The sequence below is a fragment of the Hyphomonas sp. CY54-11-8 genome, from assembly GCF_000682735.1.
Taxonomy (GTDB): domain Bacteria; phylum Pseudomonadota; class Alphaproteobacteria; order Caulobacterales; family Hyphomonadaceae; genus Hyphomonas.
Window position 1 is genome coordinate 111,921 of sequence record NZ_AWFD01000002.1, and the last position, 56,765, is coordinate 168,685.

Here is a 56,765-nt window from a genome sequence, read left to right on the forward strand (position 1 = left end):
CATGGCTGGACCGGTTCATCGCGGGGACATGCCCTTCAAACCAGCAAAGTCGGGTGAGCTCAGCAGAGCGATACCCACCACCCAATGCCGGGAAGCGTTACACAGCGCGCGGAAAACCGGCCACTCTATCCTCCCGGATAGCCTCCCATGCCAGTCTGCCTGCCATCACAGACCGCACCGATTTCTTCTCTCAGGCGTTCCACACGATTGCCCGCGCGATTGCCGAGGCGGGCGTGAATGTGGACCTGTTCAAGACGCCTGAGACGATTGCAAAATCCGTAAACCGGCGCGTGCGGGGCGGAGCTGAAGCGGCTGGCTGCGCTGCTCCGCCGTCTGATCTTTCTGGCGGCGCTGCAGATGGAACTGGCGCCGCTGACGCCGCGCATCGGCAGCAACTATCACGAACCCAAGAAGGAAGACGCGGAATACCGCTACGTCTTCACCATGGTGACCGCGCAATCAGGTCCATGCCCACATTTCCTGAAAGGGCCGGTGACCTTGCCCACGCGCGGGTCTGTCCCCGCCGCGCCGCTGATCGCGCTGTGGCAGGCCATGCTCGACACGCTGAAGCACCACAAGCGCCGGGCGCAGCGGCTCGCTCGCACGATCCGGCGCTGGCAGGCTACCGGCGAAGCAAGGCCGCACGTGCCGCCGATCCCGAACACGCACTGCATGCCCGCCGCCCTCGTCTAGGGCGGGCTGACCGTGCAGCTGATCGAAGCTGCTGAAACGGTGGCCGGATCCGAACAAGGGCTGAACTTCCCGACAATGAGGTGACGTTACCGGAGCGCGGGCGCGTTTCCGGACAAGGGGCTCGCGGGCGCTTCCCCCGCGATATGGCTTGCCAGTCATGCGCCCCCGCCCTACCCCTGAAAACATGGCTAAAGACCTTTCCACCGGCTACGAGCCGATGACTTCCGTTGACGCAATCACTGCGGGCCTCGAAGGCGTGGGGTACATCTCCACGAAACAGATTTCGACGGCTGTTTTCCTGGCCCATGGCCTGCGCAAGCCGATCCTGATCGAAGGCCCGGCCGGCGTCGGCAAGACAGATCTCGCCGCCTCGCTCTCACGCTGGCTCGACCTGCCGCTCCTGCGCCTGCAATGCTATGAAGGCCTCGACGAGGGCAAGGCGCTTTACGAGTGGAAATATGGTAAGCAGCTGCTCTACACGCAGATCCTGAAAGAGAAGCTGAACGAGGTGATCGGCGATGCCGGTTCGCTGGAAAGCTCGCTCGGCAAACTCTCTTCCTTCGAAGACCTGTTCTTCTCCGAACAATTCCTGGAATCCCGCCCTCTGCTGACGGCGATGAAACAGGAAGTCGGATCGATCCTGCTGATCGATGAGATCGACAAGTCGGACGAGGAGTTCGAGGCCTTCCTTCTCGAAGTCCTCTCGGACTATCAGGTCACCGTGCCGGAGATCGGAACGATTGCCGCCAATGTGCCGCCACTGGTTATTCTGACCTCGAACAATGTGCGCGAACTTGGCGACGCCCTGAAGCGCCGCTGCCTCCACCTGCATATCGGCTTCCCCGATCATGCCCGCGAACGCCGCATTGTCCGCGCCCGCGTCGAAGGCCTCGAGGAGTCGCTGCTCGACCAGATGGTCTCCTTCGTCCAGTCGGTGCGCGATGTCGACATCAAGAAACGCCCTTCCATTGCCGAAACGGTCGACTGGGCGAAAACTCTGCTCCTGCTGCACGCAACGGCGCTGGACGAAACCTTCGTCCGCGACACGCTGAATGTGTTGCTGAAGCATGAAAGCGACATCGCCGTGATCGGTCCGGAAGTGCCTAAAATGCTGCGCGAAGCTGCCGCACAGAAACCCGGCAACCGCACGGCATCCGGCTATCCGAACCTTGGATGACAAAGGGGCACTGACGGGTCCATGGAACGCCCGCTCACCAACTTCATCCGTGCCCTGCGCTCTTCAGACGTACGGGTCTCTACCGGCGAGGCGCTGGATGCCGCCCACACACTGAAGCTGATCGGCTATGCCGACCGCAGCATGCTGAAGGATTCCCTCGCCTGTGTTCTGGCGAAATCCCCGGAAGAGAAAGTGACGTTCGACGAACTGTTCGAACTCTACTTCTCAAGGCAGGAAACTGCCTCCAACGCGGAACAGGACCAGACAGACTCTTCAGACAATGACAGTTCGGAAACCGACGCGTCCAACCTTGTCGACCTGATGGAGTCCGGTGACGAAAGCGCGATCTCGCTCGCGCTTGAAAAGGCTGCCGAAGCGGCCGGTGTCGACAATATCCGCTTCTCGACCCAAGTGGCTTACTACGCCCAGCAGATGGTCAAGCAGATGGGCGGCGAAGCTCTGCAAGCGCGCCTCCTCGAAGCGCTGCAGCAAGGCGGCCCGGATGGCGATGCGGAAGCCCAGCGCCTGATCGATGTCCGCCGCGATGTCACGCTGAAAGCGCGGGACCGCGCGGAAAAAGCCTTCCAGGTTTTCGGTACCGGTGAAACACAGCAATTCCGCGATGACTATGCCGCCGAGAAAAAGCTCTCCGCGATTGACCGCAGCGACATGGAGCGGATGAAGCGGCTGATCGCAAAGATCGCCAAACGCCTCGCTGTCAAACACTCCCGCCGCAAACGCCGCCGCAACCGCGGCCAGCTGGATGTGCGCCGTACGATGCGCGCCAATGCAGGTTTCGATGGCGTGCCCTTCAATGTCGTCTGGCGCCAGAAGCGGAAGGACAAGCCGAAGATTGTCGTGATCTGCGACGTCTCCGGCTCAGTCGCGCAATATGTGCGCTTTCTGCTTCTTTTGCTCTGGTCGATGAAAGATGTCGTGCCGGACATGCACGCCTTCGCCTTCTCGTTCCGCCTCGGCTCAGTGGACGAGGTCCTGGAGCAGAACGATTTCGAAACCGCAATGGCAAAGATCCTTCGCGAATACGGCATGGGCTCGACCAGCTACGGTCAGGCCTGGTCGGACCTGAAGATCAACCACGAACAGATCATCGACCGGCGTACGACACTCCTGGTCCTGGGGGATGCGCGGTCGAATTACGGCGACCCACGAATGGATTTGTTCCGCGAATTTGCAGCCCGCGCCAAACGCGTGATCTGGCTGAATCCGGAAGGCCCCGGCCTGTGGGGCACCGGCGACAGCGTCATTCCCCGTTATGCGCCCTTCTGCGCCCAGGTCACGCATGTTTCGACCCTGAAAGACCTGGAACGCGCGGTCGACGAAATCCTCAGCGCCTACAATTGAAGCCCCTGAAAACTAAAAAGCCCCAGCCAATGGCCGGGGCTTTTCGATAGTTCAATTAACGACCTGGATCAGGTCTGCTGGCCTTTGCAGGACGGTGCTTCGTTGAAGGCCTTCTCGGCCGCATCAAGACGCTCGTTTACGGTCTTGCAGTTGTCCGTCATCTGATCTTCGCCAAGCACCGAAAGGCGCTTACAGATCTTGGCTTCGTTGGTGACGTTCAGCAGAGCCGACTGATACTGGAAGCAATCCAGCGCAGAGGCGGTCGCCTCTTCGGAATTCATGAACGCAATCCAGCTGCTGCCGGCCCGATTGTTGGCTTTGCGGAAGGCTTCGCGGGCGCCGGAACGGTCGTTACGTTCATAGCGGGACTGGCCGATCTGGACCCAAGCTGTGCCAGCGTCCTTCACACCGCCCAGGCTGAGCGCTTTCTGGAGGGCTTCTTCGGCTTTTTCCCACTCTTGCAGGTCAGCATAGGACCGGCCGAGACGCTCATACATTGCGCCGCCGCCACCTGCTTCAGCAGCAGCCTGAATCACCGGAATGGCTTTCTCGTGCTCACGGGCAACCTGGTAGAGGTTGGCCAGCAGCTCAAGATGGTCGAGGTTGCGGGAAACGCGGCCGGCATTCATTTCCTTCTCAAGGATCTTGGCGCCCTGATAGGGCACGTTGAACCGGTTGTAGAAGTTCACGATGCGCATGAGTTCGTCTTCAGTTTTCAGCATACCGGCGAGATACATCGCCTTCTGAACTTCAAACGCGCGGCGCTCCTCGTTGCTGGCGAAGTAGTTGCCTGCAATGGCGTCCCAATACTTACGCTCTGTCGGGTTATGCGCGACCACTTCCTCAAGGATGCTGGCCAGCTTCGCTTTGTCGTCAGCCTGGTTGTACAGGAAGATCAGCAGGTCATAGAGCTGCTGGTCGTACTTGGAGCCGTCTTCAGCCTTGACCAGTTCAGCCCACTTGATGGCTTCCTTGAAGTTGTCGACCCGCTGGTACAGAACCGCGAGCTGCCATTTCTGGGTGCGGTCCGGCTTGCCGCCGGCCTGCTGCCACTTGGTCATGTATTCGAGGGACTTGTTGATGTCCTCTTCCTGCAGATAGATCTGGGCGATGTTGTAGTAGGTCTGCGCCCGGTCCTTGTCTGCAATGTAGCCCTTGTTCAGGGCGGAGAGGAGGTCGTTCACAGCGGCCTTGCGATCACCCTTCTGGATGTTGATGTAAGCCGACAGCTTCAGGACAGCGCCTTCTTCATAACAATTCAGCCCCATCTGCTTGAGCTGGTTCATCTTGTTGGCGGCTGTCACGTAATCGTTGTTCGTCATCGCCGCTTGTTCGGCGTCCAGGTAAAGCTGGCCCGTTTTCGACGAAAACTCTGTTTCTTCGCACGCCTGTGCGAGCGCCGAACCGGCGCCAACTGACACCATGATGCCGGCAATGACGGCGCCTTTGAGAACAGATCTGATACCCATAATTCCTCTCCTGACCGCTGGCGTAGCGGAGTTGTACCCAATCAACCGGAATTGCCCGGCAGGATCAAGGACTTCAGCGCGGCTTCTGAGGCTTTTTATCTGCGCCAAATGACCCGTTTCCAGGTTGGTCGTGACTTGCCCTTGATATGGTTCGGTCGCAACCCTCTCGTCAATGCTGATACACATGCGAACGCGTTGATTCCACATCACTGCAACCTGAATTCCATGGGATAGACATAATTGTGCGACTCGACAGGCACTCCCTGCCTGATTTCTGGCAGAAACTCAGCCCTGCTGACTGCCCTGACGGCTTCTTTTTCGAATCCGGCATGGGAACAATTGGCTGTGACATCGTAAGGCAGGCCTCTGGTGCTGAGGCTGAAATGGACATCACAGGTCCCCTCCAGTCCTTTCGAAGCCATTGACCGCGGATATGACGCAACCGGAGGCCGGATGGCCTGGGCGAGCCGCTCGCCCATTGCTTGCGGTGCAGGCGGCGCGAACCTGATTGTCTCGCGCAAAAGTGTCCAGTTTCCGGGCTGGATGACTGGCACAGGAAAGCCGGAAACGCCCGGGTCAATTTTGGAAACTGGCGGCATTGGCGGCAGCTCAACATTCAACGGTGTAACCGGTTTCCGATCAATCCGCACTGGATCGCTGGGTTCACGCTGTGGGGTTATAGTGGACAAGGGTCTCTGCACGACTTTGGGCAATTCGACCTCATCGACCCGGATCAATTGCGTCATGGTGGCAAACAAGCCAAGGGTCACGATTGCCGCCGGCGCCAGCGAAGTCAGAAATCTCCTTTCCCGCCCCAGGAAGCTACCTGTCCCAGCCGATCCTCCAACTGAGCCAGACGCCTTCGCGCCAATGCCGTTTCCACTCAATGCGACCATGATTTTCCTCCGTGCCTTTTTGTAACTTTATCACATAACTAATAGTGTTACGCAAGGGAAAGCTGAGGGAAGGATCGAGATTTTTCTACTTATGTTTGCAATTCGTGATCTGATGGGGGGCTTCCGGCGGTGATCACAAGCCCCCCGAATATCTCGCCCAAACAAGAAAGGGCGCCCCGAGGAGCGCCCTTTTTAGAAATTTGACAATGAAGCCAGAGGCTTACTGGAGTTTGAATTCCAGCGGATAGACCACGTTCCGGCGTTCAGCCGCCTTACCGCGAACGATCTTCGGCGCGAATTCAACCCGGCCGACTGCCCGTTCAGCTTCACGCGTGAAGACGCTGTCCGTGCAGGTTGCCTGGATGTTGTACGGCTTACCGCGCGTATCCACGTCAAAGCGCACTTCACACGAACCTTCGATACCCCGCTCAGCAGCACGCTGCGGATAAGTCGGCACCGGCGGACGGATCGGCTGAGCGTCACGGTCAGAGATCGCCACCGGGTCGATCGCGAGCGACTGCATGCGGCCGAGGTTGAGCTCGGTCGGGGCAGCACCCTCAATCTGCGGTGTCGGCAGATTGATGTTGGATTTCGTGGCCGAAACCTTCGGCGGCGGCGGCGGCTTCTTGGCCGAGTCGATCCGCTTCGGCTTCGAACGCTGACGCGTACGAACCTCGGAGTCCTGTTGCTGCGGCGTGATAGCCGTAAGAACCCGCTGCTCACCCTTTTCCAGGTTCACTTCCTTCACCAAGATGAGCTGGCTCATGACGATGAAAAGGAGATAAACAATCGGGATGGCGATAGCGACACCAACCAACAGTCTCGTCAGGGGATTAGTGAACATCCTGTTCTCCTATTCAATCTTGGCCGAGATGTTGATGGCGGTGGCACCATCGAGGCGGTTGATGGTCTCCATCACATCGACGAGCGTTTCGGCAGACGAGTTCACGTCAGCCTGAACCACGATTTCACCGCGGGGGTTATCTTCACGCATCTGCTTGATGGTGAAGCCAACTTCCTCCGGAGAGATCAGCTTCTTGTCGATGTAGATTTCGCTTTCGTCTGTGATCGCGATCAGGATGGCGAGCGGCTTGGCATCCGCCTTGTTGTCCACGTCCGGACGGATGATACCAACACCCGGCTCCTTGATGAACTGTGCCGTCACGATGAAGAAGATGAGGAGGATGAACACCACGTCGAGCATCGGCGTGAGGTTCACATCATCCTCTGCACCCCCTGAGGCAAAAGCCTGGCGTTTTCTGCGTGCCATACTGGGTGCTCCTCTTACTGGTCCTGCGACAGAACGAGGTTAACCCCCGTCTGATAGCCGGCATTATAGGCGGCGTCCCGGATAAGGACGATGACACCACTTTTCGCACGCGGATGTGCCTGAATTATGACCTGGCTCTCCGGCGTCTCTGCCCGAACACGTTCGATGTTGGCCCGAACGGAGCCGATATCGGTGTTGCGGCCATTGACCGTGATCATGTTGGACTCATCCACATAGATCAGAATCGCTGGCACAGATTGCGTCTGTTCCTGATCTGGCGGTGCAGGCGGCGGCGGAGGCTCAAGGCCCATCGCTTTTTCCTGCGCGAAGGTCGAGGTCACGATGAAGAAGATGAGCAGGATGAAAACAACATCCAGCATCGGCGTGAGGTCGACATTGGCCTCTTCAGGCGCGTCATGTGTACGTCCTCGCATCAGCTAATCTCCATCGCGTCTTCAACCTGTTGGACCGAGCGGGCAACCCGGCGGTCCATGCCGGATGTGAATAGAATGCCGGACAGAGACGCCACCATGCCGGCCATGGTCGGGATCGTGGCACGCGACACACCGGCCGACATGGCCTTCGCATCTGCACCATTCGTGATCGCCATGACGTCAAACACGGCGACCATCCCGGTCACGGTACCCAGCAGACCCAGCAGCGGTGCCAGAGACACCATGGCCTTGGTCAGGCTGACATTCTGCTCCGCTTTCATGCGGACTTCTGAGACCAGCTTATCGCGGATCCAGTGAGCGAAGGTCGATTTCCTGTCGGAGCGCGAACGCCACTCCGCAATCGCCTCAGCGGCCACCTGCTTATGGGCAAATCTGAAATAGAACACACGTTCCAGGATCAGTGCCCACATAACGAATGTTGCAAACATAATAACCAGCAACACCGGACCGCCTCGGTCGAGGAAAGCTTGTAGATCTAGCAAACCCATACGGGCTCCTCCTCAATTGAGGCTACGGGGAGCGGCTTACGCCGCACCACGCAGGGATTCCGCCTTCTCAGCGATCAGGCCAGCAGCCTGCTCGTCGAGGATCTGCTGATTACCGCGCGCCATCGAGGCGATGATCGCGTGCACCAGCAGAAGCGGGATGGCGGAAACAAGACCGAACACGGTGGTCATAAGAGCGACCGAGATACCGCCAGCCATCAGCTTCGGATCGCCGGCACCGTAGATGGTGATCGACGTAAAGGTGATGATCATACCGATAACCGTACCGAGAAGGCCGAGCAGCGGAGAAACAGCCGACAGGACTTTCACGATATCGTTGAAGCGCTCGATGCGCGGCGATTCACGCAGGATCTGTTCGTCCAGCTTGAGTTCCAGCGTCTCGATGTCGGAACCACGGTTCTGTTCGTAGGTTTCAAACAGGCGTGCCAGCGGGTTGCCGTCGCCGGCCTGACGGGTTTTCGCCGTCTTGCGCATGGAACCGCCCATCGTGAACAGGGTGAACATCTTGTAGAAGCCGATCAGCAGGCCGATCGCCAGCAAGAACATGATGACAGCACCAACCGGGCCACCCTGCTTGATACGGTCGCTGAGGACCGGCAGGTCGCCGAGAATACCAAACAGGTTGCCTTTCGACGGATCGACCGGTGCGCGGACAAGCTGATCAGGACCAGCATTGATGAGCGACTTCATTGCACCCGCGTAAGAGCCAGCCGGCTGAGTCTTGAAGGCCTGCAGGAAGGTGTCGCCGTTGTCTTTCTTTTTGACTTCAACGAATTTGGCGCCGTCGGTCGTTGCCGCGGTGAACACACCGACACGCATCAGTTCGACATCAGCATTCGAAGCATCCGGACCGACACCATCAACCGTTGCGGTGAAGGTTTTGACTTCGGACTGAGCAATCATTTCCTGAAGGATTGCCTTCGGAAGACGCTCAAGCTGAGCGCGGTTCGGAAGCGTGCGGGCTTCGGCGATTTCGGCGATACCTTCAACGCGGCCCTGATAGTCGAAGTTTGCGAAGGAGTTCGCGATTTCCGGCATGGTTTCACCAGCTGCCGAACGGAACTGACCAAGCAGCTCCTGGAAATCGCCGGCCTGAGCCGTGACCTGTGCTTCCAGATCAGCAAGCGTGGCTTCGTTTGCATCAAACTCGGCACCGAGGGCACGGCCGCGAGCTTCAGCAGCGTTCAGAGCGCCGCGGGCTTCAGCCATCTTGGCTTCCTGAGCGTTCTTGTCTTGCTGGAACTCTCTGAGACGCTGCTGGTTTTCAGCGGTCATCTCATTGGAATCTGCCTGAACGCGCTTGAGCACGTCGGCAAGTGACTGAGCAGACGCCGGTGCGGCGAAGGTCATTGCGCTAAGGCCGAGCAGCGATGCTGCACCCAGAGCCTTCAGCGAGGATTTGAAATTCAACATTACGGTTTTCCTCTTAGTTCTCTGAGCCGGGCCTTACTGGACCTGGAACTTCTGGATCGGAGCGAACAGGACAGTCTGCTGCGCCTTGGCCTGAGCAACCCGGATGGCTTTCTGGATATCAGATACGTACTTGCCCGGAAGCGCTTCCCACGAACCGGTGGAACGGTTGTAGCTGGCGGCCTTGCCGTTCGGCGTCAGATAAACCAGCGCAACACGGCCATAGAGGAACATGTCGACGGTCGTCGGGTTACCGTCGATGTCAATTTCTTCCTGCCAGGTGCTGATCGTGCGGCCGTATTCCATCTCGGCCTGATAGGCCTCCATGATCAGGCGATACTGTTCTGCCGGCGTCACGTCCGGTTGGGACATGATGCCGTCGAGCGCTTCCATGCGGGCGGAACGCTCAACCTTCTTGAATGGCAGATCAGCGGCCACGAAGGTTTTCAGGTCTTCGACCATGCTGAGAAGCATCGGGACGGTTTGTGCAGTGATGTCGTCGATCGAGCCGAGCTGCTCGGTCAGCGATGCAATTTCTTCGCGCTGCGAGGCAACAACCAGTTCCTGCTGTTTTGCGTACAGGTCAGCAGCGTCGCGGCGCTGCAGAAGCGTACGATATTCGCGAACCATGTCGGTCCGCTCATCATCCAGCTGGTTGATCTGGTTCTGGACCTGCTCTGCACGGCGGGTCGCCTGTTCGCCGACATCGAGCGCCTGGCGCAACTGGGCCTGGGCCGGAATGGCCAGTCCTGCGATAAGCGCCGCGGCAATCACGCCGCGAGCTGGTGACAGAAGTTTCTTCATGAGGTTTGCCTCTCACTCTCCAAACGGTCGCGCTGGTGTCGCGCGGGAAATCCGACTTTCGGGCACTCCGCTAACGAGAGCGTCCCGGTCCTTACAAAACCTCACACACAAACGAGGCAAGTTCCCTTGGAAGCAGAGAGGCGGAGACCGCCCAACACCTCCCCTGAGTTTTTCGGGACGTTATCCGCCCTCTGTCATTGATCCCTGATTGGCCCGCCTTCTGGCAGGTCCGCGGCAAAGCCCTTAGCTGTGAAACCGGACGCTAACAACCCTCTGTGACACGATCAACAAGGCTTTACGATTCATTTAGAAAATATCTGGCGGCTGCACGAACGCAACACGTCGCATGCAGTGCGCACCCGCAATATCGGACTGTGATGAGAAGCTGACCGGGCTGCAAAACCGACAGGCAGGAGGCGCCGGGAAAAAATGGCTGGGGTGCCAGGATTCGAACCTGGGAATGCCGGTACCAAAAACCGGTGCCTTACCACTTGGCGACACCCCAACGGAGGCGCCGGGATAGCCACTCTTTCTTTCGCTGGCAACACCCGTTCGCACTGCATTCCAGCACTTCTTTCATGTTACCTGCGTTTTGCTGCAAATTTCGCCTCTTAGCAGAGCCGAACCTTTACATTTTATCGATTATCGACAATATCAGGTATCAAACCGCCCCTTGGTCAGAACCGGAGACCACACCCCAATGAGAACTTTTTTCCTGTCGATGGCAGGTGCCCTTGTCGCCATGTTTCTTTTCCTTTTCCTGATGGTGATCTTCTTCGTCGGAATCATTTTCAGCGCGACATCGTCGGCGCCCGACACGCCGGACAACATCGTGTTGTCGATGGACCTGAATGCAGAATACTCCGATCAGGCGCCTGTCAGCGGAATTGCAGCTTTTTCAGAAACGCCCGGATTTGTAGACCTTTTGACCAAACTTCAGGCAGCCGAAGCCGATGACTCGGTGAAAGGCCTGTATCTGAGAGGGGCAACCGTTGGCATCGGAAGCTCTCGCGCAGAGGAACTTCGTGAAGCTCTCCTCAGTTTCCGTGACTCAGGAAAATTCGTGATTGCCCATACACAAGGCACGTTTGGTGTTGGCGGCCCGTCCGCTTTGCGTTCGATCACCCCTGCCGATGAAGTCTGGATCCAGCCCGGCTCCGAAGTCTTCGCGGCAGGCGTCACGTTCGAGACGGAATTTCTCAAAGGCCTGTTCGACAAGATCGACGTGACGCCGGAGATTTACCCCTTCTACGAATACAAGAATGCGCCGAACTCCTATAATGAAAGCGGCTACACGGCGCCGCACCGCGAAGCCATGACACAACTGGCCGAGTCGCTGTGGACCCAATCCCTGAACGATATCGCCGCCGACCGGGGCCTGACGGTTCCGGAAGTAAAAACTGCTCTGGAAAGCGGCCCGATGACGGCAGAACAGGTCATCGCAAACAAGCTGATGGACAAGGAAGGCTACCCGGAAGAGGCAGAAGAGGCTGCGAAAGAGAAAGCCGGCAAAGACGCCGAGTTCATTGATCTCGCCAGCTACACCCCGCCTTCCCTTCCGCTTAAGGCGCCGGCCATCGCCATTGTCGGTGGTGAAGGCGCCGTCGTAACCGGCGGCACCAATTCCGGCTCGCCATTCGAGTCCGGACCTGCTTTCGCGTCTGACACCGTCGCCCGGGCCATTCTGGATGCTGGTGACAATGAAAAAGTGAAAGCGATTGTGTTCCGCGTCGACAGCCCCGGAGGCTCACCGACGGCTTCGGACCAGATCTGGAATGCCATTGAGCGCGTCCAGGCCAAGGGCAAACCGGTGGTTGTGTCCATGGGCTCCCTGGCAGCGTCTGGTGGGTACTATGTATCGGCCGGGGCCGACTACATTGTCGCCAACCGCTCCACGATCACCGGCTCGATCGGTATCTTCGGCGGCAAGTTCGCACTCGCTGGCGGTTTCAACAAACTGGGCGTCACGTTTGACACCGTCTCGGTAGGCGGGGAATTTGCTGACGCCTACGGCATGGACAAGTTCACGCCGGAGCAGGAAGCTGAAGTGAAGGCTTCACTGAAGCGCGGCTATGACCGGTTCGTCGGGATCGTCGCCGACGGCCGGGGCATGTCCTATGACGAAGTCCATGACGTTGCTCGCGGTCATGTGTGGAGCGGCGAAGATGCTCTGGATCGCGGCCTGGTTGATGAAATCGGGTCTTTCACGGATGCGATCGCCAAAGCGAAGGAACTAGCTGGAATCGACGCCGAAACCGCGCCGCGCCTGATCTACTATCCACATCGCAAATCGGGCTTTGAAGCATTGGAGAGCCTGTTCGGTGCATCCGCGCAAACGGCAGAGTCCATGGCCGCGATTTCGAGCCTGACGGAAGACAAGCGCATTCAGATCCTGCTGGATGAACTGGCCACCGCCCGTGCGCTCAGCACTGGCGAAGCCCAGGCAATCGTCCCGCGCATGAATGAGCGGTAGGCACGATCGCCTGCGGAAACCTGACCGAGAAGGCCTTCCGGGAAACCGGAAGGCCTTTTCTTTGAAGCGGCGTTCAATGCTTGTACGGACAGCAGCGATCATATAGCCCGGAACCCAAAACAGGGCATAAGCATGAAGATCCTCGTTACCGGCGCCGCCGGTTTTATTGGTAGTGAATTGTCCCTTCGCCTCGTGAAGGAAGGCCACGAGGTGACCGGCGTCGATTGTTTCTCGGCCTATTATGATGTCGCCCTGAAACGGAACCGCGTGAAGCGGCTGGACGCCTACAAGAACTTTCGCATGCACGAAATAAAGGTTGAAGATGAGGAGGCGATGACGATCGCCTTCCGTGAAAGCACTCCCGATATTGTCGTTCACCTCGCCGCGCAGGCGGGTGTCCGCTACAGCCTGGATCACCCGCGAGAATACATTTCATCCAATATTGTCGGCTCGTTCAATGTGATTGATCTGGCAAGACTTCACGGCACCAAGCACCTTGTCCTTGCGTCCACTTCATCCGCCTACGGTGCAAACCAGAAATTCCCGTTTGAAGAAACCGACCCCGCCCCTCACCCCCTGACGATTTACGCCGCGACCAAACTGTCGAGCGAATTGATCGCCCACAGCCACTCCCACCTTTACGGCACCCCCACGACGCTTCTCCGCTTTTTCAGCGTCTACGGCCCATGGGGCAGACCGGACATGGCATTCTTCCTGTTCACCGACCGAATTTTCAAGAACCAGCCCATCGACGTCTATAATCGCGGCGATCTTATGCGGGACTTCACATATATCGATGACCTTGTCGAAGCGATCCGCCGCCTGATGGACACCCCGCCCATCGCTGGAGAACCCGTTACGCGGAACGACTCTCTCAGCCCTGTTGCGCCGTATCGGCTGGTCAATATCGGTCATGCAGCCCCTGTGCGCCTGATGGACTATATCGAAGCCATTGAAGAGGCGATCGGCAAAACGGCCGTGAAGAACATGCTGGACATGCAGCCCGGCGATGTGAAGCAGACCTATGCCGATGTAAGCCTGTTGAAGGCACTTACCGGATATGTTCCCACCACGGATGTGAAAGCCGGCATTCAGGCCTTCGTCGATTGGTACCGCGACTACTATAAACCGGCCTGAAGGCCGAGTGCCGTAGCGGCCAACTTGAAGTCTTCAGGCAAAGGCGCCTCAAAGCACATTTCACCTCCATCCGGGTGCCGCACAACGAGCTTCGCAGCATGTAGCATCAGGCGCGACGCACCTTCTGCGCCGGTGCCGTAGAGCCAATCCCCCAGGATTGGCATCCCGGCAATGGATAAGTGCGCGCGGATCTGGTGCATCCGGCCTGTCTCAGGCCGCGCTTCGAGCAGCGCGGCATCACCGCTTCGTGCCAGAATGCGCCAATGCGTCACCGCCGCTAGCGCCCCTTTCCGACCGGGATTTGCTGCAATCATCCGCGGCCGCCCGGCTTCCTCGACTTTGACCAGAGGCGTGTTCAGAGCGCCCTCATCGGCAAACGGCAATGCGCCACGGACAAGTGCAAGATACGTTTTTTCAGTCCGCCGGGACGCGAACTCTTCCGACAGGAATGCCGCAGCAGGCTGCGTCCGTGCCGTTATGATGACGCCGGAAGTCCCAAGATCCAGACGATGGACGAGCCGGGGGCGCTTTCCGTTTGATTTGGCGAAGGCGACCAGCAGGTCGTCCAGAGATCTGGAAATGCCGCCGCCGCCTTGAACCGCAAGGCCGGACGGTTTGTTGAACACGATCACCTTGTCGTCCTCATGGATGACAAGGTTGCGCACGAAGTCGGCATCCTCCGTACTGAGTTCTGGCACGGGACGATTGCGCGTCACGCTCCACCCTTTCGGTCTCGGAGCTTCGCAATCCACGCAAGGCGTTCGGCGATCGACTTCTCCCGCCCCTCTCCTTTAGGTTGGTAGAAGGATTGCCTTTCCATACCATCCGGAAAATAGTTCTGACCGGACACCCCTTCTTCCGTATCGTGATCATAGGCATACCCCGCGCCGTACCCCTGATCCTTCATCATCTTCGTGGGTGCATTCAGAATGTGTTTCGGGGGCATCAGGCTGCCGGTGTCACGCGCGGACTGAAGAGCGGCCTTCCAAGCCACGTAGGCCGCATTCGATTTGGGCGCGGTCGCCAAATGGATCACTGCGTGTGCAAGCGCCAGCTCCCCTTCCGGAGACCCCATTCGCTCGTAGGCCCGGGCGGCTTCGCTTGTCACCATCAGCGCCGTCGGGTCGGCAAGGCCGATATCCTCGCTGGCCATACGGACAAGGCGGCGAGCCAGATAGAGCGGGTCTTCCCCGCCATCTATCATTCGCGCGAACCAGTAGAGCGCCGCATCGGGGTCCGATCCCCGGACAGCCTTGTGTAAGGCCGAGATCAGATTGTAGTGGCCGTCCCCGGCCTTGTCGTAGGCAGGTGCGCGCTTTTGCAAACCTGCGGTTACTTGCGCAAGGCTCAATACCGACGTCGGCCCGGCAAGCGCATAGAGCTGCTCCACGATATTGAGGAGGTAGCGCCCGTCACCATCGGCCATTGCGAGAACCGGAGCGACCGCTTCTTTCACAACAGGCAAGGGACGCCCTTCAAGCGCCTCTGCCCTGCTGATCAGCTCCGTCAGCGCCGTCTCTTCCAGCCGCTTGAGCACCAGCACCTGACAGCGTGACAGGAGCGCGCCGTTGATTTCGAAGCTTGGGTTCTCGGTCGTCGCGCCGACCAGCGTAACGACACCACTTTCGACAAACGGCAGGAAGCCGTCCTGCTGCGCCTTGTTGAAACGGTGAATCTCATCGACAAACAGAAGCGTGCCCTTGCCGACCTTCCAGCGCCCTTCCGCCCGGTCGAACGCCGCGCGCAGGTCTTTCACCCCTGAAAAAATCGCACTGATCGCCTCGAATTCGAGATCGGTTTCCTGCGCAAGCAAACGGGCGATGGTCGTCTTGCCGACACCGGGCGGCCCCCAGAAAATGATCGAGGACAGTCGCTTTGCCTGCAGCACACGCGTCAGCGTGCCATCCGGGCCGACCAGATGGTCCTGCCCGACGACTTCCGACAGTTTCTGCGGGCGCAACCGGTCCGCAAGGGGACGCGGGGCCCCTTCAGACATTCCGGCTGCTTCAAACAAATCGCTCATGGCCCATGTTCTAGGCGAGCTGGCGGCTCGTGATAAGATAGGCACCGGAGGAAACGCATATGAGCCTGGAGATCACACCATCCGGGCAGGCCTGCGGCGCAACCGTGCGCGGCGTGGACCTGACCCATCCGTTGGACAAAGAGACGATCGCTGAAATCCGGAAGGCCTGGCTGGACTACCAGGTCCTGTCTTTTCCGGACCAGAAGATGACCAATTCGGACTTAGAGCGATTTACGCAGTACTTTGGGCCATTCGGCGATGACCCATTCATTGCCCCCATCGAAGGGCATCCGCACATCATCGCCGTCAAACGCGCCGCAGACGAAACCGCCCCGATTTTCGCGGAAAGCTGGCACTCCGACTGGAGCTTCCAGAAACGCCCGCCTCAGGGAACCTGCCTGTTCGGCATTACCATTCCGCCCAGTGGCGGCGATACGCTCTTCGCAAACCAGTATATGGCGCTGGAGCAAATGCCGGACGAGCTGCGCGAACGCATTGAAGGGCGCCACGCCATTCATTCGGCCCGCAATGCCTATTCTCCGGTAGGAATGTATGGCGAAGATGACAAGGCCAAGGGACGGAGCATGGACATCCGCCCATCTTCCGACGCTGAGGCGACAGAGCGGCACGACCTCATTCGCACGCATCCAGAAACGGGCCGCAAGTCCCTGTTCGGCTGCGCCGGCTATATTGTCGGGATTGCCGGGATGGATCAGGAGGAAGGCTGGGAATTGGTGACGGATCTCTATCGCTGGCAGACCCGACCGGAGTTCCAGTACCGGCACAAATGGGAACCGGACATGCTGCTGATGTGGGACAATCGCTGCCTTCTGCACATGGCGACAGGCGGCTACGCCGGACACGATCGCTTGCTGCACCGCACAACAATTGGGGCGGCTTAAAAACTTTCCAGCGGCGCGCTTCGCACGTACTCTATTTCCCATAAGGGCGAAAAAGCCTGTTTGGGAGGAAAATATGGCCGACACAGCGCAGTCGATAGACGTGGAAGTTCCTGATCCGTGGAGCCTTCCCCTTGAAGGTTTCGACGTTTCGAAAGCGGAAATCTTCCAGCAAAACAAACAGGGTGAGTATTTCAGACGACTGCGCAAGGAAGCCCCGGTCCACTATTGCCCGGAAAGTGCCGTGGGCGCCTACTGGTCCGTCACGAAATACAACGACATCATTGCGGTCGATTCGAACCACAAAGTGTTCTCGTCCGTCCCCAGCATCGTGATTGGCGACCCGTCTGACGACTTCCAGCCGCCGATGTTCATCGCAATGGATCCGCCGATCCATGACATCCAGCGTAAAGCCGCCCAGCCAGCTGTCGCCCCGAGCCAGCTGTCGGAACTGGAAGACCTGATCCGACAGCGCGTCTGCAATATCCTGGACAGCTTGCCGGTTGGTGAGGAATTCAACTGGGTGGACCGTGTTTCAATCGAGCTGACCACCCAGATGCTCGCGACGTTATTCGACTACCCGTTTGAAGACCGGCACAAGCTGCCCTTCTGGTCCGATGTCGCAACCACATCCGACGCAGTCGGCGTCGCCGGCGCAGACATGGAATGGCGGATGAAGCATCTCAATGAATGCCTCGCCAGCTTCACTGAGCTTTGGCACCAACGCGCCGCAGAGCCGCGAAAGTTCGACTTCATTTCCTTGCTGGCCCATGATCCGAAGACGAAGGACATGGTCAACAATCCGATCGAACTGCTCGGCAACCTGATGCTGCTGATCGTGGGCGGAAACGACACGACCCGCAACTCGATCTCCGGCGGCGTCTACTTCCTCAACAAGTTTCCGGACCAGTACGCCAAACTGAAAGCGGACCCTTCGCTGATCCCCAACATGGTCTCAGAGATTATCCGCTACCAGACCCCTCTGGCCCATATGCGGCGCGTGGCGACGGAAGATACGGAACTTGGCGGGCAAAAGATCCGCAAGGGCGACAAGGTCGTGATGTGGTATGTGTCCGGCAACCGCGATGAGGAAGCGATCGAACGGCCTGACGAATTCCTGATCGATCGCCAGAATGCCCGCCGTCACGTTTCGTTTGGTTTCGGCATCCACCGCTGCATGGGCAACCGTGTCGCCGAGATGCAGCTGCGAATCCTGTGGGAAGAGATCATGAACCGCTTCGAAAATGTCGAAGTCGTCGGCGAACCGGAACGCGTCCTGTCGAACTTCGTGCTCGGCTACACCCACCTGCCGGTGGTCCTGCATCCGAAAACGAACTGAAGCGATTCAGAGGCGGACCGTCCCCCGGATGGTCCGCCCGTTGCGGTCCAGCTCAATATTCCAGCTTCGATCTGAATCCTTGAGCACGGCTTCCAGGTCTTTCACGGTCTTGGTCTGCTTGCCGTTGACGGAACGAATGATGTCGCCCGGACGGAAATAGTTGCGCGCCACGGACCGGCGGGCGACGGAATAGACATAGATGCCGGAGCCTTTCTGGAACGGGTCCAGCCCGTTCTCCTCGGCAAGGCGAGGTGAAAGCTCAACCACACGCGCGCCGTTGAAAACATCCTGCCCTTCCAGCAACACGATATCAGCCTCCGTTGCGCCGGGTGGCGGCTCAACCTTGACGCCGATCACCTGATTGCGGCCACCGCGCAGCACGTTGAGCTGCGCTTTTTCACCGGGATTCCGGATGGCGGCGAGGAATTTCAGGCCTTTCTCGTCGAACACTTCCCGGCCATCGATGGCGGTGACCAGATCACCACGGCGCAGACCAGACTTGTCAGCCGGCCCACCGTCGTAAACCTCTGTGACCATCACGCCGATGGGACGGGACAGGCCCTGCGCCTTGGCCATATCGAAACTGACCGATTGCGCGGCGAGCCCCAGCCATGGGCGCACAAACGTACCTTCATTCATGGCCGCATCGACAACGCGCTTGACCATTTCGGACGGGATGGCGAAGCCGATGCCATTCGATCCGCCGCCCCGCGAAAAGATCGCTGTGTTCACGCCGACCAGCTGACCCTTCATATTCACAAGTGCCCCGCCGGAGTTACCAGGATTCACCGCCGCGTCGGTCTGAATGAAGAAGGAGTAGTCGGAGATGCCGACATCAGTACGGGCCGTCGCGGAGATAATGCCGCTGGTGACGGTCTGGCCGACGCCAAACGGGTTGCCGATGGCCATTACAAGATCGCCCACCTGCGCCTCTCGCGTGTCGGCGTAGTGCAGGACCGGCAGCTTGTCGCCGCCGGTATCGATTTTGAGCACGGCAAGGTCTGTCCGCTCGTCGTTCAGAACCAGCTCCGCCGGATACTCCCGCCGGTCGCTCAGGACGACACGAAATGAATCCGCATCTTCAACGACGTGGTTGTTGGTGACAATCACACCGTCCTCACGGACGACAACACCGGAGCCGAGGGAGTTCTGAACCCGGCTTTGCGGCGCAGCGCGGCCATAGAGAAGCATCTCCATCGGCGTGACACCTGTCTTCACCGTCTTCTGTGTGTAGACGTTCACGACGGCGGGCGAGACTTCTTTCACAAGCGGCGCGAAGGTCAGCTCGATCTCGGATCGCGTCTCCGGCAATCGCTGGGCATGGGCCATGAGGGGTGAAACCGCCAGCACCAGAAGTGCCACCACACAAAGCCCGGCCACAACCAGGTACTTTGAAACATGTCTTGTCATGCGAAGAGCGTGCATCATGTCTATGGCTCTATTGCGGCGCTGAAGGAGTGGCAATTCGGCGGTTCATGACAATTCAGTCAGAAATTCAGTGACTTGCCTCTTCTGCCCCTCGTGCTGCGAGTGTCGCAAGGTTGTTTTCATGCGACTCGCGGCTGATCCGGTAGAAGCCCACGCAGAGCATCATCAGCGTCCATGCTGCGAGCAGCGTCACCGCATATCCCCAACCAAGCGAAGTCAACGAGCTGTCGGTGACCTTGTCTGGCTGAGCCCCTTCCTGAATACCGGCAAATGTAAGAACCACGGTCGCGACGAATACGCCGGAGGCCTGCGCCAGCTTTCGGATGAAGCTGATCCCGGCATAGAAGATGCCTTCCGACCGTCGGCCCGTCTGAACCTCGCTGTCCTCGACAATGTCAGCAACCATCGAGCCCATAAGCATCTGCGTGGCGATGATGAGCGCCAGGTCAAAGATCGTGATTGTGAGTACGATATTATAGAGTGCGTCCGAGCCGTTCGGCGGCATGATCCCGATCAGCCGGGCGAAGACCGGCGCCGGGGCAATCGTGAATGCCAGGACGCCGATCGAGAGGGCAGCGCGTTTCTTTCCGAACATCCGCCCGGCGATCGGCGCAATGATCAGGGCCAGCACAGCTGAAATGTACACAGCGACTGTCAGGCCTGCCGTCTGGGTCGTTGTGAAGCCCCAGAAATAGCCATTGATGTACTGGTTGAGTGAAGCGGAAACGCCGGAGGCCAGCAGACCGAAGAGCGTGGCCAGGAACAAGGCCCGGAACGACGGGTTCGAAATCGTCTCGAAGATTTCCGAGAAGACCTTGCCCAGGGTCAGGTTCCTTTGCGCGGGCGGTGCCTTGAGATGAGGTATGCGGGCATGCGTGCCGAATGTCGACACGGCCGCCGCCAGCAGAATGACACCGGCTGCGACCTGACCATAGAGATGCCAGCCGGGAATATGGAAATAGCCGGACGGGTTCTGTTCGCTCGGCTTCAACAGGAAGAAGAGCAGGAAAATCTGGATGGAAAGACCGCCAACCCATGCGAAGAAGTAGCGGTACGACATCAGGCTGGTGCGAGCATCATATTCCGGCGTCAGCTCCGGAACCAGCGCCGTACTCGGCACCTCATACATCGTGAAAGACAGCCGTACACTGATTGTCAGAACCAGAAGCCAGACAAACAAGCCGTTTGTCGACAGGCCTTCAGGCGGGTTCCAGGCGAGGTAGTAAGTCAGCCCGACCGGAAGGAGCGCCGCATACATGAAAGGATGCCGCCGGCCGATACGGGTGCGTATATTGTCTGACCAATACCCGACGATTGGATCGGACATGGCATCGACGACCAGCGCGATCATCAGGGCGAGGAAAACCATCGCCGCAGGAACACCCAGAATCTGGCTGTAGAAGAACAGCAGGAAGTATTCGAACCCGTTGTTCTTGATCCCTTCGGCCGCGCCGCCAAACCCGAACGCAAGCCGGGTTGGCAGGCTCGGCCCGGAGGCCTTTGCGGTGACAGCGTCAGTCATCGCCGGCCGCTAAAGCCCCAGAACCATCTTGGCCATGATGTTCCGCTGAATTTCGTTGGAACCGGCATAGATGGACGTTTTGCGATAGTTGAAATAGTTCGGCGCTGCGACCAGGCCGTGCTGAGGTGTCGGACAGGTTTCATTGCCGCCGGCCTCCAGCAGGGCGATCGTGTCCTGCACGAACGGCGCGGCGTAGAACCCTGCTGCCTCAAGCGCCAGTTCGGTGATCGCCTGCTGTGCTTCAGACCCGGCACATTTCAGCATCGAGCTTTCCGGCCCGACATTCTGACCAGCCGACAGGGACGACAGCACCCGCCGCTCGGTCGCGTCCAGCATATCGATCCGGATCTCCAGCTGGGCCAGCTTGCGGGCAAAATCCGGATCGCGGATCACCGGCGCCCCTCCGGCGATTTCCTTCGAGGCGACCTTTCGGGCCTTGCGCAGCATGTGGCGCAGCCCCGGCGCATAAGCGTTGCCGCGCTCGAATTCCAGCAGGTACTTGGCATAGGTCCAGCCCTTGTTCTCCTCGCCGATGAGGGCGTCCTTGATGGGCACACGGACGTTCTCGAAGAAGACCTGGTTGATCTCGTGCTGACCCTCAGCCGGGCCGTCCAGCGTCGGCAATGGCCGGATGGTAATACCCGGCGAGGTCATCGGGAACACGATAAAGCTGATCCCTTCCTGCGGCTTTCCCGTTTTCGAGGTGCGTACCAGGCAGAAGATCATGTCGGCCCACTGGGCCAGCGTCGTCCATATCTTGGAGCCATTCAGCACATAATCGTCGCCGTCGCGGACCGCACTCATCTGCAGCGAGGCCAGATCGGACCCCGAGCCCGGTTCAGAATACCCCTGGCACCACCAGAGGTCAGACGCGAGGATCGGCGGCAGGTGCTTCTTCTTCTGCTCCTCGCTGCCAAAGGCCATGATGACCGGCGCGACCATGGACACGCCAAACGGCGCGACATTCGGCGTGCCGGCGCCGGACAGTTCGGAATGCAGAATGTAGCGCTCGGTCGCCGAGAGGCCCGGTCCGCCATATTGCTTCGGCCAGTTCGGCGCGATCCATCCGTTGGATGCCAGCTTCTTCTGCCAGGCCACCTGGCTTGCCTTGTCGACATAGCCATTCTTGGACAGTGCCATCCGGGCGCGCAGGTCAGCGTCAAAATTGACGTCAATCCAGTCGCGCACCTCTTTCTGGAATTTCAGGTCGGCGGGCGAGAGCGAGAGATCCATGGCCGCCCGTCCCCTATTCGACGATATCGAAATACTGGACGTCAGGAGCTCCAGCGAGACACGCACCCAGCGCTGGGCCGGCAGCCTTGAAATATTCGGTCTGCCCGTGGGATTTCAACGCCTCTTCGGAAGCATATTGTTCCATGAAGATATAGACGTTCGGTTCTTTCTTCGACTTGTAGAGCTGGTAGGTCAGGCAGCCAGGCTCATTTGCCTTCACCTTTGCCATCAGGTCCTTGCCGACCTGTTCGAATTCCGACTCTTTGCCAGACTGGATGGTTAGTTTTGCTACGACGCCGATCATGTTTCCCAATTCCTCCTGTTTTGTCCCACCATATGGGGTTCGGCCAGCGCGGCAAGATTGACGTTAGGGATGCCATCGCCTCAGCTTCCCTTCAGCCGTCTGGAATGGAATTTGCTCCCTTCACAGGTGAAAACATTCATCAGAGGTCGCCATGGGTGCGCATGCAATGGCTGAAATCGAACAAAACGAAGCGCCGGAACCGGCGCCCGCCTCGATTCTGGCTGTAATTCCAACGCTTAACGAAGAACGCCATATCGAGACCTGCATTCGCTCGCTGATGCGGGGCGATGCCCGGCTTCGCGACATCCCGCTGGTCGTGGCCGATGGCGGCAGTACCGACAAAACCGTTGAGATCGTCGAGCACCTGAAATCGGAATTCCCGAACCTGCAGCTGATCCACAATCCGAAAAGATTGCAGGCGGCCGCCATGAATCTGGCTGTTCTGGACGCAAGCACACCAGTTACGTAGTACGTTGTCCGATGCGACGCGCACTCGATTTACCCTGCTGATTTTATCCTATCCGTCGCAAAAGCGCTCGAGGCCACCGGTGCGGCTTCAGTCGTCATCCCAATGGATGCGGTTGGTGATACGTGTTTCGAACGTGCCAATGCCTGGATCGTTGATACGCCGCTTGGTTCCGGAGGTTCTGTTCATCGCGGAGGCAAGACATCCGGCTATGTCGACCATGGGCACCATGCCGGCTTCAACATCAATATGTACCGCCAGATCGGCGGATATGATGAGACCTTCTCCCACAACGAGGACGCCGAATATGATGAACGCGTGGTTCAGGCAGGCGGTAAAATCTTCCTCGATTCTGATATCCGCATCCGCTACATCCCGCGCGGTTCGGTTGGCCGCCTGGCGAAGCAATACTTCAATTATGGTAAAGGCCGTGCCCGCAACGTTCGCAAGCATGGCCAGCGTCTCAAGATCCGTCAGGCGCTTCCCATCTTCGCCCTTCTGGCGAGCGCTGGGGGCTTCTTGGCGTCACCCGTTTTCCTGCCCGCCCTCATTCTGCCACTTGGTTACATCGGCGTCCTGGCGGCCGCTTCGATGGCCGTCGCAGTCTGGAAAAGGTCTCCGTGCGGTCTCCTCGCCGGCCTGATTTCGGGCACCATGCACATGAGCTGGGCGGCGGGTTTTCTTAATGAAGCGATAGCCGGAACTAGGCGCTGAATCGCCCGCATCGATTGGTTTCAGACCAGAAGTCGTTATAAGTAGTTGTTAATACTTACACCCAGATGAGCAAAATGACCGACCAGACCCGGCAAAGTTTCCTGCAACGGATCAGCAACCTGACCCGATCAGCGACATCTTTGCGCGCGCGCATCCGCCGGGGCATCGGTCTCACGTCCCCTCAGGTGGAGGAGGAGGCGCAGGAACAAACACCGGTTGCCGTCACACGCCAGTCTGCCGCTCCTGATGGACAATGCGTCTACGCAATCGGAGATGTTCACGGTCGGCGAGACCTTCTTGAAAAGCTCGTCGAACAAATTGACGAAGATTCCCAATCCCTGCCAGAAGGCACGAAAAGAGTCCTTGTATTTCTTGGAGATTACATCGATCGCGGCCTTCAATCCAAAGACGTGATAGACTTCCTCATCAGCGACCGGATGAAGGCATTCGAACGGGTCTTCCTGATGGGAAATCACGAGGAGGCGCTGCTACGGTTTCTCAATGACGTCAATTTCGGGAAACAATGGGTACGCTATGGCGGCGCCGAGACACTGTATTCATATGGCCTGCAGCCACCTCAAAATGCTCGCGCTGCGATGCAGTCCCATGACGCCATGCAAGCGTATCAGCGCGCCTGGGACAAAGTCTGGACCGAGTTCCGCAATCGCCTGCCTGAGCAACATCTGAAATTCTACCAGAACCTCCAGCACTACTATGTGACCGGAGACTACCTGTTCGTGCATGCTGGCCTGCGCCCGGGAGAAATGCTCGAAAACCAGACCGTGCGGGACATGCTGTGGATCCGTGAAGAGTTCCTGGACGCGGAGGAACAGTTTCCTCAGGTTGTCGTGCATGGCCACACGCCGACCGACGACGTATTTCGCGACGATCGGCGGATTGGCCTTGATACCGGTGCGTTCATCAGCGGGAAACTTTCTGCTGTTCGGCTGTTCAGGGATGAAGTTTCCTTCATTTCCACCTGAAACTCTGGAATAGGTCTTGCTAAGCAGCAGACACGCCTAATCTGGGAGAAAAGAGACGATGAATTTCCTGCGCCCCCTCGTCACAGCCGTTCTGGGCAGCCTGCTTCTGGTTGTTGCCGCCTGTGAATCCGCGGTCCCTTCCGCACCAAGCCCCGTTTCTGGAGAACGCGTGGTGCAGCAGCAGGCAATAAGCGCCTACACGCTTGGCAACGGAGACCAGCTCCGGATCACAGTATTCGGCCAGCCTGACCTTTCCGGCCAGTTTGAAGTCGATGGCACTGGCTCCATCTCCATGCCGCTGATCGGCCAGGTCGAAGCCCTTGGCCTCACCACACCGCAACTCGAGAAGCGCATCGTGGAGATGCTGGAAGGTGACTACGTCCTGAACCCGCGGGTCAGCGCAGAAGTCATCAACTATCGTCCCTACTATATTCTCGGCGAAGTAAACCGTCCTGGAGAGTATCCATACACGTCCGGACTGACTGTCGTGAATGCCGTTGCCGCCGCTGGTGGTTGGACCTACCGCGCCAAGAAAAACGTCGTGTACATCAAGAGCGTCAACTCGCACGAAGAGCAGGCAATTGAACTGACCACGTCAACCATGGTTCAGCCTGGCGACACAATTCGCATTAAAGACCGCGTCTTCTGATCGCTCTGGCGACAGACCACACCCCGAATCAAAGCGGCAGTGCTCAATGGCACTGCCGCTTTTTTTTCGTATCGAATTGGCACGCACGTGACACGTTCTGGCACACGCGAATCCCTCAAAGCCCCGAAAACGACGCGTTGTGATTAATAAATGCCCGCTGCCTGCCGATTACTTGAAAAATACTTCGCCTAGCAGGCGAATTTCGGGAAAAACCCTCAAATATTTGGGCTAATCCCGGTATACAGATTGCAAACGTCCCCAAATGAAATAAAGGTTTCCTTGCTCTCAAAGTTAACGACTGTTGGCTTGGGCGTGAGGAATTCCGGGAAGATTTCTTACGCCGTTCGGTAGAGTTCCGGGGACAGTTATGGGTCTGAGACTAACAAATCAATCACGTCACGCGGAAACGGCCGCATACTCTTCGACGCGCCTCGATCGCGCAGAGTATCAGGAGAATACGAGTGCCAAACGTATTCTCGACATCATCATCGCGAGCGTCGCGCTTGTGTTTGTGTTCCCGCTCCTGCTTGTCGTGGGCATCCTCATTCGCATGCAGGATGGTGGCCCCGCCGTTTACGCCCAGAAGCGTTACGGTCGGAACGGGCGCACCTTCAAATGTTTCAAACTCCGCTCCATGGTCGCAAATGCCGATGACCGCCTTCGGGAGATCCTGGCGACCGATCCTGCAGCCCGCGCCGAATGGGAAGCGACGCAGAAACTCGTGAACGATCCGCGCATCACGCCACTGGGTCATTTCATCCGCAAGACGTCGATCGATGAATTGCCACAGCTCGTGAATATCCTTCGTGGAGACATGTCGCTGGTCGGTCCGCGCCCGATCGTTGAAAACGAGATTGCCAAATATGGCGAGTTCTACAGGGACTACTGCGCTGTCCGCCCGGGCCTGACCGGCCTGTGGCAGGTCGAAGGCCGCAGCGACACCACTTACGAAGAGCGCGTACAGCTGGACGCCAAATACGCCCGCACCCGCACTTTTGTCAGCGATATCATGATCATGCTGCGCACGGTGCCAGCCGTTCTGATGTCGCGCGGCGCTCGTTAATCCCCAGCGACAAACTTCTCGCTCATAAACAAAGAGCCCCGGTGCGATCACCGGGGCTCTTTGTTTTGGGTGGCTTTTACAATCTTAACCGAACAATGCGACCGCTGAGCTGATAATGCCTGCCCACAGCAGAGCGCTCAATCCAACGATGATCAGGAGACGTGCCCAGACAGGCCATTTGTCATAGGTTTCCTTCTCGGTCTGGATACCGGCGTCCCAGCCGCGATGCGCAATGGTGGCATTCGCAATATCGACCACAGGTCTGCTCCCTGGCACAGAAGAACTGGCATTGCTCATCAGCACGTATCAGTCCCTCAAACTCTTAAAAGCGCGTTAAATCCGCTCCTTCCACGAAACTCATGACAGAAGTTATGGTTCCAACCTTGTCAGGAATGGGGCCACAAGGAGTGCCTGTTGTGGTTGTCATATCCTTAACCTTTGCCACTCCCTGAGAAAGGTTCGCCACCGAAGCCGAGACGATACCAAAGACCGGACCTCACAAGGCTGGATTGTCAGCGAAAAGGGCCCCACCCGATTGGGTGAGGCCCTCACAAAATGTTTTTCTGCCTCAAGCCGTAACGCAAGTTGCAGTCTGTCTGTCAGACTAAACCAGTTCTTTGGTCTCTCTCAGGAGATCATCAAAGTAGGCGATTGTCTTCGTCAGACCCTCACGAAGCTCAACCTTCGGCTTCCAGCCCAGCTGCTCAACCGCCTTTGAGATATCTGGCTGACGCTGTTTGGGATCGTCCGCCGGCAGCGGCAGACTGATAAGCTTGGAGGATGTCCCGGTCAGATCAATAACAGTCTCGGCAAGCTCCCGAATGGTGAATTCTTTTGGATTCCCGATATTGATCGGACCTGTTGTTTCCTTGGGCGTACTCATGAGGCGCAGAAAACCGTCGATCAGATCATCGACGTAGCAGAACGACCGCGTCTGGTCGCCATCTCCGTAAATCGTGATGTCCTCTCCCTTCAGCGCCTGGACAATGAAGTTCGAGACGACCCGGCCATCTCTCGGATGCATGCGGGGACCATAGGTATTGAAGATCCGGGCGACCTTGATTTCCAACCCATGTTGGCGATGGTAATCAAAGAAGAGCGTTTCAGCGCAGCGCTTCCCCTCGTCATAACAGGACCGCGGTCCAATCGGGTTCACGTTCCCCCAGTATTCCTCTGTCTGCGGATGTACGATAGGATCCCCATAGACTTCCGAAGTCGAAGCCTGAAAAATGGGAGCCCCCAGGCGTTTAGCCAGTCCGAGCATGTTGATCGCGCCATGCACACTGGTCTTGGTCGTCGCCACGGGATCGTGCTGATAATGAATCGGGGAAGCCGGACAAGCCAGATTATAGATCGCGTCAACTTCAATATAGAGTGGGAAAGTCACATCGTGACGCATCAATTCGAAATTCGGGTGGTCGAGCAGATGCTGAACATTCCGTTTTGCCCCAGTGAAGAAGTTATCAAGGCAAACCACATCTTCCCCACGTTCAATCAGACGATCGCAGAGGTGCGAGCCGAGAAAGCCAGCGCCGCCGGTGACGAGCACCTGTCGTTCCAAAGTAAAGTCCATTTTCAATCGCCTTTAAGCATATTCAGTTGACTGATCCGCGCCTGCCATTCCGGCCCGCGCATAAGCTTGCAAGTAATTCTTTGCAGAATTCTCAAAGTTCAACGTCTCTTCGACAAATTTTCGGGGATTGAAATTCTCCCGGGCCGACCAGAAATCAATCCACTTTGTCTCGAGGTTCTCTGCCTTAAAATGCAGTCCGCAACGCGAGTCGAAATATGGCGTAGAGGTACACGGAACAGGTTCATCCGACACTTCCGCTGCCTTCGGATTGGGCCAGATGCCCTCATCCCAGGCAAAAACCGGCACATTCATCGCCAGACATTCCTGATACGCCATACCTTGAGTTTCTGAGTGCGCGAAAAAAGCCATAGAACGGCTTCGCTTCAATTTGTCGATATAGTCGTCATAAGCATATTCACCGTAGCGGATGACTGTGTAAGTCAATCCCTCGCGCTCCAGACGCTCTATGAGCGGCGCAATCAAACGAGAATAATTTGCCTCCCGATCAAAGTATATTTTGTCGTAGATGAGTACATCGAAAGTCTTGGGACTGCGGGCAGAGTCCGGGAACCTTGTAATATCGAAGCCGCCGAACCAGAGAGCGAGTTTGTCGCCCCACATCGGCTCAAACATGTTCCTGGTCCACTCACACGTTTGCAGGTAGACTTTGTTTCTTGGGTCTGAAAGCAGAGCGGTGCTTTCATTGGGAATGTCGTAAAGCCCCGGCCCCAATAATCTTGGGTTCGGCAGTGCGTCGACTTTCGGGATTACACTGGGGTAGCCAAGAACGCCGATTGGCTGATCGGGATACTTCCGCGCCAATCTGAAATTGTTAACGTGAACTTCGACACCTGCGGTCTCAAGCGCTTCTTTGAGCATGAAGAACCAAGTATAGAATCCTGTTCTGACTTGCCGGCCGCGCAGCTTCCTCCACGCATACCTTGCGTGTCTGCGGACCTCGCCCTTCAACATCGGACCGAGCGCTTCATCTGCTGTCCGCTCATAACCGTCGTAGAACAGAAATACTTTGTCTCTCATTTCGGACCGCATGCTCCTGCTCTCTTGCCCCGCGAATTCCTGCAATGTTCAAGCCAATTCGTCACCGGATCAAATACGCGACATCGCCGGCCGACCCTTAGTAGTTGAATGCCGGTTACGGGAGGCTTACGCCGCTATAGGAAATCCTCGTGCAGCCATACATTCTTGCGTTTCAGGTGCGCTTACGAACGTACTTGTTCGCATCGGATCCCGTCACACGGACCGGAATGTATCCTTCGAACTTTCGACGTCCCGCGGTGAAGGCCGAAATCGATGCCAGAATCATAACATTGACTGGAGTGTTAAACACGCCCCATGGAGTCGATTCTGTGAAACTCATCACGAAGACGATCCCCAACAGTAGCAACAAGGCCGTCGCTTCGAGGTCTTTAGAGGATAACCAATTGCGAATTGCGTTCTGAGCTTGCCACATCCAGGTGGCGATGAAGAGAGTCCAACCGACATAACCCAGATGAACACGCACTTCCATGTAAGCGTTATGGAACGACAATTTTGTTCCGTAGGGCTTGAAGTCATAGAAGTTGATCGATTGTGCAGCACCATTGTCGTACTGCCAAAACCCTGCGAGGCCAGTGCCCGTAATCGGATGCTGGTCCTGAATCACGCGCCCAGCAGCCCAGATCGCTTTCCGACCGCTAAAGGTAGAATCCTTGCCGACAGCCTGAAGAAAGTCCCCTAGAAAATCTTCTTCCGGCATCGCCAGTGCGATCGTGGCAACGACAAGGATAAGAACGATACCCGCCGATAGCAAAAGGCTACGCGCATACTTGACCCGCCCCATATCGATCCAGAGGAACCTCAGAGCCAACATTCCGACAATTCCTCCGGCCCCGGCCACGAGATTGGTCGCAGAATTGGCCGAATAGACAAAAACCGCCCCCATGAGAATAAAAGGAATGGCGGCAACCCGGACCCATACAAGTTCCTTTTTGTTCAATGCAGCCGCCAGAGAAAGCAGCATCATAAAGTTCATCTGCAAGGCGACATAATTCTTGGATGGATACGGTCCGCCATACTGAATGTTCTGGAATTCCTTCAGCACCATGAAGGCTGCAATCCATCCTGCGAACATCAGACACCGCATAACCCTGCGGGCATCCATCAATGACACAATCGTCACCATCATCAATGGAGTCAGAATGTAATAGGCTGCCAGCTTGAGTGCTTCCGATGGATACGGAGACCAAAGAATCGAGGACAAACCGAAAGCTGGCAGCATGAACAGCGGCCACGCCCTGATAATCGTTGGAAAGACTACGGCGCTCTTAATCGCTACTAAGCCTAAAATGGCTAAAACCAACAGATATCGAGCCGCGGTAACGCCGGGAAATTCGATGTAGGTGGAAAAGAACCAGCCGGTAGCAAGCGCCTGGAGCCATATTGGTGAGTTCTGTTCATCGGAGAAGACCTTGGCCCATACCAAAGTCGTCTGATCACTCACTTTCATTTTGCGAGATATGAAATTCATTCCGCCGCCCCTTCCGAAAGAACTTCACCAAGAAGGTCTGACAAAAAGCCCGGCGGTTGAACAAAATCTTCCACAGGACACTTCGCAAGGGCACCGGCGCAGGCGAAAATCCCGCTCGGCTCATTCGCGAGGCGGGAAATCAGTGATGGCAGTGTCGTTTCAAGTGGCTCAGCAACTTCAAAACCGCCTCGATGCCGGGAGATCCATTGAGCGGTTTCGGTCCCAACGGGGGCAATACCGGGAACACAATAGTATCCGCCTTCGTAGATGCGATTTGGCAGCAACCAGACGGAATTGAAGCCCGCCTCCATGAAATCCCCTGCCCAAACCAAATCGAGATGACCATACAATTCCGACAGGTCTTCCGGTGACTTGTAGCGCCCATGATAGACCATGTTTGGATGTTTTGAGACTTCCGGCTCAAACACCGGGATTTCGCGCCTGGCCGGAACCCCATAAAGGTGGATTTCCAGCGTATCCGGAAACTGGTCTGCCAGACCGCAGAGCATATCGAAAGAACGTTGGCACCGCAGGACACCAACCCACCCGAGGCGCATTGGCCGGTCAGCCGCAGGCGCTTCAGGAACCGGCCGTGGCCCGTACTCTGCTCCCGCTGCGAGGCGGTTCTCTACGAGAAAGGCCCGGTACTGACCTGGATAATATCGCTCGAAATGGTTTCGCAGGAATGCAGGTGAACTGACGATCAGGCCTATTGTTCGCCGTAGAAGACTGCGTTCCAGCCGGCGCAGTGCCTTGCCGATCAGATCCTGCCGGCACAAGAGACGGTGTATGTCCAGTGACTCGTAAATCACCGGGGTATCAAGTCCCGCCTTATGCTTGGCCAGGAAAGCGCACGCGAGCATATCCAGATTGCGCGCAACAATAACATCCGCCTTTGCCAGGTCTTCCATTTGCGCAGCTGCTATTGCAGCCCCGGAAAAGACCTGCCGAATCCTCTGAAGGAACGCGCCGTCTGCCGTCAGGCCGAGATCGATATTCTTCCACTCTGTCGGCTGAACATCGCCACGGCGCATCATGAAACCCGTGACGGTTACGCCATCGTCTTCGAATCCCCGCACGCGGCGTCGGATCGCGGCGTCACCAGCGTCATGGCCGAAATATGCGACACGCAACGGCCGCGAGCCCTTCACGGCCTCGCGCTCCATGGATGGTTTCGCGATCCGCGCATTTCCTGACATGGAACCGTCTCGCTTCGTGCCGGTTTATTCAAATCCCACAGGGACTTCTTCTTCTTTCGTGCCCTTGGCCTTCTCCGGAGGCGTTTGCATGGCCACAGGCCGATTTCCGCCTTTTTTCCGTTTACCAGCACCATTGAGGTCAAAGCCGAACACGGACTTCTTGCTCTCCATCTGGTAGTATTTGCGGTAGGCTTTGTAGCTGGCACCTGGGTCTCGGTGATGACGACGGCGGTTCAGGTCAACCATATTGAGCGTTGCGCCGAGTACGTCCGCATTGAACGAGCGCAGCAGGTTCAGCGATTGCTTCACGGCAGCGCGGGTCGAATGACGCCAGCGCACCATCAGGATCGTTTTATCAACCTTACCTGCAACCACGCGGGCCTCGGCCATTAGAAGCAGCGGGCCCGTATCGATCAGGATCAGGTCGTACATCGACCGCAGGCGGGAAAGCAAATCATCAAAGGCGCGGGTACCAAAGACATCATGCGGCGTATGGCCGGACTGGGATAGCGGAAGGACATCCAGCATCGTCTTGCTGTCCTTCTGGATCGCATCCGATAGCTGACCGGCGCCAAACAGATGTTCGATAAACCCGATCTCCGGCGACATGCCTGCCGCTTCCGTCAATTGTCGCCGGCGAAAGTCACCGTCGATCACAATCGTGCGCGAACCGGACATAGCTGACATGCGACCGAGGCTCAGCGTGAGACTGGTCTTGCCTTCATCTGGCAGGGACGAGGTAATCGCCACCGTCTTGGTCTCGCTATCAAGGTCCGAGAACGCGATTGCGGCCCTGAGATAGCGAACACTTTCCGCGTACGCTGATAGTGGATTTTCCACCAGGTAGTCCGCAGGGTTCGTCTGGCCAAGGCCGAACAGGCTGGAAGCCCGGATCAGCGGCACGGAACCAATGGCAGACACACCAAGCTTGCGTTCAATGTCTTCCGTCGAACTGATTTTAGCATCGAACATCTCTGCGATGATCGCCATCGCCGCACCAATCGCTGCGCCAAGGATGGCTCCGATCAGCAGGTTCAGCCGCTTCTTTGGCGCGGCCGGACTGTTTGGCACGGAGGCCGCAGACAGAATAACTGCGTCAGCCTGGACGAGATCGTCCTGAACACTGGTCTCTTTGGAACGCGCAATGAATTCTTCGTAGAGTACTCGGCTGGTTTCTGCATCACGTTCAAGCTCACGCAGCCGGACGCTCGCGATGGAGTTGTCGCGCAGTTGGGCGTTGGCTTGATTGATACGGGCCTGGATCGCATTGACCTGGTCCTGTTTCGCCTTGACCTCGCTTTCAAGGTTACCAGCAATACGGTTCACTTCCCCCGTCAATTGACGCTCGACGTCACGCACCTCGTTCCGGGCGCCAATCAGTTCAGGGTGCTGAGGACCGAGTTTTGTCTCCAGTTCTGCCACACGCCCACGCAGTGTAGAAAGCTGTTCCTTGAGACGGGAAATCAATGGAGAATCGAGCACTTCACTGATGCCATCAACACCGGCACCGGAATCGATCTGCCGGCGCATGTTCTCATAACGGGCCCGGGCTTGGCTTAGATCGAAATCGAGCTGAGTTTTCTGCTTGGTCAGGTCGGCAATTTTTTGTTCCGCCAACGTGGTACCCATCGCAGTGTCCAGGCCATTCTGTGCCCGATACAGCTCCACGCGGTTTTCCTTTTCCGCCACTTCATCGCGCAGACCGGAAACTCGTTCACCCAACCATTCCGTGGCGCGGCGGGTTGCATCCAGCTTCGTATCCAACTGCTGCACGCGGTATTGGTCTGCAACGGCGTTCGCCAATCGAGCTGCCGTCTCAGGGGACGTCGACACGACAGTAACAGTCAGCAGGTAGGTTGTTCCCACACGAGATACGCTGACCCGGTTCGTCAGTGCCTGGACCACCGAGGACATGATGGCGGCTTCACGCTCTTCAGCGCTGAGGCCTGCATATGGGTCAACCCGCTCCGTCCGCATACCAAGGCTTTTCTTGATGGGTCTTGTCAAACCATCGATCAGGCCCGGTTTGTGCTCAACGAGGGTCCAGTTGAATTCCGGGTCCTCGATGAGTTTCTGACGCTCCGCAACTTTGGTCAGAAGGGACTTGGAGCTGATCACCATCACTTCGGTATCAATGACCGCAGTGTTGGCAACAATACCGCCCAACACACTTCCAAGATCGATAACGTTTTCCTGGTTGGCGCCCAGCTGAATTGTCGTCGACGCCTTGTAGATCGGTGTCGCTGTGAACGTGATGTAGGCAACTGCCAGAAACACGACCAGAAAACCGGTCATGATCAGCCAGAACCGGCGATAAACAATGCCGACCAGAGACTTCAGGTCAAAGGATGTGTCCTCACCGGCCGGCGCATCATGGCCGGTCATCTGTGAAGGTAGTTCGAAGCTGAAACTCTTAGTCAAAACACTGTACCGATGATTGGAGTGAGCTGAAGGCGCGGATTAGTCCGCAATTGCTTAGGGGTGGAAACGAAACTCGACGCCGACCATGTCGATTCCATACGATGGCACGAATGCGACGTTTGCTCCGTTGGAATCCCAGTCCAGGTGCCGTGCAAAGGCATCGATGTGGAGACGCTTGTTCATCTTGTAAGTCGCCGCCACACGATAGTTTGTGATCTCGTCAGTGCGGTCGATTTCCTGATAGTCGAAGTCGGAGAAAGTGACCTGCGCTGACAAGATGAGATTCCGGCGAAGCTCATGATCAATTTCAGCACCGTAATTCGTCGCGAGCGCACTCGGCGCTTCAAAGATACCAGTGTCCGAAACGCGCCGGCTGCCCGTGAAGGTCACTGTCGTCAGGCGTGACGGGAACCACTGAATCCGACCATCGACAGAAACACCATCCACATCCGAGAAATAGTTGTCTTTCTTGTCTTCATTGAGATAGCCGAGCGCAACATCACCGCGGATCAGGGACTGAAGCTCAAAATCCACACCAGCAGCGATCGTATATCCTTTGGAATCACGGCTGCGCGGCAAGCCGCCAATAATTTGCGTGGTATCAAAAGAAGTGTCGTGAGCCGTTCCCTGAACGAATACCGCCAGGTCAGGTGACACCGCGTATGTCAGGCGTGAGCGAGCGTAGGTATCTTCGTTGTCACGGAAATCCTGATCCGACACGGCACCAGACCCAATGATACGACCGTCTTTATAATTGTAGTCTCGAACGCCAACCGCATTGGCCCAACGAAACCGGTCATTCGCGTAATTGGCACTCACTTCTGCGCCAGCGGCGGTGTACTCGATCGGCTTTTCCAGTCCGCCGAGTCCAGCCGGATCATAGCGTTGCAGCACCGATTGATCGGCAAATGCGCGTGCACCAAGCGAGAAATCCCGAGTCACATCGAGCCGGCCATTCACGCCAGCATAAAGTGACGGCGCGGATTCGTCTGACAGGTCGAGATATTCGTTCTGATACGCGGATACGTCGAAACCGACCTGATGGACATTCCAATCCGTCCGCCCCACTGCCTCGCCGCCAATGCGGACGATGACGTCAGATTCTTCGTTGGTGTCCTGTGCATAGACATTCGAATTGTAGGTCGCACCGAGGACTGCGGTCGCATCCACCAGGAAGGTACCAAGACGAAGAGGCTCCGGATCGAACTCCGGCTGGCGGCGATCTTTTACGGCTTCGTACTTGTTTCTGCTGTAGTAATTGTCAGCCCCTTGCCCCTGCGCCATCGCGGTTCCCGCAACGAGGCTGCCACCTGCAACCGTGAGAAGGCAAAGTTTTTTTACGTGGTTCATGTGTCTGAGTTCCCTCACAAATTGCGCCGGATGACCGCTCTGTTCGCCGTTTACCTCAATCATTTTGCAAGTGTCATACCATTGACCTGCAAGGTTTCAGGAGGCTGTTAACCTTTAGATACACGAGAACTAGCCGTTTCGGCGAGTTTTCCTGCCAACCTCCCCTGTTGCGCGTACCTTTTCAAGCGGCGTCGCTTCAAACTCACAAAATTAACTTTGTCCCGGCAGGTGACTAATTTTGAGACAGAATGCCCCGAACACAGTTCGTGTGGCTCGTCGAAAACGCCTCAAGACGGTTTCCCTGCGCCCGGAGGACGATTGCGTCAGGCTGAATGCCTGGCCGGACCGCCGTTTCCGCTAATCTTGTTTCCGACCGCCTTAAGCAGATTGCCTGCGACATGAAGGCTTGCGGGGACAGAAATCATGAAAGCTCTCAAGAGTCCGATCGGGTTCTTGGCACGTACGGCCGCAATCGCTGTCCAGGCAGCCCATTCCTTCTCGCAATACCGTGTATAGCCGGCAAACGCGGCGCGCTCGGCCGGGGCGAGCCCTTCACACTTGAGGAAATTGCGCCCCATAAGAGCCAGCTTCCGGTGGTCACTTGCGCCTTGTCTGTGAGATGCCGATCCGTCCCGAACCACGAAAACATATCCCATCGGATCCGTCAGGACAGCCCTTGCGCCGCCGACCAGCAAACGCGCATACAGCTCGAAGTCTTCGCCGAACCGAATGTCCGATTTGTAGGGCTCGGATCCCGCCGCCGCCGCACCGCGCCGGATCAGTGGTTTAAGAAAACCAAGTTCCGAGCGCTCCATCTCGACCGCGTAGGAACGATTAACAAACAATTCTGCGGTCAGCGGGACGTCCCCCGGTGGTTTCTCAGGCCACAAGTGTCGGGTTACAGTCTCCGGCGCGCTGGTTGAGCTTATCAACAGATTGTCGGCAACAATATCAAATCCGCCTTCGCGCGCTTTCTCCAGCAATGATTCAACCCGTTCCGGTAACATGAAGTCATCGCTGTCGAAGGGCGTGAACCAGCCCGCATCCGTTTCCCGCAAAGCCCGGTTTCTAGCAGCCGCCGGGCCGCCGTTCTGCACCATTTTCAGAAAGGTCACATTGTCGAATCGACGGGCATAGTCCTCGGCAATCTCCGGACCGGCGTCCTGCGACCCGTCATCTACGACCAGTATCTCGAATCGAATCCCTTCAGGCGGTTTCTGCGCAACCGCACTTTCCAACGCGCGCGCAATATTCGCTTCATCGTTGTAAAGCGGAATAATGATCGCGACCTTTGTCTCGTCATACGTATTTGAGGCGGGCTCTGCCGGCATAAGTTCTGACTTACCTGTTCTCAACGGGCACAATATGCAAATTCGGGGCAAGTGGTTTGGATTTGGTTTCCAGTACTGACAGTACGTATCGTTTCACAATGAAACTTGCGCCGGATTGGCGCTGAATTGGTCTTCAATATGCATGAAATACAACACAAGATAGCAAAACAGGACCGGAGCGCGCCAGCCTTCGGCACCAAGGTACAGCGCCATTGATAGAAACCGAAGCCATCGTAATCGGAGCTGGTGCGGTCGGGCTTGCCTGCGGCGCGGCTTTGGCCCGTGCCGGTAAAGAAACACTGGTTCTGGAAAGTGCACTCAGTATCGGAACTGGCACCTCGGCCCGCAACAGCGAAGTCATTCATGCCGGGCTGTATTATCCAACCGGATCCCTGCGCCATCAGCTATGCGTAGCTGGCCGTCGGCGGCTGTATCAGTGGTTGGCGGAGCGCGGCGTTCCCCACCGCAAAACAGGCAAGCTGATCGTGGGAACGACTGACGCACAGATACCGCGCATGCAGGCGCTTTTCGATCAGGGAATACGGAATGACGTGGAAGGGCTCCGTTTTCTGACAGGGTCAGAAGCCATGGCGCTGGAGCCGAACCTGACCTGCTCGGCCGCAGTTCTGTCCGAAGAAACCGGCATACTCGACAGTCACGGCTACATGCTCTCGCTCCAGGGCGACCTTGAAGATCATGGCGGTTCGGTCGTCGTCGGCGCGCCAGTTGAGACAGCAGAAATCCTGCCAGATGGACGATTCCTTCTGGGCGTGGGTGGTACAGAACCGGCCGACATCGTCACACGGATTCTAATAAACAGCGCCGGCCTGCACGCCGTGCGGGTTGCCCGGCAGATGAAGGGTTACCATCCCGATCTCATCCCTTTCTTCACGCTCGCCAAGGGCAATTATTTCAGCTGCCTTGCCAGGCCGGCGTTCCAGCGACTGATCTATCCGGCACCCGTGGAAGGCGGTCTTGGCGTTCACATTACGCTGGACCTCGGCGGCCGCATGCGCTTCGGCCCCGATGTAGAATGGCTCGAACATGATGATCCGGACCGGATCGACTTCACTGTCGACCTCAGCCGGGCCGATGATTTCTACGATGCCGTTCGCCAATACTGGCCGGGATTGCCCGACGGCGCGATTGCTGCGGATTATTCCGGTTGCCGCCCAAAGCTCTCATCACCTGGTGAACAAGCAGCTGATTTTCGTATCGATGGTCCCGAACATCACGGTCATGCCGGACTGGTCCATTTGTTCGGAATTGAATCCCCTGGCCTGACCAGTTCTCTCGCCATCGCGGAAGAAGTCGTCAGCCGACTGTCGGAACTCGACTGATTTTTTTCCGAACCATTTGGTTCCGTTGTGCATAGAGACAACAACAGAACCCTGGATTTACCATGACAGCTCTTGATCCCCGGCGGGGTTACCGCCGGCACCGCACAATCCGTAGCACTCGCCTAAGGCCCAATGGATACAGGACCTGGATTCATGCCGCGATGATCGATTGGTCCGCCGCAGGTGCAAGCCTTTCCTGCCCGGATAATGAAGTTCCACTAGGCCCGGCAATACTGGCCGTTTCGCCATTAGGCGGAACAAACGACATCCAGCTGGCCTGTGAGGTCGTCTGGCGCCGCAGCGGTCAGCTGGGTCTGAAGTTCTCACCCGGTACGCCGAAGACAGAAGATAATACAGTGGACGTCCGCTAACTCGCCCTGCCGTATTCCTCATACATCCGGCCGGTCGCAAACGAGATCATGCCCGCACCTCGGCAGACTGTGTAACAGCGTTCCAACACCTTACGTGGGTTTCTGCCAAGCGTGACGAGCCAGACGAGCGCAACGAGAACAGCACCCACAACAACGCGTGCGACACCATGGAAGAGCGCCCGCAGACGCGACAAGAAGGGTGAGACGTTCCGTCCCGCAATCAAGGCATCGCTGATCCCTGTCCGGTACCAGCGGCGCATCAGCCAGCGAGAATTCGCCCGGCTATCTGGAACATGTTCATAAACCAAAGCGTCTTTCGCCCGCGTCAGTCGCCGTCCGGCATCCAGCATCCGTGTGAAGAACAGAGTATCTTCTCCGCCTAACAGGGACATGCGCGGCTCAAATGTCAGGCTCAGCTCGGAAACGGTTTTCATCTCGATAAGGCAATTGCAGGTCGCACCAGGCTTGGTTTGATCTTCATCTGTTTCCATCGGCGTACCATGTACACCCCAATCGCGGATCCATTCCGGAGCTATTGCCGAATAAACAGACTGCACCGGACCGAATACGGCTGCGGATGGACGGGCGTCATAACGTTCAACGAGCGCGACAAGCCATTCAGGGGAAGCAAACTCGTCATCATCAATGAACGCGAGGAAATCGAATTCCGCCGCGGCGGCCAGCGCCCGGTTACGCACATGAGTCACCCCGGGGGCCTCTTCAATTTCGTAATGCAGTGGAACTTCGAACTGGCTTTGCCACTTCTCTACGACGGGCCGCGCACCTCCACTTGTCTCATTGTCGATAATGAGAAACTCGACATCAACCCCGTCAGGAATTTGTACGTCTCGCAGGCTTTTCAACAAGCCATCGAGCAATTCGTTGCGCTTGTACGTCGCCGAGGCAACAAGCAGTTTTCTGCGAGAAGAGTTACTTGAGACTGGCATTTTTCGCTCCTGCCCGCAGGCTCAACGACAATAAAGCAAAAAGCCTGCCGCCTTGAATGCGCGGTACCGGAGAATGCCACAAAAGAAAACCGCCCCGGAATTTGCGTTCCGGGGCGGTTTGTCCTGATGGATGGCCGATTACTCAGCGGCTACCGGAACGTCGGCAGCAGAAAGATCGGTGTAACGCTTCAGGTGGTGATCGACATTACCGAACTCGGAGTCGATCATGGTCAGGCGCTTGAAGTAGTGTCCGACAGCCAGCTCGTCCGTCATGCCCATGCCGCCGTGGATCTGGATCGACTGCTGGCCGACGAAGCGGCCACCCTGACCAATACGCACCTTGGCAGCCGAGGCCGCTTTCTTGCGGGTGACTTCATCATCGCCCAGCTTCAGCGTGGCCATGTAGGTCATGGAGACCGACTGCTCGTATTCCATGAACATGTCGACCATGCGGTGCTGCAGCACCTGGAACTTGCCGATCGGCGTGCCGAACTGTTTACGCTGGCGCGAGTATTCGACCGTCATCTCGTGGGCAACTTTCATTGCACCGCATGCCTCGGCGCAGAGTGCGGCGATGGCTTCGTCCGAAACGAGTTCGATCAGCGGCAAGCCATTGTCGACTTCGCCAATAACGGCTTCTGGACCGACAGCAACGTTTTCGAAGTAGACTTCCGAAGCGCGGCGGCCATCGACCGTCGGGTAGTCACGAGTGGACACACCCGGTGCCGTTTTCTCGACCACGAACACCGTCACACCGTTTGCATCGCGGCGTCCGCCGGAGGTGCGAGCGGTGACGATCAGGTGAGTTGCCCACGGCGCACCGATGACCACAGCCTTGTGCCCGTTGATAACGAAGCCTTCGCCGTCTTTCTTGGCAGTGGTTTCAAGGTCAGCCAGGTTGTAACGGCCACGCGGTTCAGCATAGGCGAAGGCGAAGATCGTTTCGCCCGACATGATGCCGGTGAGGTATTCTTCCTTCTGCGCATCCGTGCCGCGCTTGATGAAGCCACCACCACAAACAACGCTCGGCACGTACGGCTCGACCACGAGGCCCTTGCCGAACTCTTCCATGACGACCATGGCGTCGATTGGGCCGCCACCGAGGCCGCCGTCTTCTTCGCTGAACGGCGCCATCATCAGACCAAGCTCAGCGAACTGCATCCACATGTCCTTGCGCCAGCCATCGGCTGAAGCCACGACCTTGCGACGGTTTTCGAAGTCGTACTGGTCGCGGATCATCTTCGCGAGGCTGTCGCGAAGCATTCCCTGTTCTTCAGTGAAATTAAAATCCATTTGAGTCGTTTCCTCTCTGGCCTCGGGCTTAAAGGCCCAGGATCATTTTCGTGATGATGTTGCGCTGAATTTCGTTGGAACCGCCGTAGATCGACGTCTTCCGCATGTTGAAATACGTCTCAGCAGCATAGTCCGCATAGTCCGGACCGATGCCGGCGCCGTTGCCGGTGGCTTCCATGCCATAGGCGTAAGGCGCACCGTAGTGATTCACAGCTTCCAGCGTGAGTTCGGTCAGGCGCTGCTGCACCTCGGTACCTTTCACCTTCAGGATCGAGCTCTCAGGGCCAGGGCCTTTACCAGCCGCTTCGGATGCGAGCGTGCGAAGTTCGGTGAACTCAAGTGCCGTAAGATCGATCTCAAGCTGGCTGATCTTGCGCGAGAATTCCGGCGTTTCGATCAGCGGCGTACCATCGACCGTTTCCTTCGTGGCAATATCGCGCAGACGCTCAATGCCACGCTTGGAGCGTGCCACGCCGGCGATACCGGAACGTTCGTGCGCGAGCAGGAACTTGGCGTAGGTCCAGCCCTTGTTCTCTTCGCCGACCAGGTTCTCGACAGGCACACGGACGTCGGTCAGCCAAGTCTCGTTCACTTCATGCGTGCCATCAATCAGTTTGATCGGACGCACTTCGATGCCCGGCGTTTTCATGTCGACGAGGATGAATGAAATGCCTTCCTGGGCTTTCGCGTTCGGATCCGTCCGACAAAGGAAGAAGCCCCAGTCGGCGTGCTGTGCGAGCGTGGTCCAGGTCTTCTGGCCATTGATCACGTAGTGATCGCCATCGCGCACAGCGGTGGTTTTCACGCTTGCGAGGTCAGAACCGGCGCCCGGCTCCGAATAGCCCTGACACCACCAGACGTCGCCGGAACGGATGCCTGGCAGGTGCTTCGCCTTCTGCTCTTCATTGCCGAAGGTGTAGATCACAGGGCCGACCATGGAGACGCCGAACGGCAGCGGCATGATGGCGTCGATACGGGCGTTCTCTTCACCCCAGATATATTTCTGGGTCGAGGTCCAACCGGTGCCGCCGTATTTCTCCGGCCAAGCCGGCACTGACCAGCCTTTTTTGCCAAGCACCTTGTGCCAAGCGAGGAATTGCTCGCGGCTCAGGTCTTCGCGGGTGCCGGCACCTGCCAGCTCCTTTGGGTAGTTCTCTTCAATAAAGGCCCGGACTTCCTTACGGAATTCGATTTCCTCGGGCGTAAACTCCAGATTCATGACGTGCTCCTCCGAAACGGTCTGATCCTGCTGACAGGCACAGCTTCTCTATGTCAGTCATTTGTATTGGCTGGCAAGGTGACGCGAACGTCAACGTAAACTAAGTCGCCGATTAGTCGCAGATGCCGCCGCGTCAGGTAGAGGCTGGTTCCGCAATGAACGGTGCACAGGCCGTTTTCAGCAGGCCAATCGCCGAGGCTGATCCCAAGCCGCCGCCCGTTTGGAACTCCATCTGCATCAACGGCTTCAGCCCCAGCCGCTCCAAGGCCGCTTCGTGCGCCGGCCGGCGCGTGATGTGCGAAGCCAGGCAGTGGCTAATGGCTTTCGGGTCGATTGCGTGAACAACACCCGCAGCGATCGTCGTGGCAAATCCGTCCAGAACAACCGGAATCCCCTGATGTCGAGCCGCGATGATTGCACCGACACAGGCAGCGAGTTCGCGCCCACCCAGGCAACGCAACGTCTCCAGAGGATCAGACAGATGTCCGCGATGGAGTGTCAGCGCCCGGCTAACAAGATCGATCCGTTTGCGGGAAAGCGTCGCAGACGTCTGGCCGCTGGGGCGCACCCAATAATCGGGCGAGCCGCCATAAAGGGCGCAGGCCACCGCGGCCGCAGCCGTGCCAACACCCGCGCCGGCGACAGCCAGCGCCAGCAGATCGGGATGGTCCTCGGTCGCTTCAAATCCATAAGCGATGGTTGCCGCGCACTCCTTTTCTGTCATCGCCGCAGTCTCGGCAATGCTCGGCGTCGGCTTGTCGAGCGCGAGTTCAAAGACCCGAATGGACGCGCCGGCCTGCGTGGCAATTGCCGACAAGGGCGCACGCCCTTCCCGCAAGGCATCCACATGAGCCTTGGTATCCTCGTTGGAAGACATGGAAACGCCTTCCTCGACAATGCCGTGGGAGCCCGCAAAAATGGCCAAGGTGGGCTTTTCAATGCGCGGAGGGTAGCGGTTCTGCCAATTGGCCAGCCATTCCGCTGCTTCGCCCAGACGCCCAAAGTCTCCTTCCCGGCCCATGCCGAGCAGGGCTTCTCGCACCTGTTTGCCAGGTTCAGTTGGCGCCAGCGGCGCGTTCAGGACGAGCGCACGCACATCCGCCAGAGGGGAGCCTTCGCGAACAGGTTCGGGCACGTTGATATTACTCCTGCATTACGCTGGCGCGATTTCGACGCCACAATAACAGGTTACAGGGTGTCTGCACGACAAGGATTTGTTACCTTGCCCCTGCTACACTCCAACCCGCAACCCTCACTGGATACAGGGTATATTGATGTCTCGTGAACCCATAAAGTCCCCTTGTATCAAGGTGTGTGCAGTTGACGCGTCGACAGGCTGGTGCCTAGGCTGCGGGCGCTCACTGAAGGAAATTGGCCAATGGGTTGCCATGGGGGAGGCTGGCCGCGACAGCGTGATCGCTGAGCTGCCCGATCGTATCACCCGGTTGGAGACCTTGGGAAAGCGCTGACGCCATGTATGCCAGACATGTTCTCCCCATGCTCGCCGCGGCACTGATGATCGCCGCAGCCGTGGTGTTTTTCATCGTTCCCAAAACCGAAGCCATGGACGGCATTACGCCAGCCGCCGCCTCCCTGACCAAAGCCGGCACGCCAGAAATTACGTCTTCGCCCCGCGCGAATTTCGACAAAGCGGCCATCATCAGCCGCGAAGCAGATGGTCATTACTGGACGCGTGCGGACGTGGAGGGAACTGACGTCCGGTTCATGGTCGATACCGGCGCCAGCATCGTCGCGCTGACGCTCCACGATGCGCAACGGATCGGACTGATCCCTTCAGAACTCGAATTCGATAATGAAGTCCGCACGGCGGGCGGCATGACCAAGGGCGCTTACGTCGTTCTGGACCGCGTGCGTATTGGACGCGTGGAAATGGAAGGTGTCAGCGCCATGGTGCTGAAAGAAGGCCTGGAGCAATCGCTTCTGGGAATGAGCTTCCTGGGAGAACTCTATTCCTACGAGTTCAAGGGCGACACGCTGATCATACGCCAATAATGGGCTTGCCATCCTCACCTTTACCGACCCCGACCTCCCAGGCGAAGCGCGCCTCGTCTCCGGCCCAACGGGCGTAGGCAACACGGCCTTTCAACCCGGCCGCCTCCATCAGGTCGCGATACCAATAGGCCGCCCCGGCATTGAGCCGTTGAGGATGTACACCCCATAGGAGGCACGCCTGCCTGAGGCGCTGGTCATCCAGCGAGCCATAAAGGATCGGCGCGGGCCCGCGCACGCGGGAAAACCGGGCCAGCCGGTCGAAGGCGCCCGTTCGGAGTGCCAGCGCCCCTGCCCCCTCCGCACAGGCCATCGCCTGTGCAGTTGTCGCAACAACGTCGACGGCAGATGGTTCCGAGGCTTCTCCGGCGAACTGGGCGATGGACTGACGATAGTCTTCTGCTGACTCTGTCGCCCGGATGATCCGCGACATGATCGCGACAGCTGTTGCCGGGTGGCGGCCAACAGCCGTTTCAGCAGAAAGCATCACAGCATCGGCGCCCTGATAAATCGCTGTCGCCACATCCGACGCTTCCGCCCGTGTGGGCGCAGCGTTCTCGATCATGGATTCCAGCATCTGCGTTGCGACGATCACCGGACGCCCTCGGGCCCGGGCGGCTCGTACGATCCGGCGCTGAATGACGGGCACATCTTCCGGGGCAAACTCAACGCCGAGATCACCCCGCGCCACCATCACGGCGTCTGATACCTCTACGATCGCGTCCAGGTTCGTGATTGCGGCGGGCTTTTCCAGCTTTGAGACGAGCGGCGCCCGCCCGGCAATGAATGCCTTCACCTCCTCGACATCCGACACGTTTTGCACGAAGGAGAGCGCTACGATATCGACGCCAATCTCCAGGGCGAACTCCAGATCCGCGCGGTCCTTGTCCGTCAGGGCACGGACAGGCAGCGGCTTGCCGCGAACAGTAAACCCTTTCTTGTCGGACAGTTTACCTGGCACCTCGGCACGAACCCTCGGTGCACTTCCGGCCTCAGTCACTGTCAGGATCAGCTTGCCGTCATCCACAAGTATCGTGTCGCCCTCTTCGAGGATGTCGACGATCTCCTTGTGCGGCACCGGGATTGTATCCGCCTCATCGGTCTCGTCTGCGGCGACGAGATTGTATTCTTTCCGGAAGCCAAGACGCAGGCCTCCGTCTGGAAACTTCCCGACGCGCACTTTCGGCCCCTGAAGGTCCGCCAGTGTCGCCAAGGGCCTGCCAGTTTTCTCTTCTGCTGCACGCACAGCCTGCAGCGCTTCAAGATGCGCGGCGTGTTCACCATGGCTGAAATTCAGGCGAAAGACGTCCACGCCCGCATAGGCCAGCGCGACAACTTCCTTAGGTGAGCGGCTGCCAGGTCCGAGGGTCGCGACGATTTTCGCATTTTCGCCCATCAGCGGATTGTCTGCCATGATTGTCTCCGCCCTTCCCGTGGACACAACCCCTGTTTATGCGACTCGGGCCGATCCTTCCAGTCGCGGCAAAGCCAGATCACCCGCTTTAAGCGAGGTATTTTCGAAGTCAGGCGGCAAACGGGTCATAGTTCAAGATCGGTGCCAGCCACCGCTCTGCCGTGCGCAGGTCCCAGCCTTTCCGGCGGGCATAATCCTCGACCTGGTCTTTCTCGATCCGGCCGACAGCGAAATAGACGGCTTCGGGATGCGCGAAGTAGAGACCGGACACGCTGGCTGCCGGTGTCATGGCGAAGCTTGATGTCAGCGACACGCCAATCCGGTTCTCTGGGTCCAGCAAGCGGAACAGAGTCTCCTTCTCGGTATGATCAGGCTGACTGGGATAACCAGGGGCCGGGCGGATGCCCCGATATTTTTCGGCAATGATATCGGTGGTGGAGAGTGTCTCATCCGGCGCATAGGCCCACAGGTCCCGGCGCACCTGCTCATGCATGTATTCCGCCATCGCCTCGGCAAAGCGGTCAGCCAATGCCTTCACCATGATGGACGAATAGTCATCGCCTTTCTTCGCGAATTCCGACGCGATCGCGTCAACTTCGCTACCCGCGGTCACGCAGAAACCGCCGATCCAATCCTCGCCCTCCGGTGCGACGAAATCCGACATGGCGAAGTTCGGACGGGTATTGTCCTTCTCCATCTGCTGGCGGAGCGTGTGGAACACATCCCCCGTTTCAAGGCGGATATCGTCTCCATCGCGGTTGGCCTTCCAGAAACCGACGACGGCCTTCGGCTTCAGCCAGCCTTCACCCACCAACTGTTGCATCATCGCCTGCGTGTCATTCCAGAGCGAGGTTGCCGCCTCGCCCACAATATCGTCTTCCAGAATGGCCGGATATCTGCCGGCGAGATCCCATGCGGAGAAGTACGGCGTCCAGTCGATGTAGCGCGCGAGTGTCGCCAGATCGATATCCTCAAATGTCCGCACACCGCTATAAGTGGGCGCAGGCCGATCATAGGCGCTCCAATCCGGCTGCAACGCCTTCTCACGCGCGAGATCAATAGGCAGGCGTGGTTTGGGCGGGCCGCCCTGCCGGGATTCGCGCATGCGTTCGTAACGGGCGCGGGTCTGTTCGACGAGGCCTTGCTTCTCGCCAGCACTTAGCAGGGCGCTGACAACCCCGACGGCCCGGCTGGCGTCCGTCACATGCACGACCGGGGCTGACTTGATCACCGGGTCGATCTTCACAGCCGTATGCGCCGGGCTTGTCGTCGCGCCGCCGATCAGCAGCGGCTGAACCATGCCGCGACGTTGCATTTCGGCAGCGACATAGACCATCTCGTCGAGGCTTGGCGTGATCAGGCCGGAGAGGCCAATCACGTCCACGTTCTCCTTCTCAGCCGTATCGAGAATTGTTTCGGCCGGCACCATGACGCCCAGGTCGAGAATTTCGTAACCGTTACAGGCGAGCACAACGCCAACGATATTCTTGCCGATATCGTGCACATCGCCCTTCACGGTCGCCATCAGCACCTTGCCGTTGGAGACGTCCACCGTGCCGAGACGTTGCTTCTCTTCTTCCATATAAGGTTCGAGCCAGGCGACAGCCTGCTTCATCACGCGGGCGGACTTGACCACCTGCGGCAGGAACATTTTGCCAGCCCCGAACAGGTCGCCGACGACATTCATGCCATCCATCAGCGGGCCCTCGATCACATGCAGCGGCCGCTCCGCCTTCAGGCGCGCTTCCTCCGTATCCTGATCGATGAATTCGGTGATGCCATGCACAAGCGCGTGCTCCAGACGCTTCTCCACCGGCGCCTCGCGCCAGGAGAGGTCCTTAACCGCCGTCTTGCCCTTCTGACCCTTCAGGCCTTCGGCAATCTCAACCAGGCGTTCTGTGGCGTCTGCGCGGCGGTTGAGGATGACGTCTTCAACGCGCTCCCGCAGTTCGGCCGGGATGTCGTCATAGATGTCCAGCTGGCCCGCATTCACGATGCCCATGTCCATGCCCGCCGGAATGGCGTGATAGAGGAAGACCGAGTGCATCGCGCGGCGCACGGGCTCATTGCCCCGGAAGCTGAACGATACGTTCGAAAGGCCGCCGGAAATATGGCACCCCGGGCAGGTATCCCGGATGACGCGCGCAGCTTCGATGAAGTCGACGGCGTAGTTGTTGTGTTCTTCAATCCCTGTCGCCACGGCAAAAATGTTTGGATCGAAGATAATGTCCTCCGCCGGAAAGCCGACGTCTTCGGTGAGGATACGGAACGCCCGCTGGCATATCTCGACCTTCCGGTCCTTGGTGTCGGCTTGACCGACCTCGTCAAACGCCATGACGACAACAGCGGCCCCATAGGACAAGCACTTCGCCGCCTGCTCGCGGAAAATGTCCTCGCCTTCCTTCATGGATATCGAGTTGACGATGCACTTGCCCTGCACACATTTCAGGCCGGCCTCGATCACCTCCCATTTGGAACTGTCGATCATCACCGGCACCCGCGCGATATCCGGCTCGGCGGCAATCAGGTTCAGGAAGGTGCGCATGGCTTCGGCACCGTCCAGCATGCCTTCATCCATGTTGACGTCGATTACCTGCGCGCCGTTCTCCACCTGCTGGCGGGCGACCTCGACGGCATCGGCATAACGCCCTTCCGTAATCATACGGCGGAATACGGCGGAACCTGTCACGTTGGTGCGTTCACCCACGTTCACGAAAGACTGGGAAGCTGAGGCTGTCATTTTCTCGTTTTTCCGGCGTCGAGCGGCCAGTTTCCATCGGCCACAGGTGGGAATCCCTCGACCGGTTTGTTGTACAAATAAATCCAGGCGGTTTCGCCGGTTTCGTTCCCGGCGTCATCGCACAGTGGAATGCGGGTTCGGATATAGAGGCTGGTGGCCGGATCGTCCGTCACATCCTCAAATTCGTCCATCGGGCCGATGATGGAAACGTCGTCCAGTATCCAGCGGATGCCATGGCAAAGCGCATTGCCTGCAACAACGCCCGGAAAACCACCAAGGTCAACCATCTGCCCACGGAACCTGCAAGGCGCACCGAAGGCGCCTGCCGTTCCAAGCGGAAGGTCTGCAGGCTGCCCAGCTGCGCCAAGTTTCAGAAGGCCATAGAAGACGAACAGGTCTCCGGCCTGAACGGAAGAATTTGTCACGAAGCCACCTCGAACGGCTCTAGCCCAGCAAGGCGCATCGTGTGCTTTTCCGGCGCCGGGTCGCGCGGCTTCACCCCTTCCACCGCCTTTGCGATGGCCGCAATATGCTCCGGCGTCGTGCCACAGCAGCCGCCCAGAATATTTACCAACCCGTCCTGCGCCCAGCCGCCGACGGCGCCGGATGTCTGCTCCGGCTGTTCATCATACTGGCCCATCTCGTTCGGCAGGCCGGCATTCGGATAAGCCGCCACAAGCGTGTCAGCGACACGCGACAATGCCGCGATGTGCGGGCGCATCAGGTCCGCGCCAAGGGCGCAGTTGAAGCCTATGGCGAACGGCCTGGCATGACGGACCGAGTTCCAGAAGGCCTCCACCGTCTGGCCGGACAGCGTGCGGCCCGACCGGTCGGTGATCGTGCCCGAGATCCAGATCGGCAGCTTCTCCATGCCCTCGGCCTCAAGATCCATGATCGCCTTGATGGCGGCCTTGCAGTTCAGCGTGTCGGTGATCGTTTCGATCAGGTAGAGGTCTACGCCGCCCTCATTAAGCGCCTGAATCTGCTGACGGTAAGCTTCATAGACTTCGTCGAATGTCACCGAGCGCGCGCCCGGATCGTTCACGTCAGACGACATGGACAGCATCTTGTTCAGCGGGCCAATGGATCCGGCAAGAAAGCGCGGCTTTTGCGGCTCCTTCGCCGTCCAGGCGTCTGCTGCCTCACGGCCAAGGCGGGCGCCTTTGAGATTGATGTCCCGAACGGATTCTGCGTCCAGCTTGTAGTCATCCTGTGCGATGATTGTAGCGCTGAACGTGTTCGTTTCGGAAATGTCCGCACCCGCCGCAAAATAGGCATTGTGAAGGTCGGTCACGATGTCCGGACGGGTGATACAGAGGATGTCATTGTTCCCCTTCATCTGCCCCGGATATTTCGCCTCGGTGAAGCGGTCACCGCGATAGTCGGCCTCGTCGAGGCCACGCCGTTGGATCATGACACCCCACGAGCCGTCGAGAATGAGGATGCGTTCTTTTGCAGCCGCCTTGAGGGCTGCAATGCGTTCCTGCCGTGTCATCTAGAGCTCCATGGTTCCGTCTTCGCGCAGCGGCGAGTGAGGGTTGTAGGCCACCTCCCAGAGGTGGCCGTCGGGATCCGAGAAATATCCGGAATAGCCGCCCCAGAAGACTTTCTCCGCGGCCTTGATCAGCTGGCCGCCTACCTCGATCGCGCGGATCATGGCGTCGTCGACAGCCTCTTGGCTGATCTGGTTCCAGGCAAGCGTCACAGCCCGAAAGCCTTCGCCCCGCGGCAGGACACCCGCGTCCTCTGCCAGAGGTTCACGACCGAACAGGCCGAGGGCGACGCCGCCCATATCGAAGAACACGACCGCCTCCTGAGAGGCTGGCGCACGCTTCAGGCCCAGCTTCTCATAGAAGGCCGCCGACGCCTGAACGTCGGCAACCCCGAGCGTGACCAGCGTGATGTGGATCGGATTAGCGGACATGGGTCAGGCCGCCTCTGCGGGATGTGGCTTCAGGCCAAGCAGTCGGCAGGTGGACAGAGCCAGACCCGCACGGTTCAGCGTATAGAAGTGGAAGTTCTGGACACCCTGCTCGGCCAGCTTGCGGCAGAGGTCTGCCGCGACATTCGCGGTGACGAGTTCCCGGGTCTCCTCGTCATCGTCGAGGCCGTCATAAAGGTCGGCCAGCCAGTCCGGTATGGTCGCACCGCAGAGTCCACTGATCCGCTGTAGTCCGCGGAAGTTTGCCTGAAGCATGATTCCGGGCACGATAGGCATGGTCACGCCACCCGCGCGGGCCTTGTCCAGGAAGTTCAGATAAGTCTCAGGCTCGAAGAAGAATTGCGTAATCGCGCGGTCGGCGCCTGCGTCCTGCTTGGCCTTTAGATAGGCGATCTCAGCCTCCCAGCCCTGGCTCTCCGGGTGAAGCTCCGGGTAGCAAGACACTGAAATTTCGAAACATTTTCCGAGTTCCGGCCGATGCTCCCGCAGACCCTTCACCAGATCCACCGCATCGCGGAAGCCGCCCGGGTGCACTTCGAACTTTGCCCCCATGCCCGACGGCGGATCACCCCGCAGCGCCACGATATGCTTCACGCCCGCCTGCCAATACTCCTCCGCAACCGCCAGCACTTCCGCCTTCGTCGCGGACACACACGTCAGGTGTCCTGCAGGTTTCAGGCTGGTTTCCTGGGCGATGCGCTTGACAGTTTCGTGGGTCCGCTCACGGGTCGAACCGCCCGCACCGTAGGTAACAGACACGAAGTCCGGAGCCATTGGTTCCAGCCGCTGGACCGTATCCCACAAGCGGTTTGCCATGGCGTCGCTCTTGGGCGGGAAAAACTCAAATGAAACGTGGGGCGTAGAGGTGCTCATGCAGCGGACTCCTGCGCATCTGCGGGCTTTTCGGCGGTCCAGATGTGAACCGTCAGACCTTGTTCGTTTTCGGGTGGCGGGGCGAACGCACGCGGCTCTGAAAGTTTCAGTCCGGCGGCGGAAGCCCATCCTTCCATGGCATCCGGCGACAGACCGAGCCTGTGATGGCCGTGCTCAGTCCTGAGGAATTCCAGTTCGTGCGGAGCAAAATCCACAACCAACAACCGTCCACCTGGCTGAAGGATCCGCCCGGCTTCTGCAATTACGCGGTTCGGCGCGTCCACATAGTGAAGCACCTGATGGATGATCACGAGATCGGCCGAAGCGTTCTCGAACGGTACGGCCGTGACATCTCCCTGCCGAACGCGTGCGACAGGGCTCCCGCCGCGCTCAAGATTGGCGCGGGCGACCGTCAACATGTGATGGCTGAGATCAATGCCTTCAGCTTCGACCGCAAGCGGCGCGAACAAAGCCAGCATCCGCCCGGTTCCGGTTCCGAAGTCCACTACCCGGCGGAAGGGCCCCGGCCCCGCAATTTCCAGAAGCGCCTGTTCGATTGCTTCATTGGGATAATGGAGTGTGCGAATCGCATCCCAATTATCTGCAACCGATGAAAAGTAAGCCTGCGCAGACGCGGCGCGCGAGGCGCTGACCTCGTCCAACCTCTCAGCATCCCTCAACAACTCGGGCACCTGGTTTCCAAGCTGTTCAAACAAGGCGTCCAGGAATGCCCGCCCATCGCCGCGGCTTGCGGCTCGGTAAAAGACAAAGGAGCCTTCCGGCAAACGCTCGACAAGACCAGCACCGGTAAGTGCTTTAAGGTGATGAGACAGACGCGGCTGGCTGAGAGACAGAATTTGCACGATCTCGCCCACGGAAAGGTCACGTTCACGCAAAAGTGCCAATATGCGCAGACGAGTTGGCTCTCCGGCCGCCCGCAATTGCTCTAGGGTGAGGTCAAATCGCTCGCTCATGAGGAACGTATAAACATTCTTTTATACGTTTTGCAAGGAACCATACCGCTGTTGCAGCATAGTCGCATGTAATTGGAATTACATAAGTGTGAGTTGCGTCGATTGGGGGAAGTAACCATGTACCGGGCCAAGAAACGGGAAATCGCAATTATGAACGTCCGAATTGCGGCCACCGCGGTGGCCTTCACTCTGAGCGCATGCGCTTCGACTCCGCCAAATTCAGCGGATCCAGGGTCCATTGCCGATCCTTATGAAGGCTTCAATCGCCAGATGTTCGCATTCAACAATGGCGTGGACAAATATGCGCTCGGCCCTGCTGCCGGTGCCTATAAAACTGTGACACCCGAATTCGCCCGCGACCGCATTGGCGATTTCCTGCGCAATCTTCGCGCGCCCGTCATTTTCGTAAACGACGTGCTGCAGGCAGAGCCATCCAGAGCTGCAGACACCTTTGTTCGTTTTACCATTAACACAACAGTCGGCATTGCGGGCCTTTGGGACGCCGCAGATCATATGGGTGTCGAGCACCACTCAGAAGACTTCGGTCAGACATTGGCCGTCTGGGGAGTCGATAGCGGCCCCTACCTGGTGATGCCTATCATGGGCCCAACGACTCCGCGCGACTTGTTCGGAAGTGGCGTGGACCGGGCGATTGATCCGCTGACATGGACCGAATTCGATGGGGATCCGGATCTGGACGACAAAATTGCCGTCGGCCGGGGCGTTCTCTCCGCGCTGAACGCCCGTGTCGCGCTGGAAGACCAGATTGAACAACTGAACGCCCAGCCGGAACCTTACGTGGCCCTTCGTCGTATTTATTCATCTCAGCGTCAGGCTGAGATTCGTAATGGTCGTCCGGAGGATGAGTCAGAGTTGTACCAAGATCTCCCAGATTTTGACGAATTTGACGAATAGCCAAGCAGACACGATCGAAGCAGGAGCCCGCCCCGTGAAACGCCTTGTGACCCCCGCAATCGCCCTGACCGCGCTCGCCGCGTTGGCGCTGCCGGCTGCCGCAGACGCAAAAACAGAAGCCTATGTTCAGAAAAACGCCAGCGAAGTGCTCGCGTCTCTGAACGACCCGTCCCTGAACGCAGACGAACGCACCCAGAAGTTCAACGCCTATATGGACGAATTCACGGACATGAAGGCGGTCGCCAATTTTGCGATTGGCAAATATGCGCGCCGTTTCACTGAGACGGAGCTCGCTGAGTATCAGAAAGTTTTCCGGGAGTACGCGCTTGCCGTTTATGAAAACGAACTCGATGCCTATCGGGGCGAAGCCGTTGTCGTGAAAGACTCAGTCGATCGTTCTGACACTGATTCTATCGTCAACACCGTCATTCGCCGTGATGACGGCAAGGATATGGATGTTCGTTGGCGCGTTCTGCTCCGCAATGGGCAATACCAGGTTGTCGACGTTGCGCTGAACCTCGATGGAAACCTGATCTGGCTCGGCATCGAACAGCGCGCTCAGTTCCTCGCCCTGCTCGACCGGACAAACGGATCGGCCCAGGCTCTGATCGACAAGATCGAAGGCATGACGCAAAAACTGGAAAGCGAAAAGCGCACCTGATCTTTTGCAGACAATTGACCTAACCGAAGGCCCGCTTCCCGCCCGAAGCGGGCCTTTCCTTATCCGATATCCTGCCGTCACTGCGTCGATGCATCGCGCAAGCTCACCTCCTCTGGGAAACCGACTCCTGTACAATGAAACTGCACTGGCATGCTGCCATGGATCCCCACATGACCGGTGGCATCTGAGGTGTTATGGTTAATTGGTGGTATGGCGAGACGGTCACGGTCTCGTAGCCGCATGAGGCGGAAGGCTGCTGAGATTTGGTGGGTGAGACGATGACGGCACATACTACTCCCTTCAGGAAAATCTGGACGGCATCACTTGGTGCGTTGGGCGTTCTGTCTGTTGTTGGCTGTGCATCTGCAGCATCTGGTGTCACAGCACCGGTCCAGGCGAAGCCGTGGTCGAGCCTGAGTGATTGCTTCGACCGGGCAGTCGCCGTTCCCACATCGGCAGCGGAAGATATGGCGCGGACCTGTGGCGGCACTTCCGCCGCCGGCGATCCATCCCGCAGCGGCATCGAACGGGCAACTGCCTCGTTCAATGCAGCGAGCGCCTACAATGCCCTTGCTGCGACGGGCGCTGCCAGTTCGTTTTGCCAAAGCACAAGTGCCTGCAGCCAAATGGCGCTCAGCCTGCTCGACCAGTCTTTGGCATCTCAACAGGACGGCCAGATCAGTCTCACTGGAAGCGAAGTGCAAATCGCGACCAACAAGCATTTCATGCTCCGCAGGACGCTGGAGCGCAGCAAAGCCCTGCGCAGTGTTGCGAACAGTGGCGCAGCAAACGCCAGTTGCGGCACGCGAACCACTTGCCTGACGGATGCTGCAGCCTTGCTTTCCAGCGTCACCGTCGAGATCCCGGCAGCATCCGAAGCACCAGATGCTGCCCGCTTGGGGTGCGAAATTCTTGATACGCGATGGCGTGTGAACAGCGATATCGGCCGCGAACGGGAATATCTCTATGTCGAAGATCTGAGACGCCTCGTCAGTTCGTGCCCCGACTACGCCGCTGCCGCTTCAGACCAACTCGCCGAAATCGCCTTTGAGCGGGCGGAACGTGTTCGGGAAAACCTGGCACAATCCAACGCAACCATCTCCGTCGAATCCTCACTCGGCGCCATTACGGATTATCGCGACACGCTCAGCACAGACCGGTTCAGATTGCCCGCCTACCGGGGCATGGGTGCGGTCTATCTGGCATTGGCCAAACATGACCCAGCTGGCACCCGCACTTATCTTGAAAGCGCAGTAGATGCCTACAGCAATGCAGTAACACTGTCCGTATCCGAAGCGACGGCTGAGCGCGCGGGCGACTATGAGTCTCTTGGCCGGGCACTCATGGCACTTTCCAAAGTCACCGGGTTGCCAGGATCGGTGGAACGCCAGGCCCTCGCAGAACGCGCGGCCAGCGCACTTCAAAGCGCAGTCGATCTGGCGCCTATACCCGCCCGGTACGCCGTGCTGGGTGATGCCTACGCCGACACAGGACAATGCACTCTTGCAATTCCGGCCTATAATTCCGCAATTCCCGGTCTTGCGGGAGCAGACAAGGTTTCGACGATCCTCGCTCTCTCGGCAGCTTATGATGCATGCGGACAACCGGACCTGGCATTGCAGACCCTCAATCAGGCCAACGCCGCTGGAAACGTGTCCGCTGAAGTCCGATACGAGATTGGACGAAAAGAGTTCAACAATGGCAACTTCCCGGCAGCCCTTAGCGCACTGCGCGCTGCCGAGAACGGACTGAATGGCCTCCAGGCTGCTGAAGCCAACTACATGATGAGCGTCGCCGAAACGATCACCCGTCCAGACGGCTGGCAGAAAAGCGCGCTGAGCCATGCGGAGCGTGCCGTATCACTGAATGCCCGGACCTGGGTTTACAACCGACAGGCTTGCCTTGCGACCATCCTGAAAGGCGGCAAAAGCGTAAAAGACGGCACCAGCCTGGCTCGCTGTCCGGATGCCGGTACACCGGAAGCCAGTCTGCTGCGCGGTATGTTCTTCCTCAAACAAGCTCAGTCGATGGATGTCAGCGCCTACAATCTGGCATCCCAGACACAATGGCGGTCTGTGCTCCAGGCGGCAGAAACCGCTTTCACTCGCGGACAGGAAGCCCTCGCCGACGCTCCCGATCGCGAGCGCCTTGTCCAGTTCGATGATCTGCAAGCGAAGGTCGATATCGCCGCGAGACTTCAACAAGGACTGACGGTCATCCAGCGCTGCAATCGCGAAGTCACGCTTGGCCCGCAGGATCCTGTCTGGAATGATCTGAACACCTTCTATGGCCATTATGGAATCTTGAAATGCTCCTGACGGCCACGAACATTGAGAATGAGGAAAACTGGGTATGACGGTGCCAACAGTCCAATCTCCCGACAATTCGGACATGCAAGTATTCCAGTCCGTGCCGACCCATGACGACATGATGGCTCTGTCCAGCCAGGTAAAAGAAGCCAAGCGCGGTCAGGCCAGTCTGCTCATCATGGTCATCTTCCTTGCCGGCGTTCTCGCCGCCGCAATCGTTGCCTTGTTCATGGTGTTCTCGAACACCAGCGCCCAACTGGCGGAGGCAGATCAGAAACTGGCGACGCAAGCGGCCGAAATGGAAAAGCTGGAAACGCAGGTCACGAACCGCGATCAGGTGATTGCTCAGCAACAGGCGGCAATCGCCAGCTATGCCGGCTTCCAAAGCATCGTTCAGCTGCAGCAACAGTCGAAGGCGCTGGAAAAGGAGATCGCCGATCTTCTTGCTCAGCCGAGCCGCGCAAATGCGCCACGACGCTTAAGAGAGCTGCCCGACAATGTCGAATGGCTGGACGATGTCATAACAGCGCTTACGGAACGCAGGGATGCACTGGTAGAATTGAAGTCTGATGTTGAAGCCTGGCCACCGGTGCCAGCCCCCGTCCGACCCGACTAAGGCCACACCGTTTGCCCCAGTAGCTATTGAAGCAGGAGTATACGCCAATGGGCGATCCACAAGACAACTCTCAGGCCTTGTTCGGTCCGATCACTGCCGAGAAAAAATCGGGCTTCAGCATGCAGGAACTGGTCACGGAGTTTCCGGACCACCCCAACGATTGGAGCATACCAGAAGCGTTTCTGTGCCTGATCCTTTCCGCCGCCTTCGCGGATGGCCGGATTGCGGAGCAGGAACAGGAAGAAATACGCGCTCTGTCACACCGTTCGCGCACCCTTAAAAACCTCGATCAGAACGAGTTGGCACAGGTGAACCGGATCGTTCTCAAACGGCGGGCGGACCGGCCGGACTGGCTGGCGGAAGCCTGTGAAGCCCTTCCCAAGGATATGCACCTCGCAGTGTTTGCCCACTGCCTCGACATCGCCCTTGCCGATGGCGTCCTCGTACCATCCGAGGCGGAATTCC

At 58.0% G+C, this 56,765-nt stretch carries 56 protein-coding genes and 1 tRNA gene (1 of these 57 only partly in view); 23 read left to right on the forward strand and 34 right to left on the reverse strand.

The window, feature by feature from the left end; translation table 11 throughout:
* Positions 1-357: 357 nt before the first annotated feature.
* The 3 genes from HY17_RS04015 (at position 358) to HY17_RS04025 (ending at position 3,232) form a co-directional block, all read left to right on the forward strand.
* Complete coding sequence (locus HY17_RS04015) at positions 358-693, forward strand: hypothetical protein (protein WP_034762921.1); 336 nt, start codon at positions 358-360, stop codon at positions 691-693.
* Positions 694-877: 184 nt separating this feature from the next.
* Positions 878-1,870: a MoxR family ATPase gene (locus tag HY17_RS04020; RefSeq protein WP_034762923.1), complete on the forward strand. Its 993-nt coding sequence runs from the start codon at positions 878-880 to the stop codon at positions 1,868-1,870.
* 21 nt (positions 1,871-1,891) lie between these two features.
* A complete protein-coding gene (locus tag HY17_RS04025) occupies positions 1,892-3,232 on the forward strand; it encodes a VWA domain-containing protein (protein ID WP_034762925.1) in 1,341 nt (446 codons plus the stop codon).
* A 68-nt stretch (positions 3,233-3,300) separates the two neighbouring features.
* On the opposite strand, the gene HY17_RS04030 is transcribed toward HY17_RS04025, so the two are convergent.
* The gene (locus tag HY17_RS04030) at positions 3,301-4,701 is read right to left on the reverse strand and encodes a tetratricopeptide repeat protein (RefSeq protein WP_034762927.1); all 1,401 of its coding nucleotides are present in this window, start codon (positions 4,699-4,701) and stop codon (positions 3,301-3,303) included.
* 206 nt (positions 4,702-4,907) lie between these two features.
* On the reverse strand, positions 4,908-5,180 hold the full coding sequence (locus HY17_RS20670) for an energy transducer TonB (RefSeq protein WP_369802164.1): 273 nt from the start codon (positions 5,178-5,180) through the stop codon (positions 4,908-4,910).
* On the opposite strand from HY17_RS20670, the gene HY17_RS20480 reads away from it, so the two are divergent.
* Complete coding sequence (locus tag HY17_RS20480) at positions 5,155-5,622, forward strand: hypothetical protein (protein ID WP_233348614.1); 468 nt, start codon at positions 5,155-5,157, stop codon at positions 5,620-5,622. The genes HY17_RS20670 and HY17_RS20480 overlap by 26 nt on opposite strands.
* A gap of 195 nt (positions 5,623-5,817) precedes the next feature.
* Here HY17_RS20480 and HY17_RS04040 read toward each other — a convergent pair whose 3' ends face one another.
* The 7 genes from HY17_RS04040 to HY17_RS04070 all read right to left on the reverse strand — a co-directional run bounded on the left by HY17_RS04040 (position 5,818) and on the right by HY17_RS04070 (position 10,547).
* On the reverse strand, positions 5,818-6,441 hold the full coding sequence (locus HY17_RS04040; protein WP_034762929.1) for an energy transducer TonB: 624 nt from the start codon (positions 6,439-6,441) through the stop codon (positions 5,818-5,820).
* Between the two features lie 9 nt (positions 6,442-6,450).
* Positions 6,451-6,867: a biopolymer transporter ExbD gene (locus tag HY17_RS04045; protein ID WP_034762931.1), complete on the reverse strand. Its 417-nt coding sequence runs from the start codon at positions 6,865-6,867 to the stop codon at positions 6,451-6,453.
* Positions 6,868-6,881: 14 nt separating this feature from the next.
* Positions 6,882-7,301, reverse strand: coding sequence for a biopolymer transporter ExbD (locus HY17_RS04050; protein ID WP_034762934.1), 420 nt, complete (start codon positions 7,299-7,301; stop codon positions 6,882-6,884).
* Positions 7,301-7,810: a MotA/TolQ/ExbB proton channel family protein gene (locus HY17_RS04055; RefSeq protein ID WP_034762936.1), complete on the reverse strand. Its 510-nt coding sequence runs from the start codon at positions 7,808-7,810 to the stop codon at positions 7,301-7,303. Before HY17_RS04055 ends, HY17_RS04050 begins: the two co-directional genes overlap by 1 nt.
* Before the next feature lie 36 nt (positions 7,811-7,846).
* A complete protein-coding gene (locus tag HY17_RS04060; protein WP_034762940.1) occupies positions 7,847-9,241 on the reverse strand; it encodes a MotA/TolQ/ExbB proton channel family protein in 1,395 nt (464 codons plus the stop codon).
* Between the two features lie 33 nt (positions 9,242-9,274).
* Positions 9,275-10,042, reverse strand: coding sequence for a DUF3450 domain-containing protein (locus HY17_RS04065; RefSeq protein WP_034762942.1), 768 nt, complete (start codon positions 10,040-10,042; stop codon positions 9,275-9,277).
* 430 nt (positions 10,043-10,472) lie between these two features.
* Positions 10,473-10,547: transfer RNA gene (locus tag HY17_RS04070), tRNA-Gln, on the reverse strand.
* A 195-nt stretch (positions 10,548-10,742) separates the two neighbouring features.
* Here HY17_RS04070 and sppA point away from each other — a divergent pair.
* On the forward strand, positions 10,743-12,515 hold the full coding sequence (gene sppA, locus HY17_RS04075; protein WP_034762945.1) for a signal peptide peptidase SppA: 1,773 nt from the start codon (positions 10,743-10,745) through the stop codon (positions 12,513-12,515).
* A 132-nt stretch (positions 12,516-12,647) separates the two neighbouring features.
* Positions 12,648-13,652, forward strand: coding sequence for an NAD-dependent epimerase/dehydratase family protein (locus HY17_RS04080; protein WP_034762949.1), 1,005 nt, complete (start codon positions 12,648-12,650; stop codon positions 13,650-13,652).
* Here HY17_RS04080 and HY17_RS04085 read toward each other — a convergent pair.
* A complete protein-coding gene (locus tag HY17_RS04085) occupies positions 13,637-14,350 on the reverse strand; it encodes an RluA family pseudouridine synthase (RefSeq protein ID WP_233348616.1) in 714 nt (237 codons plus the stop codon). The genes HY17_RS04080 and HY17_RS04085 overlap by 16 nt on opposite strands.
* 14 nt (positions 14,351-14,364) lie before the next feature.
* Positions 14,365-15,675 (reverse strand): replication-associated recombination protein A, encoded by a 1,311-nt coding sequence (locus HY17_RS04090; protein WP_034762955.1) that lies wholly within the window; start codon positions 15,673-15,675, stop codon positions 14,365-14,367.
* A gap of 59 nt (positions 15,676-15,734) precedes the next feature.
* Here HY17_RS04090 and HY17_RS04095 point away from each other — a divergent pair, with 59 nt between their 5' ends.
* The gene (locus HY17_RS04095) at positions 15,735-16,577 is read left to right on the forward strand and encodes a TauD/TfdA family dioxygenase (RefSeq protein ID WP_034762957.1); all 843 of its coding nucleotides are present in this window, start codon (positions 15,735-15,737) and stop codon (positions 16,575-16,577) included.
* 73 nt (positions 16,578-16,650) lie between these two features.
* On the forward strand, positions 16,651-17,913 hold the full coding sequence (locus HY17_RS04100) for a cytochrome P450 (RefSeq protein ID WP_051599660.1): 1,263 nt from the start codon (positions 16,651-16,653) through the stop codon (positions 17,911-17,913).
* Positions 17,914-17,919: 6 nt separating this feature from the next.
* On the opposite strand, the gene HY17_RS04105 is transcribed toward HY17_RS04100, so the two are convergent.
* The 4 genes from HY17_RS04105 to HY17_RS04120 form a co-directional block, all read right to left on the reverse strand.
* Positions 17,920-19,341, reverse strand: a complete 1,422-nt coding sequence (locus tag HY17_RS04105) for a Do family serine endopeptidase (RefSeq protein WP_233348617.1) — start codon at positions 19,339-19,341, stop codon at positions 17,920-17,922.
* A gap of 67 nt (positions 19,342-19,408) precedes the next feature.
* Entirely contained in the window at positions 19,409-20,863 is a 1,455-nt protein-coding gene (locus HY17_RS04110; protein ID WP_034762958.1) for an MFS transporter, read from the reverse strand.
* A 9-nt stretch (positions 20,864-20,872) separates the two neighbouring features.
* The gene (locus HY17_RS04115; RefSeq protein ID WP_034762959.1) at positions 20,873-22,096 is read right to left on the reverse strand and encodes an acyl-CoA dehydrogenase family protein; all 1,224 of its coding nucleotides are present in this window, start codon (positions 22,094-22,096) and stop codon (positions 20,873-20,875) included.
* Between the two features lie 13 nt (positions 22,097-22,109).
* Positions 22,110-22,400, reverse strand: coding sequence for a putative quinol monooxygenase (locus tag HY17_RS04120; protein WP_034762962.1), 291 nt, complete (start codon positions 22,398-22,400; stop codon positions 22,110-22,112).
* Between the two features lie 151 nt (positions 22,401-22,551).
* Between HY17_RS04120 and HY17_RS20485 the strand changes: the two genes are divergently transcribed.
* From HY17_RS20485 to HY17_RS04140, 5 genes are all read left to right on the forward strand, one after another.
* Positions 22,552-22,869, forward strand: coding sequence for a glycosyltransferase (locus tag HY17_RS20485; RefSeq protein WP_233348621.1), 318 nt, complete (start codon positions 22,552-22,554; stop codon positions 22,867-22,869).
* Positions 22,870-22,971: 102 nt separating this feature from the next.
* A complete protein-coding gene (locus HY17_RS20490) occupies positions 22,972-23,580 on the forward strand; it encodes a hypothetical protein (protein ID WP_233348622.1) in 609 nt (202 codons plus the stop codon).
* 74 nt (positions 23,581-23,654) lie between these two features.
* Positions 23,655-24,563: a metallophosphoesterase family protein gene (locus tag HY17_RS04130; RefSeq protein WP_051599661.1), complete on the forward strand. Its 909-nt coding sequence runs from the start codon at positions 23,655-23,657 to the stop codon at positions 24,561-24,563.
* Positions 24,564-24,621: 58 nt separating this feature from the next.
* Positions 24,622-25,212, forward strand: a complete 591-nt coding sequence (locus HY17_RS04135) for a polysaccharide biosynthesis/export family protein (protein WP_034762965.1) — start codon at positions 24,622-24,624, stop codon at positions 25,210-25,212.
* 367 nt (positions 25,213-25,579) lie between these two features.
* Positions 25,580-26,275 (forward strand): sugar transferase, encoded by a 696-nt coding sequence (locus tag HY17_RS04140; protein ID WP_081812965.1) that lies wholly within the window; start codon positions 25,580-25,582, stop codon positions 26,273-26,275.
* 84 nt (positions 26,276-26,359) lie between these two features.
* Here the strand turns inward: HY17_RS04140 and HY17_RS20160 are convergent, their stop codons facing one another.
* The 5 genes from HY17_RS20160 to HY17_RS04160 all read right to left on the reverse strand — a co-directional run bounded on the left by HY17_RS20160 (position 26,360) and on the right by HY17_RS04160 (position 31,286).
* Positions 26,360-26,533, reverse strand: a complete 174-nt coding sequence (locus tag HY17_RS20160) for a hypothetical protein (RefSeq protein WP_155843520.1) — start codon at positions 26,531-26,533, stop codon at positions 26,360-26,362.
* 346 nt (positions 26,534-26,879) lie between these two features.
* Positions 26,880-27,848 (reverse strand): UDP-glucuronic acid decarboxylase family protein, encoded by a 969-nt coding sequence (locus HY17_RS04145; RefSeq protein WP_034762967.1) that lies wholly within the window; start codon positions 27,846-27,848, stop codon positions 26,880-26,882.
* Positions 27,849-27,860: 12 nt separating this feature from the next.
* On the reverse strand, positions 27,861-28,886 hold the full coding sequence (locus HY17_RS19165) for a glycosyltransferase (protein WP_146740149.1): 1,026 nt from the start codon (positions 28,884-28,886) through the stop codon (positions 27,861-27,863).
* 172 nt (positions 28,887-29,058) lie between these two features.
* On the reverse strand, positions 29,059-30,375 hold the full coding sequence (locus HY17_RS04155) for an O-antigen ligase (RefSeq protein WP_034762969.1): 1,317 nt from the start codon (positions 30,373-30,375) through the stop codon (positions 29,059-29,061).
* Entirely contained in the window at positions 30,372-31,286 is a 915-nt protein-coding gene (locus HY17_RS04160) for a glycosyltransferase family 4 protein (protein WP_146740150.1), read from the reverse strand. The genes HY17_RS04155 and HY17_RS04160 overlap by 4 nt, the downstream gene beginning before the upstream one ends.
* Here HY17_RS04160 and HY17_RS20165 point away from each other — a divergent pair, their 5' ends adjacent.
* Positions 31,287-31,571 (forward strand): hypothetical protein, encoded by a 285-nt coding sequence (locus tag HY17_RS20165; protein ID WP_146740151.1) that lies wholly within the window; start codon positions 31,287-31,289, stop codon positions 31,569-31,571. It begins immediately after the preceding gene.
* A 27-nt stretch (positions 31,572-31,598) separates the two neighbouring features.
* Here the strand turns inward: HY17_RS20165 and HY17_RS04165 are convergent, their stop codons facing one another.
* The 3 genes from HY17_RS04165 to HY17_RS04175 all read right to left on the reverse strand — a co-directional run bounded on the left by HY17_RS04165 (position 31,599) and on the right by HY17_RS04175 (position 36,676).
* Positions 31,599-33,959, reverse strand: coding sequence for a polysaccharide biosynthesis tyrosine autokinase (locus tag HY17_RS04165; protein ID WP_051599668.1), 2,361 nt, complete (start codon positions 33,957-33,959; stop codon positions 31,599-31,601).
* Between the two features lie 90 nt (positions 33,960-34,049).
* Positions 34,050-35,408: an outer membrane beta-barrel protein gene (locus HY17_RS04170; protein ID WP_081812966.1), complete on the reverse strand. Its 1,359-nt coding sequence runs from the start codon at positions 35,406-35,408 to the stop codon at positions 34,050-34,052.
* 260 nt (positions 35,409-35,668) lie between these two features.
* The gene (locus HY17_RS04175; RefSeq protein ID WP_051599670.1) at positions 35,669-36,676 is read right to left on the reverse strand and encodes a glycosyltransferase; all 1,008 of its coding nucleotides are present in this window, start codon (positions 36,674-36,676) and stop codon (positions 35,669-35,671) included.
* A 212-nt stretch (positions 36,677-36,888) separates the two neighbouring features.
* Between HY17_RS04175 and HY17_RS04180 the strand changes: the two genes are divergently transcribed.
* Complete coding sequence (locus tag HY17_RS04180) at positions 36,889-38,016, forward strand: NAD(P)/FAD-dependent oxidoreductase (RefSeq protein ID WP_034762975.1); 1,128 nt, start codon at positions 36,889-36,891, stop codon at positions 38,014-38,016.
* Between the two features lie 62 nt (positions 38,017-38,078).
* A complete protein-coding gene (locus HY17_RS20675) occupies positions 38,079-38,387 on the forward strand; it encodes a PilZ domain-containing protein (RefSeq protein WP_081812967.1) in 309 nt (102 codons plus the stop codon).
* Here HY17_RS20675 and HY17_RS04190 read toward each other — a convergent pair.
* From HY17_RS04190 to HY17_RS04205, 4 genes are all read right to left on the reverse strand, one after another.
* Positions 38,384-39,334 (reverse strand): glycosyltransferase family 2 protein, encoded by a 951-nt coding sequence (locus HY17_RS04190; RefSeq protein WP_034762980.1) that lies wholly within the window; start codon positions 39,332-39,334, stop codon positions 38,384-38,386. The genes HY17_RS20675 and HY17_RS04190 overlap by 4 nt on opposite strands.
* A 138-nt stretch (positions 39,335-39,472) precedes the next feature.
* Positions 39,473-40,627, reverse strand: coding sequence for an acyl-CoA dehydrogenase family protein (locus HY17_RS04195; RefSeq protein ID WP_034762983.1), 1,155 nt, complete (start codon positions 40,625-40,627; stop codon positions 39,473-39,475).
* Between the two features lie 28 nt (positions 40,628-40,655).
* Positions 40,656-41,846 (reverse strand): acyl-CoA dehydrogenase family protein, encoded by a 1,191-nt coding sequence (locus tag HY17_RS04200; protein ID WP_034762987.1) that lies wholly within the window; start codon positions 41,844-41,846, stop codon positions 40,656-40,658.
* A 133-nt stretch (positions 41,847-41,979) separates the two neighbouring features.
* Positions 41,980-42,981 (reverse strand): nicotinate-nucleotide--dimethylbenzimidazole phosphoribosyltransferase, encoded by a 1,002-nt coding sequence (locus HY17_RS04205; RefSeq protein WP_034762989.1) that lies wholly within the window; start codon positions 42,979-42,981, stop codon positions 41,980-41,982.
* 139 nt (positions 42,982-43,120) lie between these two features.
* Here HY17_RS04205 and HY17_RS19835 point away from each other — a divergent pair, with 139 nt between their 5' ends.
* Positions 43,121-43,315: a DUF1289 domain-containing protein gene (locus HY17_RS19835; RefSeq protein ID WP_081812968.1), complete on the forward strand. Its 195-nt coding sequence runs from the start codon at positions 43,121-43,123 to the stop codon at positions 43,313-43,315.
* A 4-nt stretch (positions 43,316-43,319) separates the two neighbouring features.
* Positions 43,320-43,859 carry a TIGR02281 family clan AA aspartic protease gene (locus HY17_RS04210; RefSeq protein WP_051599676.1) on the forward strand — a complete coding sequence of 180 codons (540 nt, stop codon included), beginning with the start codon at positions 43,320-43,322 and terminating at the stop codon, positions 43,857-43,859.
* Here the strand turns inward: HY17_RS04210 and pyk are convergent.
* The 7 genes from pyk to HY17_RS04245 form a co-directional block, all read right to left on the reverse strand.
* On the reverse strand, positions 43,846-45,270 hold the full coding sequence (gene pyk / locus HY17_RS04215) for a pyruvate kinase (protein WP_034762992.1): 1,425 nt from the start codon (positions 45,268-45,270) through the stop codon (positions 43,846-43,848). The genes HY17_RS04210 and pyk overlap by 14 nt on opposite strands.
* Positions 45,271-45,379: 109 nt before the next feature.
* A complete protein-coding gene (gene metH, locus HY17_RS04220) occupies positions 45,380-48,010 on the reverse strand; it encodes a methionine synthase (RefSeq protein WP_051599678.1) in 2,631 nt (876 codons plus the stop codon).
* Entirely contained in the window at positions 48,007-48,435 is a 429-nt protein-coding gene (locus HY17_RS19175) for a gamma-glutamylcyclotransferase (RefSeq protein WP_051599680.1), read from the reverse strand. Before HY17_RS19175 ends, metH begins: the two co-directional genes overlap by 4 nt.
* Positions 48,432-49,505, reverse strand: a complete 1,074-nt coding sequence (locus tag HY17_RS04230; RefSeq protein ID WP_034762995.1) for a homocysteine S-methyltransferase family protein — start codon at positions 49,503-49,505, stop codon at positions 48,432-48,434. Before HY17_RS04230 ends, HY17_RS19175 begins: the two co-directional genes overlap by 4 nt.
* Entirely contained in the window at positions 49,506-49,934 is a 429-nt protein-coding gene (locus tag HY17_RS20170; RefSeq protein WP_034763000.1) for a VOC family protein, read from the reverse strand.
* Between the two features lie 3 nt (positions 49,935-49,937).
* Complete coding sequence (gene metF / locus HY17_RS04240; protein ID WP_034763003.1) at positions 49,938-50,825, reverse strand: methylenetetrahydrofolate reductase [NAD(P)H]; 888 nt, start codon at positions 50,823-50,825, stop codon at positions 49,938-49,940.
* Entirely contained in the window at positions 50,822-51,799 is a 978-nt protein-coding gene (locus tag HY17_RS04245) for a metalloregulator ArsR/SmtB family transcription factor (RefSeq protein ID WP_034763006.1), read from the reverse strand. The genes metF and HY17_RS04245 overlap by 4 nt, the downstream gene beginning before the upstream one ends.
* A 117-nt stretch (positions 51,800-51,916) precedes the next feature.
* Between HY17_RS04245 and HY17_RS04250 the strand changes: the two genes are divergently transcribed.
* From HY17_RS04250 to HY17_RS19180, 5 genes are all read left to right on the forward strand, one after another.
* Complete coding sequence (locus HY17_RS04250; protein ID WP_233348627.1) at positions 51,917-52,714, forward strand: VacJ family lipoprotein; 798 nt, start codon at positions 51,917-51,919, stop codon at positions 52,712-52,714.
* A gap of 34 nt (positions 52,715-52,748) precedes the next feature.
* A complete protein-coding gene (locus tag HY17_RS04255; RefSeq protein ID WP_034763009.1) occupies positions 52,749-53,375 on the forward strand; it encodes a phospholipid-binding protein MlaC in 627 nt (208 codons plus the stop codon).
* Between the two features lie 278 nt (positions 53,376-53,653).
* On the forward strand, positions 53,654-55,693 hold the full coding sequence (locus HY17_RS04260) for a lipopolysaccharide assembly protein LapB (protein ID WP_158531383.1): 2,040 nt from the start codon (positions 53,654-53,656) through the stop codon (positions 55,691-55,693).
* Positions 55,694-55,727: 34 nt separating this feature from the next.
* Positions 55,728-56,300, forward strand: coding sequence for a hypothetical protein (locus HY17_RS04265; protein WP_034763017.1), 573 nt, complete (start codon positions 55,728-55,730; stop codon positions 56,298-56,300).
* A gap of 47 nt (positions 56,301-56,347) precedes the next feature.
* Positions 56,348-56,765, forward strand: the 5' portion of a protein-coding gene (locus HY17_RS19180; RefSeq protein WP_051599682.1) for a tellurite resistance TerB family protein. Its footprint extends 86 nt past the window's final position; 418 of the gene's 504 nt are visible here — the first part of the coding sequence; it begins with the start codon at positions 56,348-56,350; its stop codon lies off the right edge, out of view.

Bases quoted from the DNA above. Each gene is read 5' to 3' on its own strand.
- HY17_RS04080 (WP_034762949.1), top strand. From the start codon at position 12,648: ATGAAGATCCTCGTTACCGGCGCCGCCGGTTTTATTGGTAGTGAATTG.
- HY17_RS04165 (WP_051599668.1), bottom strand. From the start codon at position 33,959: ATGACCGGCCATGATGCGCCGGCCGGTGAGGACACATCCTTTGACCTG.
- HY17_RS04120 (WP_034762962.1), bottom strand. From the start codon at position 22,400: ATGATCGGCGTCGTAGCAAAACTAACCATCCAGTCTGGCAAAGAGTCG.
- HY17_RS04190 (WP_034762980.1), bottom strand. From the start codon at position 39,334: ATGCCAGTCTCAAGTAACTCTTCTCGCAGAAAACTGCTTGTTGCCTCG.
- HY17_RS04105 (WP_233348617.1), bottom strand. From the start codon at position 19,341: ATGATGCACGCTCTTCGCATGACAAGACATGTTTCAAAGTACCTGGTT.
- HY17_RS04020 (WP_034762923.1), top strand. From the start codon at position 878: ATGGCTAAAGACCTTTCCACCGGCTACGAGCCGATGACTTCCGTTGAC.
- HY17_RS20480 (WP_233348614.1), top strand. From the start codon at position 5,155: ATGGCCTGGGCGAGCCGCTCGCCCATTGCTTGCGGTGCAGGCGGCGCG.
- HY17_RS04145 (WP_034762967.1), bottom strand. From the start codon at position 27,848: ATGGACTTTACTTTGGAACGACAGGTGCTCGTCACCGGCGGCGCTGGC.
- HY17_RS04265 (WP_034763017.1), top strand. From the start codon at position 55,728: ATGACGGTGCCAACAGTCCAATCTCCCGACAATTCGGACATGCAAGTA.
- HY17_RS04130 (WP_051599661.1), top strand. From the start codon at position 23,655: ATGACCGACCAGACCCGGCAAAGTTTCCTGCAACGGATCAGCAACCTG.
- HY17_RS04210 (WP_051599676.1), top strand. From the start codon at position 43,320: ATGTATGCCAGACATGTTCTCCCCATGCTCGCCGCGGCACTGATGATC.
- pyk (WP_034762992.1), bottom strand. From the start codon at position 45,270: ATGGCAGACAATCCGCTGATGGGCGAAAATGCGAAAATCGTCGCGACC.
- HY17_RS04250 (WP_233348627.1), top strand. From the start codon at position 51,917: ATGTACCGGGCCAAGAAACGGGAAATCGCAATTATGAACGTCCGAATT.
- HY17_RS04050 (WP_034762934.1), bottom strand. From the start codon at position 7,301: ATGCGAGGACGTACACATGACGCGCCTGAAGAGGCCAATGTCGACCTC.
- HY17_RS04245 (WP_034763006.1), bottom strand. From the start codon at position 51,799: ATGAGCGAGCGATTTGACCTCACCCTAGAGCAATTGCGGGCGGCCGGA.
- HY17_RS20170 (WP_034763000.1), bottom strand. From the start codon at position 49,934: ATGTCCGCTAATCCGATCCACATCACGCTGGTCACGCTCGGGGTTGCC.
- HY17_RS20485 (WP_233348621.1), top strand. From the start codon at position 22,552: ATGGGTGCGCATGCAATGGCTGAAATCGAACAAAACGAAGCGCCGGAA.
- HY17_RS04015 (WP_034762921.1), top strand. From the start codon at position 358: ATGGAACTGGCGCCGCTGACGCCGCGCATCGGCAGCAACTATCACGAA.
- HY17_RS04140 (WP_081812965.1), top strand. From the start codon at position 25,580: ATGGGTCTGAGACTAACAAATCAATCACGTCACGCGGAAACGGCCGCA.
- HY17_RS04090 (WP_034762955.1), bottom strand. From the start codon at position 15,675: ATGAGCGATTTGTTTGAAGCAGCCGGAATGTCTGAAGGGGCCCCGCGT.
- HY17_RS04115 (WP_034762959.1), bottom strand. From the start codon at position 22,096: ATGGATCTCTCGCTCTCGCCCGCCGACCTGAAATTCCAGAAAGAGGTG.
- HY17_RS19835 (WP_081812968.1), top strand. From the start codon at position 43,121: ATGTCTCGTGAACCCATAAAGTCCCCTTGTATCAAGGTGTGTGCAGTT.
- HY17_RS04135 (WP_034762965.1), top strand. From the start codon at position 24,622: ATGAATTTCCTGCGCCCCCTCGTCACAGCCGTTCTGGGCAGCCTGCTT.
- HY17_RS04195 (WP_034762983.1), bottom strand. From the start codon at position 40,627: ATGGATTTTAATTTCACTGAAGAACAGGGAATGCTTCGCGACAGCCTC.
- HY17_RS04170 (WP_081812966.1), bottom strand. From the start codon at position 35,408: ATGATTGAGGTAAACGGCGAACAGAGCGGTCATCCGGCGCAATTTGTG.
- metH (WP_051599678.1), bottom strand. From the start codon at position 48,010: ATGACAGCCTCAGCTTCCCAGTCTTTCGTGAACGTGGGTGAACGCACC.
- HY17_RS20670 (WP_369802164.1), bottom strand. From the start codon at position 5,180: ATGGGCGAGCGGCTCGCCCAGGCCATCCGGCCTCCGGTTGCGTCATAT.
- HY17_RS04230 (WP_034762995.1), bottom strand. From the start codon at position 49,505: ATGACACGGCAGGAACGCATTGCAGCCCTCAAGGCGGCTGCAAAAGAA.
- HY17_RS04040 (WP_034762929.1), bottom strand. From the start codon at position 6,441: ATGTTCACTAATCCCCTGACGAGACTGTTGGTTGGTGTCGCTATCGCC.
- HY17_RS04260 (WP_158531383.1), top strand. From the start codon at position 53,654: ATGACGGCACATACTACTCCCTTCAGGAAAATCTGGACGGCATCACTT.
- HY17_RS04095 (WP_034762957.1), top strand. From the start codon at position 15,735: ATGAGCCTGGAGATCACACCATCCGGGCAGGCCTGCGGCGCAACCGTG.
- HY17_RS04030 (WP_034762927.1), bottom strand. From the start codon at position 4,701: ATGGGTATCAGATCTGTTCTCAAAGGCGCCGTCATTGCCGGCATCATG.
- HY17_RS04160 (WP_146740150.1), bottom strand. From the start codon at position 31,286: ATGGAAGACCTGGCAAAGGCGGATGTTATTGTTGCGCGCAATCTGGAT.
- HY17_RS04110 (WP_034762958.1), bottom strand. From the start codon at position 20,863: ATGACTGACGCTGTCACCGCAAAGGCCTCCGGGCCGAGCCTGCCAACC.
- HY17_RS04200 (WP_034762987.1), bottom strand. From the start codon at position 41,846: ATGAATCTGGAGTTTACGCCCGAGGAAATCGAATTCCGTAAGGAAGTC.
- HY17_RS20675 (WP_081812967.1), top strand. From the start codon at position 38,079: ATGACAGCTCTTGATCCCCGGCGGGGTTACCGCCGGCACCGCACAATC.
- HY17_RS04060 (WP_034762940.1), bottom strand. From the start codon at position 9,241: ATGTTGAATTTCAAATCCTCGCTGAAGGCTCTGGGTGCAGCATCGCTG.
- HY17_RS04055 (WP_034762936.1), bottom strand. From the start codon at position 7,810: ATGGGTTTGCTAGATCTACAAGCTTTCCTCGACCGAGGCGGTCCGGTG.
- sppA (WP_034762945.1), top strand. From the start codon at position 10,743: ATGAGAACTTTTTTCCTGTCGATGGCAGGTGCCCTTGTCGCCATGTTT.
- HY17_RS19165 (WP_146740149.1), bottom strand. From the start codon at position 28,886: ATGAGAGACAAAGTATTTCTGTTCTACGACGGTTATGAGCGGACAGCA.
- HY17_RS04175 (WP_051599670.1), bottom strand. From the start codon at position 36,676: ATGCCGGCAGAGCCCGCCTCAAATACGTATGACGAGACAAAGGTCGCG.
- HY17_RS04155 (WP_034762969.1), bottom strand. From the start codon at position 30,375: ATGAATTTCATATCTCGCAAAATGAAAGTGAGTGATCAGACGACTTTG.
- HY17_RS04025 (WP_034762925.1), top strand. From the start codon at position 1,892: ATGGAACGCCCGCTCACCAACTTCATCCGTGCCCTGCGCTCTTCAGAC.
- HY17_RS04100 (WP_051599660.1), top strand. From the start codon at position 16,651: ATGGCCGACACAGCGCAGTCGATAGACGTGGAAGTTCCTGATCCGTGG.
- HY17_RS04045 (WP_034762931.1), bottom strand. From the start codon at position 6,867: ATGGCACGCAGAAAACGCCAGGCTTTTGCCTCAGGGGGTGCAGAGGAT.
- metF (WP_034763003.1), bottom strand. From the start codon at position 50,825: ATGAGCACCTCTACGCCCCACGTTTCATTTGAGTTTTTCCCGCCCAAG.
- HY17_RS20490 (WP_233348622.1), top strand. From the start codon at position 22,972: ATGGATGCGGTTGGTGATACGTGTTTCGAACGTGCCAATGCCTGGATC.
- HY17_RS04065 (WP_034762942.1), bottom strand. From the start codon at position 10,042: ATGAAGAAACTTCTGTCACCAGCTCGCGGCGTGATTGCCGCGGCGCTT.